Genomic DNA, 57,671 nt, shown 5'->3' with positions numbered 1-57,671 from the left:
CGCTGTTTTTTTTAATTGCTTGGGCTTTTTCCCGTAAACCCACTAAGCTATTAGGATATGTAGGCAAATTTCTAAATCCATTATTTCTATTTTTGTTAGCGATTTTGATTCTATGTGCCTTCTTGACTCCGCTCGGGTCAATCTCTTCTGCGCCTGTCGCGGATACTTACATGGCAAACCCTTTTTTCAAGGGCTTTACTGAAGGGTACAATACATTGGACGCATTAGCTTCGTTGGCTTTTGGAATCATCATTGTTTCGACAATTCGAGGTATGGGCGTAGAAAAGCCAAATGATATCGCCAAAGATACGATAAAATCTGGTGCAATTAGTATTGTATTAATGGGTGTTATTTATACTTTGTTATCCTATATGGGAACAATGAGCTTAGGAAAATTTCCACTAAGTGAAAATGGTGGAATTGCTTTAGCTCAGATTGCAAACTATTATTTGGGTAATTTCGGAAGTATTTTACTTGCACTTATTGTTATTCTAGCTTGTTTGAAAACAGCAATTGGGTTGATTACAGCTTGTTCTGAGACGTTTAGTGAATTGTTTCCACAAGGTTCTTATGGCTTTTACATTGCGGCAGCCAGTATTTTACCTTGTCTGTTTGCAAATGTTGGGTTAACGAATATTATTCAATTTTCAGTTCCTGTATTAATGTTTCTTTATCCTTTGGCAATGACCTTGATGATTTTAGTAATTATTAGCCCGCTATTTCATCATCGCAAGGAAGTTTATTGTATGACGACTTATGTGACATTATTTGCTGCTTTACTTGATGCTTTGAATAATGCGCCTGATTTTATCAAATCAAATACAGTCGTCGCGTCTATTTTAAAGACCGCTGAAAATTATTTACCTTTATTTACGATTGGTATGGGATGGGTCGTTCCCGCAATAATTGGTTTTGTGATTGGTTTTATTTGGATTAAAATAAAAAAGATATAATTTTAACGAATCGCTGAGATAAGGTAAGACTCATTTTGGGCTATCTTATCTCTTTTTTCATCCAAAAAGAGAAATAATGTTCATGCTCTTTTATTTTTCGTTCACACTCATTCGAAAGGTCACCTTTTGGTTAAATATGAACAACTAAATGTTTGTCGAATATCGTCTTAGCTGACAAGTGCCCCTAAAGTACAGTAGAATGAGGGCAAGGAAGTGATTAGTATGTTATATGAGGAATTGATGATGGATTCAGGAATGCTTACAAAATTTAAAGTATTCAAGCGTATCACACAAATCAATCAACCAGATATCTCTATTACCCAATTATCAGAAGAATTATCTTTAAATTATCAGCAGGCATTTATTATTATAAATGAAATCAATAATGATTTAGTTAAGATAATCCCTACCCACCCATCGATTTTGCAAAAAGCAGGAAAAATCGATGGTACTCGTTTACTTGCAACGATTGATGAATACCGATATTTTTTATTAAAAAAATCGGTTCCGTTTCAATTTATTCTGTATTTTTTAAATCATGATTCTCCTAACATAGATGATTTTTGTCAACGTTATTACGTGAGTCGTTCGACAGTTTCCAGAAAGATGCTGCCGTTGAAGAAACACGTGAAACAATATAATCTACGATTTACATACACCGAAGCAAATTTAGCTGGTGATGAACGTTCTGTCAGAGTCGCACTTTTTGATGCCTTGTGGTTAGGTACACGAGGAACTGACTGGCCATTTAAAAGCGTTGCACGTGAAGACGCTGAAAAGCTTGTTGACGCATTTTCTGAATACTTTCCTTTATCCAGAACCTATTTAGGTGCCAAAGAACTAACCTATTTTGCAGCGATTTTTCTTTGCCGTACTCGTAAAAAAATGTTTGTTAGTTATGATGAACGTTATGATTTCTTAATGCAGGATAATCCTTACTATGATTTTGAACGTCTGAATAAAGAACTAGGACCAGCTCAAGCGTTACCTCCTAAATATAGTAAAGGAGAAAGCAGCTTTATCTTTTTCTTAGCTCACTATGCACCGTTTTACACTTTAGATGACGACCCTTCATTGTTTCAAACACTCCATGATTTTTCATCAAGGCCGAACCCTGTCTATGAATTAGTTCAGGAATTTCTAGAGTATGCTAAGATCAATATCTTTAAAAAAGAACCAGAGATACTTAATAAACCAATTATTATTGGAAATTTGCTCAATGTTACCTTTACTTTTTTTGTCTTACGTCAGCCTTTTCCTAATCTTCAAAAATTGGTAGAATTACCGCGTAGAAAGAAAAAAGCAGACGAGCTTCTCGAAACAAAGATTAAAGCTTTTTTTGATGAAAAAGCAACAGAAAAAGAGTATAAATTTATTTATACGATCAAAAATTCATTGGCCAAAACATTCAAAGGTGTGTTACTCCCTGCCTATGATCAGCCAAAACATTCTGAGCATTTAAAAATCGGTATTGCTTTTGAGCATAATTTTCTTTTAGTCAGAAGAATCCATCAATTTTTAAATGATTTAGGCTTTGTGGATTTTTCCCCTTATAAAGAAGAGTTGAATGAGCAATATGATTTGGTGATCAGTTCGTCTTTGTTACCGAGAAAAAAATACCCAGAATTACCGCTTTATTTCTGGGATTTATCTTATGATGAAAATGAATTAGCTGATTTATATCGCACATTGCAACAACTTTTTGAGAAAAAAAATAGTATTCAATAAAAATGAATATGTACTGTACAGCTGTTTAGCCCCAAGAAATGATGGGGCTAAACTCTTTTATTGTCTCGCTTCACTTTAGATCTTACCAAAGACTCTAGCTTCTTTATCCTCGTTTCGCATTTAAATTCACCACGACGATATCTCCTTTATCATATCTATGACGTGTTTGCGAATATTCAAAAGGAATGCCTGAATCTAAAAACACCACTTGATCCACTTCTAAAATTGGATCAATTTCTTTACATTCTAGATATTTTTTATCATTTTCATTTGGTCTATCCGCATGAATTCTGCGATTGGCAACCCCTATACCAAACCCTAACGTTTCTTCGATATGAGTATAAATTGAGTGATGCAAGACTTTTTCAGTGATTCCTGTAATTACTTCAATTGGCATGATTGTATATTCTAATAATAAAGGCTCCTCTTTAAAGTAACGCAGGCGAATGATATCATATACTGGTTTTGAACTGTCAATCATTAACTTTTCGCACTCGATTTCATTAGGAAAACGAATAGTGAAGGAAATAATTTTACTCGTTATTTTTCCTTTTGAGCCTAAATGTTTTGTTACACCATTATACATATCTGCTTGGCTGTCTAGCTCCGATAATGTACGAGCATTTTGTCTTACAAATGTACCAGAACCTCTTCGACTGTATACTAATCCTTCGATTCTTAAAATTTCCAACGCTTTTTGTATTGTCATTCGGCTTGTTTCGTATTCTTTGGCTAGCAATACTTGCTCTGGCATTGGTTTTTCGCTGTTATAAAATCCATCAACAATTTTTGACCGAATATCGTCTGCGACTTCTCTGTACCTCGACATAATTAATCCTCACATTCATTTCTCTTTTATTCATTATAAAACGAATCATATGCATTATCAACTTCCTTAAATGTTGTTCTTTTAAATTTAAATGACTTTACATTTTAAAAACAATGGTGTAAGATCTAGATGTAAACGTTTACTACAAAAAAAGAAATAGGAGAATCATTATGAAACCGAACAATAATTTTTTTTGGGGGAACTCTGTTTCAAGTATGCAAACTGAAGGGGGGTGGAATGAAGGCGGAAAAAGCTTATCCGTTTATGATATCCGTGAAGCATCAGAATTTGCTAGTGATTGGCATTTTGCTAACGATAATTTTCATCATTTTGATGAAGACTTGGATTACATTAAAGATTTAGGTATGAATATGTATCGTTTTCAAATTTCATGGAGCCGTGTAGTAAAAGATGGTGACGGTTCGTTCAATGAAGAAGGTATTGCCTATTATGAACGGTTGATTGATGGATTATTAGATCGCGGCATTGAACCGATGATTTGTTTGTATCATTTTGACATGCCTTTGCATCTAGCAGAAAAATACAATGGCTTAATGAGTAAAGAGGTACTAAATGCATTTGTTCGTTATGGAAAAGAAATGGTCGACCGTTTTTCAGATAAAGTTAAATATTGGATTGTCTTCAATGAACAAAATTTATACCATGTTTCAGAAGCGTTCAAAATTAGTGGCTACTTAAAAGGTGAAAAGTCCATTGATGATCTTTATAAAATTTTGCATAACGTAATGACTGCTCATGCTAGAATTGCCAATTATATTCATGAAACAACAGAAGCTAAAATTGGTGGAATGTTAGCTTATTCTGAGGTCTATCCCGCTACAAGTAATCCAAAAGATATCCTAGTCGCTAGAAAATGGGATGAGTTTGTCAATTATACTTTGCTCGATGCGTATACGAAAGGCGTGTATTCTCATGAAATGATGACCTTTGTCAAAAATAACCAAATCGACATGGGAATTCTTCCTGGAGAGCTAGAAGATATTGGAAAGCAAAAAAATGATTTTATAAGTTTCAGTTATTATGCTTCAACAACTGTGAATGCAGAAAAAATTCCAGTTGGAACAGCGCCAAACTTTTTCTTGGATTACGGCAAAGAAGATAATCCGAATATCACTACAACTGAATGGAATTGGCAAATTGATCCACTTGGTTTTAGAGATGTTTTAAATAAAATATATCAACGTTACCGTTTACCTGTGTTTCCCATCGAAAATGGTATTGGCGTTCAAGAAGAATGGGATGGCATTAATCCAATTCAAGACGATTATAGAATCCAGTATCATCATGATCACTTAAAAGCGATGTATGATGCAATGTTTATTGATGGTGTAGAAGTTATTGGTTATCTTGGCTGGGGCTTGATTGATATTCTAAGTTCTCAAGGTGATATGCGCAAACGTTATGGACTCGTCTATGTTAATCGAACAAATCATGATTTATTAGATATGAAACGCGTACCTAAGAAAAGTTATGACTGGTTTAAACAAGTGATTGCTACTAATGGAGAAGTCATTTACAGCAAAGGGGAATAGTCTTTATGAACGTAAACAAGAAAAGTTTTCTAGATAAATTCACAGAAGTTTCTGTCAAAATTGGGAATCAAGTGCATCTTCGCTCTTTGCGAGATGCCTTTACTACCATTATGCCGATGTTTATTTTAGCTGGTTTAGCTGTTTTAGTAAATAATGTTTTGTTTCCTTTTGCCTTTAGTGGCGATACTTTAATTAAGTTACAGACTTTTGGCAACGTAATTACGAATGGTACGTTAAATATTGCTGGTCTACTGATTGCACCGATGATTGCTTATTATCTCGCAAAAAATAAAAATTTCAATAATCCGATTTCTGCTACTGCCGTGGCTACTTCAACATTAGTTATCATGATGGCGATGACTTACACGTTAACACCCGTTGGTTCCGAAACTACAGTCAATATAGACGGAATTTTAACCTATAGTAATTTAGGGACACAAGGAATGTTTTCTGGTATTATCATCGGCTTACTTGCAACGGAGTTATATATGCGGGTCTCTTCTATCAAAAAATTGCAAATCAATTTAGGCGATCAAGTACCACCTGCTGTTGGTCGTAGTTTCAGTTCGTTGCTTCCCTCAATTATTACGTTAAGTTTTTTTGCTGTTATTTCAGCAATTTTAATTTCCTTGTTTGATACAGATCTCATTACATTAATCTCAACATTGATTCAAGAACCTTTAAGAAAAATCAATACTTCTCTTCTAGGATTTTTACTGATTTACACTACAGGAAATTTCTTGTTCACCTTGGGAATTCATCAGACAGTTATCAATGGTTCGTTACTTGATCCCCTTTTATTAGTTAATATGAATGAAAATATGGCTGCTATCAATGATGGAAAAGAAGCTCCTCATATTATCAATAGTTCGTTCATCACTGTTTACAGCCAAATGGGCGGGACAGGTGGAACGATGGCTTTGATTCTTGCAGTTATTTTATTTATTAACTATAAACCTTACAAAGATGTGGTTAGTTTATCTGTCGCTCCTAGCATTTTTGAAATTAATGAACCGATTATTTTTGGCTTGCCTATTGTTTTTAATATTCCAATGATGATTCCTTTTATATTCAGTCCTGCAATTGGTGCTTTAATTGGATATCTTGCTACTGCAGTTGGCTTTGTTAAACCGCTCTCCGTATTAGTTCCTTGGACAACGCCTCCAATTATCAGTGGTTTTCTTGCTAGTTCTGGAGATTGGAAAGTCGCTTTTTTACAAATTATTATTCTACTTATCACGCTATTTTTCTATCTTCCATTCTTGAAAATTTCCGAGCGAGTTTCTCGAGCGCAAGCAGAGCAATTCCATGTAGAAGAAGGAAATCACTAGTTTTCCCCCCATGAAAAAAGTTCTCAGCCCACTTAAAGCTAAGAACTTTTTTTATCATTCATATGTCACTTCGACCAAATACAAGCCTTCAGGATGAGCAGTTGGGCCTGCTAAATTACGATCTTTTGCTGCGATAATTTCTGGAATCAATGTTTCATCCATCCGTCCATTTCCCATTTTAAGTAGTGTTCCTACTAAAATTCGGATCATCTTATACAAAAAACCATCCCCACGAAACGTAAAAATCAATTCGTCTCCTGCTTCATTCACCATAAGAGTCGCTTCATGAATTGTTCGAACTTTATCTTCAATCTCTGTTCCAGAAGCACAAAATGAGGTAAAATCATGTGTTCCGATTAAATCAGTCAATGCACGCTGAATTTTTTTCGTGTCGATTTCATATGGAAAATAGCTGGCGTAGAATCGTTTGAACGGATTTCTCGGTTTACCAATGTCTACACGAAATTGATAGGTCTTTTCTATAACATGATAGCGGGCATGAAAATCATCTGGGACAATCTCCACACTTTTTACAGCAATATCTTCTGGCGTTTGCGTATCTAACGCATAACGCATTCTTTCTAACTCTCGCGCCTGTGGGTAATCAAAATGAATGACCTGCCCTTTTGCATGAACACCTGCATCTGTCCGACCTGAACCAAAAATCGTGATTGTTTTGCCATTATTCATTTTTTTCAGTGTTTTTTCAAGCTCTTCTTGAACAGTTCGTCCATTTGGCTGAGCTTGAAATCCATTAAAATTCGTTCCGTCATACGCGATTATTGCTTTATAGCGAGGCATTTCTTTTCCACCTTTACTTCTAACTTCTTAAAAAAATCAACACTGCAGTTAAGACAGCAAATGCCAGCATCACTGCTGTATCTTTCGAATGCCAGTGAAGAACGCGATACTTCGTTCGCCCCTCTCCACCTTGGTAGCCACGAGCTTCCATCGCAATTGCTAAATCTTCTGCTCGATTAAAACTACTAACAAACAACGGAATCAATAGCGGTACCACCGCCTTCATTTTTTGAATCAAACGCCCTTCACCAAAATCCACTCCGCGGGCACGTTGAGCATTCATAATTTTTTCGGTCTCATCCATCAATGTTGGAACAAAACGCAAAGCAATCGACAACATCAACGAGACTTCATGAACAGGAAAGCGCACCACTTTCAACGGACGTAATAAATACTCGATTGCATCTGATAAATCCAGAGGAGGCGTTGTTAATGTTAATAATGTAGACATGAAGATAATTAACACAAAACGGCAGAAAATAAACAAACCATTGATGACGCCAAATTCAGTAATTGTAAAAATTGCCCAACTAAAGTAAACTTCTCCACCTTGAGTAAATAGCATCTGTAAAACAACCGTGAATAAAATCAACCAAATAAGCGGTTTAATCCCGCGAATAAAGAAACGAATATTCACTTTTGAAAGAAAAATAGCAAATAATGTAAAAATAGCTAACAAACTATACGTCTGCCAATTATTCGCTAAAAAGATAATACCAATAAAATAAAAACTTGCAATAAGCTTTGCTCTTGGATCCATCGTATGAATGAATGAATTTCCCGGAATATAGCGTCCCAAAATTAATTTGTTCATCACAGGTCTTCACCTGCCTTTTTTAATCCTTGTAATAAATCGTCTGCCAAAGCTTCAGCAGTTAATGGTAATTTCTCAAATAAAAAGCCTTTATCTCTTAATTTCTCAGCAAAAGTCGCAGCTGTTGGTACACCCAATTGTTTTTCTTTCAGCCAGTTGATATCTTGAAATACTTCTTGCGGCGTACCAGCTTTGACAATTTTTCCTTGTTCTAATACGATTACATGATCCGCATAATTTGCCACATCATCCATTAAATGAGTCACTAAAACAATCGTCATACCACGTTCTTCGTGTAGATGTTGGAACATTTCCATCATCTCTTTGCGCCCTTGTGGATCAAGTCCAGCTGTCGGTTCATCCAAAACCAACACTTCTGGTTCCATCGCTAAAACACCAGCAATCGCTACACGACGCATTTGTCCTCCTGACAATTCAAATGGAGAACGGTCTAAATAACTAGCATCCAACCCAACTAAACCAAGCATTTCAGCAGCCAATCTTTCCGATTCTTCTACGGATACACCAAAATTCTTTGGTCCAAAAGCAATATCTTTAGCAACAGTCTCTTCAAACAATTGAGCTTCTGGAAATTGAAAGACGATCCCGACTTTTTTACGAATCGGTTTTAAATTTTTATTATTTGTTTCTGGAACAATCACTCGATCCCCAATCGTTACTGTCCCTTTTGTTGGTTTCACTAAGGCATTCAAGTGCTGTAACAAGGTTGATTTCCCACTGCCAGTATGTCCGACAATCGCTGTATAGGAACTATTCTCTATAGTTAAATTTAAATCAAATAATGCTCGTTGTTCAAATGGTGTATTTGGTTGATAAGTAAAATCTACTTGTTCAAAACGGATGTCCATAACCAATCCACCATCCTTTCTTCAGTCAAATAGTCATTTGGTACATCAACGCCACGTTGCTTTAAAGCAATTTTTAGTTTTTCAGGAAAAGGAAGATCTAAACCCATCTGGATCAGTTTAGTTCCTGCTGAAAAAATTTTCTCTGGTGTGCCTTCACTAACAAGTTCACCTTGCTTCATGACTAAAATCCGATTCGCATTAGCTGCTTCATCGATATCATGGGTAATGGAAATAACTGTCAAATTGCTTTCTTCTTTGATTTTTTTGATTGTCGAAATAACTTCTTCTCGTCCTTCTGGATCAAGCATGCTTGTAGCTTCATCTAATATAATGATATTTGGGCGTAAAGCGACCACACCTGCAATTGCTACGCGTTGCTTTTGACCGCCCGATAAACGAGCAGGTTCCCGTGTGGCAAATGTACTCATCCGCACCTTTTCTAAGGCATCTTTCACTCTAATAAGCATTTCCTCACGAGGAATTCCTTGGTTTTCTAAACCGAATGCGACATCATCTTCTACTGTTGATCCAACAAACTGATTGTCTGGGTTTTGAAAAACCATCCCTACCATTTTACGGATATCCCAAACGTTCGTTTCATTTAATTCTTTTCCACCAACTGAAATACTACCTGAAGCAGGTAACAACAATCCGTTAATTGTTTTTGCTAATGTTGATTTTCCTGATCCATTATGTCCTATAATTGCAATCCACTCACCTTGTTGGATGGAAAAAGATACATCTTTCAAAGCGGGAGAAGCATCTTCAGGTTGATAGTTAAAGTTGATATTTTTTAATTCAATTATCGGTTGCATCGCGTACTCCCTCAATTATTTAGTCTTACTAACACTAACAAAAAATCAGTGTTTTTTCAATCATCAATTCTTGCCTTTGCACTATTCTCTATTATACCAAAATAAGTACATTTATGTGTATTCTTATCTGTCAAGACAGAAATTTTTTTTAGATAATCGACTTATTAACTCAAACTAACTAAAAAAGATGAGAGAAAACAACTTTGTCTCCTTTCATCTTTTTTGGCGAGCCACTTTCATTAAGGAAATGGCTACTTATTTAAGTACTCAAAAGCATATTGCGCATATAGTTCTGCTCCCATTTCCATAGCATCTTCATCCACATTAAAACGTCCATGGTGATGAGCCCATTGTGTATCTTTCTCTGGATTTCCACAACCGACCAGTGCAAAACAACCAGATGTACTCTCAGTAAAGTAACTGAAATCTTCTCCTCCAGTGGTGGGTGGTTCTTGCATCAGCGCTGACTCACCAAAGTTTTCTTTGATAAGTGACTGTGTAAATAAGGCATCTGCTTCATCATTTATTACAGGAACTGTTCCATAATTATAGTCTACTACAGCACTCCCTCCGTAAGTGGCCGCGGTTTGCTCTGCATAGCGTTTTAAGGCTTTCTCAACTCTATCACGAGTCTCAATGCTAAAACAGCGGACAGTTCCTTCTAATCTAGCATTTTCAGCAATAACATTAAAACGTGTCCCTACATCCATCTTACCTACAGTCACCACAACTGGATCTAATGGATTGGTTTCTCTAGAAACGATCGTTTGCACATTCATTACAAATGACGAAGCTATGAGCGCTGCATCTACACAAGCATCTGGCATAGCTCCATGTCCACCGCGTCCTTTAAAAGCAATCGAAAAAATATCTGCCGAGGCAAATGATGTGCCGACAACACAAGAAGCTGTTCCTGAAAGCATTTGCGACCAAATATGAATGCCAAAGATATCATCTACACCTTCTACTGCGCCTTGAGCGACCATTGCTTTAGCACCTTGAGCATTTTCTTCTGAAGGCTGGAAAATAAAACGGACGGTTCCTTTTATTTGTTCTTGTACTTCTTTTAACGCTTTTGCTGCAGTCAACAACATCGCTGTATGGGCATCATGACCACATGCATGCATTTTACCATCTTCTAATGACTTGTAAGGGATACCGTCAGTCAATTCTTGAACAGGTAACGCATCCATATCTGCCCGCAAAGCAACAGTTTTTCCAGGTTTACCTCCAACAAGCTCCGCAATAATTCCTGTAGGTTCAGTCTTACGATAAGGAATATCGATTTTATCTAACGTTTGAGCAACCTTTTCCGTTGTTCTGAATTCCTCAAATTGCAATTCAGGATGTTGATGTAGATCTCTTCTAAAATCGATCATTTCTTCTTTATACTTTTGAACCAACGCTTTTATTTCTTTCATTGTATTCCCTCATTTCTATAGACTCAATAAAATACTTGAAAAGATTCCAGCCAATACGACTGAAACAATCGTAACTGTTATAAATCCAGCAACTAACATCGGTGGCATCATATGACTTGTCAACGCTTCTTTTTCTTTTTCATCATCCGTTAACGACTGAATAACTTCATTCGTTATGATATAATCTGCTGGAAAGCCATATAAGGCTGTCAACGAGACAGCAAACGCCATTTCTTTACTCACGCCTAGTAATCTTCCAGCAATTGCTGAAAAAAAATACATTCCAATAACGCCAACAATAATGATACCAACCATCGGTAAAAATAGTTTCTCTAGCATCTCAGGCGTTGCCTTTTTTAGTCCATCAAAAATAAATAACATTAATCCTAAAATAGCAAAACCAAAACTATTGGCTTTTTTTAGCGGTTGTTTTTCTAAAAATCCTAATGATGAGGCCACAACACCAAAAAATAGACATAAGACAAACGGACTAATGTTTAGAAACGGTGCACACCATACTGAAACATAGTATGCTATCAAGCACACGAGTGCTAAACGAAATATTCGTGAAAAATCAGTATGATATTTTTTCGGAATATTTTTAAATAGTTTTGGTATATCTTCATCTACTGCTACCTGTCCATTTTCTTGTTCGTGGACAGGTAACCATTCTCCGTTGCGGTATTTTTCAAGCATTCGTTTTCCTTCTTTTTTTAGCATAATTGAAGTTAATGGATACCCAGCGAATCCTTGCATTACATAAATTAAAATAGCAAATACAGATAATGAGGTTAGACCCGCTGTTTGAGCTGCTTCAGACATAATTAATGATGAAACAACGCCACCAACTAGAGGCGGAACTGCAACTAGTACTGTTTTTAAACCGAAAACTACTGATCCCACGCTTAATAATAATACAACGATTCCTAAAATTCCTGAAAGTGTGATTACGATCGTTTTCCATTGGTTTACTAACTCTTTAATTGATAACAGTGTGCCCATATTTGTAATCAACAGGTACATCAATAATGTCGCAACAACTGGTGGAATACCAGCAATTTCAACAATATTCTCTGGAAAAAACGTCCAATAGCCAATAACAAATAGTACCGCGCACACAAAAACAGACGAGATCCAAGCTTTTGTTTTACTTGATACAACATCCCCAATGTACAAAATAGCCATCAGTAATGTGAAAGCTGTCATTTGTGACATATTACTCCCCCTTTAAACCCCTTTTAATTTTCGTCTGAAAATTCCGACTAATAAAAGTATACTAAAATTCACACCTAGATGCAATAACATAACTACTATTAGTATCTTTAACGCTTCAAAACAAAAAAGTCCTAAGAAGAAAATCTTAGGACAAAAAAATACACCTTATAATATGATGAGTGCTCCCCTATCGAACCAAGTTCGACAGGGAAAGCGTTGAGCTAGACTAGGAGTCGCCTCCAACATCATAACACTCTAAAAGAATCATCTATAAAGTGACGGTATAGTTTGATTATTTAACAAATTCGATAATTACCATTGGTGCTGCATCTCCGCGTCTTGGTTCTGTCTTCAAGATACGAGTGTAACCACCTTGGCGTTCAGCATAACGAGGTGCAAGATCATTGAATAACTTTTGTAAAGCTGATTCAACAACGATTTTTTCGTCTTCTTCACGTACGCTAGCAACTTCATTACGTACAAAAGTAGCCGCTTGACGACGTGCATGAAGATCTCCACGTTTGCCTAAAGTAATCATTTTTTCTGTAGTTGAACGAATTTCTTTCGCACGAGCTTCAGTCGTAACGATGCGTTCATTGATAATTAAATCAGTAGTTAAGTCACGCAACATTGCCTTACGTTGGCTTGATGTGCGTCCTAATTTACGATAACCCACGTTGGTTTTCCTCCTTCACTAAGTTTCGTATACAGTTCGACTAAAAATAAATAATAAGTCGAGCTAGCATCCTTCGTAAAGAGTATTAATCGTCTTTACGTAAACCTAAACCTAAATCATGTAGTTTTAGTTTAACCTCTTCAAGAGATTTACGACCTAAATTACGTACTTTGATCATTTCTGGTTCAGATTTATTTGTAAGTTCTTGTACAGTGTTAATCCCTGCACGTTTTAAACAGTTATATGAACGAACAGACAAGTCTAGTTCTTCGATGGTCATTTCTAGCATTTTTTCTTTTTGTGTTTCTTCTTTTTCAACCATAATTTCAGCGTTTTTCGCTTCATCAGTGAGGTTAACAAAGATGTCTAAATGCTCCGTCATAATCTTAGCAGCTAAGCTAAGGGCTTCTTGAGGAATGATTGAACCATCAGTCCATATTTCCATTGTTAATTTGTCGAAGTCATCACGACGACCAACACGAGTGTTTTCTACTTGGTAGTTCACACGGCGAACTGGTGTGTAGATGGAATCAACAGGGAGAACACCAATTGGCATATCTTCCTTTTTATTTTCGTCTGCTTGAACATAGCCACGACCAGGTTTCACTGTTAAGCGAGCATGGAAAGTAGCTCCTTCAGAGACACTACAGATAATTAAATCTTTATTCAAGATCTCAACATCGCTGTCGACGATAATATCGCCAGCAGTTACTGTAGCAGGTCCTGTAATATCGATCTCAAGGGTTTTTTCTTCTTCTGCGTAAAGCTTTAATGCTAGACCTTTGATATTCAAAATGATTTGAGTTACGTCTTCTCTTACACCTTTAACGGTAGAGAATTCATGCAACACACCATCGATTTGAATATTGGTAATAGCAGCTCCTGGTAGAGAAGATAATAAAATACGACGTAGAGAATTGCCTAAAGTAGTTCCGTAACCTCTTTCCAGTGGTTCAACGACGAACTTGCCATAATCTCTATTCTCATCAATTTTTTCGATTCTTGGTTTTTCAAATTCAATCATTCTTATCTATACCCCTTTCAAAACGAAAAGTGTCTTGTTCAATGACGTTCTTAATTCAAACTCAGAATGAGTGGCACTCATTAAACACGACGGCGTTTTGGAGGGCGGCATCCATTATGAGGAACTGGAGTCACGTCACGAATTGCAGTCACTTCTAAACCTGTTGCTTGCAATGAACGAATCGCTGCTTCACGTCCAGAACCTGGTCCTTTAACTGTTACATCAACAGTTTTAAGTCCATGTTCTTGTGCTGCTTTAGTTGCAGCTTCTGCGGCCATTTGAGCTGCAAACGGTGTTGATTTTTTGCTTCCTTTGAAACCTAATGAGCCTGCAGATGACCATGCTAAAGCATTACCATGACTGTCAGTGATCATTACAATTGTATTATTGAATGTAGAATGGATATGTGCAATCCCAGTTTCTATATTCTTTTTCACACGGCGTTTACGACTAACTTTTTTTGCTGCCATGAAGATCTAACCTCCTTCACTTAGGAATTATTTTTTCTTGCCTGCTACAGTACGAGCTGGGCCTTTACGAGTACGTGCATTATTTTTCGTGTTTTGTCCACGAGTTGGTAATCCACGACGGTGACGGATTCCACGGTATGAACCGATTTCCATCAAGCGTTTGATGTTCAAGTTCACTTCACGACGAAGATCACCTTCAATTTTTAACTTATCAATTTCCGCACGGATAGCATCTGTTTGTTCGTTTGTTAAATCACGAACACGAATATCTTCAGATACACCAACGTTTGCTAAAACTTTCTTAGCAGTAGTGTTACCAATACCAAAAATGTAAGTAAGGGAAATCACTACACGTTTATCACGAGGGATGTCTACTCCTGCAATACGAGCCATTCTACGTTACACCTCCTATTATCCTTGACGTTGTTTATGTTTTGGATTTGCTGGGCAAATGACCATAACACGTCCTTTACGGCGAATTACTTTACAATGTTCACACATTGGTTTTACTGATGGTCTTACTTTCATGATAATACCTCCTTGAATTTTACGGAGTACAATTATTTAAAGCGATAAGTGATTCGACCACGAGTTAAATCATATGGCGATAACTCTACAGTTACTTTATCTCCAGGCAAAATTCGAATATAATGCATACGGATCTTACCGGAAACAGTAGCAAGAACTTGGTGTCCATTTTCTAGTTCAACTTTAAACATTGCATTCGGCAAAGTTTCGACGACTGTACCTTCGACTTCAATCATATCTTCTTTAGCCACGCACAGTACCTCCTTGTACTTGTTTCGCATTTTCACACGATAAAATGGCGGAAACTTCAGCCCCCACCTAGAATTTTCAATTAAACTTCTACAAAAAGATAGAAGTCGGACTGATATATTCTATCATAAACTATTCTATTTGGCAAGAGAATCTGAATCAAACACAAATGGTAAGTTTGCAGCAAATCAGAAAACTATTTCTTTTCAATGATTTCTTTCACTTCAGAAAAAACAGTATCGATCTCGCGATTCCCATCTATTGTATACAATACGTTTTTAGCTTTATAAAAATCTAAAATTGGCGCACTGCTTTTGATGTTGACTGCCAGACGGTTTTTGACCGTTTCAGGCTTGTCATCTTCTCTTTGATAAAATTCATGTCCGCCGCAACGATCACATGTTCCTTCTACAGTAGGAGGGTTGAAGATTTTATGGTAAGTTGCTCCACACGAGCGACAGATAAATCGCCCAGCTAAACGTTCAACCAAAATTTCCTCTTCTACATGGATGTCGATGACAGCATCAATTTTTTTATTTAATTCTGTTAACATTTTATCCAATGCTTTTGCTTGATCCAAAGTACGTGGAAAACCATCTAATAAAAAGCCTTTATCAGTATCTGATTCTGCCAAACGTTCTTTGACAATTCCATTTGTTACATCGTCAGGAACCAAAGCACCTTTATCGATATAAGATTTCGCTTCTAAGCCAAGAGCAGTTTCGTTTTTCATTGCAGCACGGAACATATCTCCTGTAGAAATATGAGGAATACTATAAGTATCCACGATCTGTTCTGCTTGGGTCCCTTTGCCTGCTCCAGGCAGTCCCATTAAAATGAGGTTCATTTCATTTCCTCCTAATTTTAAAGGCTGGCTTTTGAAGCTAGCCTAGAAAGAGAATGGTGCTGAGGCAATCCCTCAACACACGACTCTTACTTATTGATAAAGCCAACATATTGACGTTTCAACATTAAACCTTCTAATTGTTTCGCTGTTTCTAATGCAACACCTATCACAATCAGCAAGCTCGTTCCTCCCAGACCAATAGACTGCGGTAATTTCCAAACCATTTGTGCAATAATCGGAAGTAACGCAACTAAACCTAGGAATATAGAACCGACAACACTTAGTCTCATTAACATTCCAGAAATATATTCTTCTGTCCCTTTACCTGGTCGTACGCTTGGAATATAGCTTCCTTGCTTTTGTAAGTTTTCCGCTAATTTCTCAGGGTTAACTTGGACAAATGCGTAGAAGAATGTGAAAGCGACGATCAGTACAGTATAAATAATCGCACCTGGAACGGTATTGTAACTAAAAATTTGTGTCATAATATCATACCATCCTTCACCAGAGTAACTACTAGAGAAGGCTTGTAAAACTGCATTTGGCGTTGCAATCAACGAACTAGCAAAGATAACTGGGATAACCCCGGCAGCATTTACTTTTAGTGGTAAATAGCTACTAGTTGGCGCACCAGAAACACGTTTTGTATATTGGATCGGAATTTTTCGTTCTGCTTGCTGGAAAAATGTTACTATTGTAACAATAATCAAAATCGCAATAATTAAAATTGCAATAAAAATAGCAGACTGCCAAATTCTAGAAGACTCAATATTGATAAAGTAATCGTCAATAATTTCTTTAATACCTCCTGGTACACGAGAAATAATCCCGGCGAAGATAATCATTGAAACCCCGTTACCGATTCCTTTTTCAGTAATTTGTTCTCCTAACCATGTAACAAACATTGTTCCACCAGTTAAAATCACAGAGATCATCACAAACGTGTTAATGTTAGGATTTTTTACAATCCCAACTGAACTTAATTGTTGAAATCCAGCAGTAATCCCAATCGATTGTGCGATACCTAAAACAATCGTTAAATATCTTGTTGCTTGATTCAACTTCTTCCGTCCAACTTCACCTTGCTTTGACCATTCTACAAATTTTGGAATGATATCCATTTGTAATAATTGGATGATGATCGATGCTGTAATGTAAGGCGAAACCCCCATCGAGAAGATAGAGAAGTTTTGCATCGCACTACCACTGACCATATTCAACATATTTAAAAATGGCAAATTGCTTAAGTCTTGCAAACCTTTTGCATTTACGCCAGGTACAGTGATATGTGCACCTAAACGAAATACAAAAAGAATGAATACAGTAAATAAAATTTTTGATCTAATGTCTTTGACTTTAAAAGCATCTTTTAATAGTTTAAACATTAGATCACCTCGATTGATCCACCAGCTGCAACAATTGCTTCTTCTGCTGCTTTAGAGAATTTAGCTGCTTTCACAGTTAATTTTTTAGTTGTTAATTCACCATTAGCAAGTACTTTGATTCCAGCTTTTTCGTTTTTCACGATTCCAGCTTCGATCAAGCCTGCAGGTGTAACTTCAGTTCCATCTTCGAAACGATTTAAGACATCTAAGTTGATGACTGCATAATCTTTACGGTTGATATTCGTGAAGCCGCGTTTTGGTAAACGACGGAATAATGGAGTTTGACCCCCTTCAAATCCAAGTCTTACACCACCGCCTGAACGAGCTTTTTGCCCTTTTTGTCCACGGCCGGCAGTTTTACCATTACCAGATGAAGTACCACGTCCAACACGGTTACGTACTTGGCGTGAACCTTCAGCAGGTTTCAATTCATGAAGTTTCATTGGTTTGGCACCTCCTTAACAATGTACTATTGTAAATTAAACTTCTTCAACGTCCACTAAATGTGACACAGTGTTGATCATACCTTTGATTGCTTCGTTCGCAGGTTTAACAACAGAGCTGTTTAGTTTACCTAAACCTAGTGCTTTAACTGTATCTTTTTGGTTTTGAGGACGTCCGATAACGCTGCGTTTTAATGTAACTTTTAATTCAGCCATTATTTTGTCCTCCTTATCCTAAGATTTCTTCTACAGATTTACCGCGAAGTGCTGCCACTTCTTCGGCACGTTTTAATTGTTTTAACCCTTCAACTGTTGCGCGAACAACGTTGATTGGTGTATTTGAACCTAATGATTTCGATGTAATATCTGCTACACCAGCTAATTCCAATACGGCACGAACTGGTCCACCAGCAGCTACCCCAGAACCTTCTACTGCAGGTTTCATAAGGATGCGGCCACCACCGAATACCCCGATCACTTCGTGAGGGATACTAGAACCAACCATAGGCACTTCAACTAAGTTTTTCTTCGCGTCTTCGATTGCTTTACGGATTGCTTCTGGCACTTCTTGCGCTTTACCAGTCCCAAAACCAACGTGACCGTTTTTATCTCCCACAACAACTAGTGCTGCAAAACGTAGACGACGTCCACCTTTAACAACTTTCGTTACACGGTTGATAGAAACCACGCGGTCTTCTAATTCCAAGTGTTTTGGATCAATATAAACCATGAATGGTGTTCCTCCTTCTCCTAAAATTCTAGTCCATTTTCACGCGCTGCTTCAGCTAAAGCTTGCACGCGGCCATGGTAAAGGTATCCACCACGGTCAAAGACTACTACTTTAATGCCTTTTTCAGCGGCACGTTCAGCGATTAATTTACCAACAGCAGCAGCTGTTTCTGTTTTGTTTCCACCTGAAATTTCTTTATCTAAGGCAGAGGCACTTGCTAGCGTTACACCCGCTACGTCATCAATAATTTGCGCGTAGATGTTTTTGTTAGAACGGAATACGTTCAAGCGTGGGCACTCAGCAGTACCAGAGATTTTGTTACGTACACGACGATGTCTCTTTTGGCGTGTTTTATTTTTATCTGGTTTTGTAATCACAATTGTCACCTCTTTATATTTGCTAGCTGTTAAGCTGCGATAGACAACGGATCGTTATTTTTCAAACGAAGTTGAAAAATAACTCTCAAGCTGCTATTATTTACCAGTTTTACCTTCTTTACGGCGTACGAATTCGCCAACATAACGGATCCCTTTGCCTTTATAAGGTTCTGGAGGACGAGTACCACGAATGTTTGCTGCTAATTCACCAACATGTTCTTTGTTAGCGCCTTTTACAACTACTTGCGTATTCGAAGGTACTTCTACAGTTACACCAGCTGGTGGTGTGATTTCTACTGGATGAGAATACCCAACGTTAAGAACTAATGTAGTCCCTTGCATTTGAGCACGGTACCCAACCCCGATAAGTTCAAGACCTTTTTCAAAGCCTGTACTTACACCAACAACCATGTTGTTGAAGTTCGCACGAGTTGTTCCGTGAATTGTTTTCATATCTTTGCTATCGTTTGGACGAGTGAACGTTACTACGTTTCCTTCGATATTCATTGTGATATCAGCAGAAAATTCACGTGTTAATTCACCTTTAGGTCCTTTTACAGTAATGTTGTTTCCTTCTTGCTTGACTTCAACGCCTGCAGGAAGTTCAACGATTTTATTACCAATACGGCTCACTTAGAGACACCTCCTTGTGTGTTTTTTTAAATTACCATACGTAGGCGATTACTTCGCCGCCGATGTTTTTAGCTCTTGCTTCTTTGTCGGTTACTACACCTTCAGAAGTAGAGATAATTGCGATTCCTAGACCGTTTAATACTTTAGGCACTTCGTCAGATTTGACATAAGCACGTAAACCTGGTTTAGAGATACGTTTTAAGTTTGTGATAACACGTTCTTCGTTTTTACCGTATTTAAGGAAAACACGAATCACGCCTTGTTTGTCATCTTCGATATATTCTACATCGCGTACAAAACCTTCACGTTTCAAGATTTCAGCGATATCACGTTTGATTTTTGACGCAGGCACTTCCAAGCTTTCATGTTTAACCATGTTTGCATTACGAATGCGCGTTAGAAAATCTGCAATTGGATCTGTCATGACCATTGAACTATTTACCTCCTTTATGCGAGTTTACTTGTTTACCAGCTAGCTTTCTTCACGCCGGGAATTTGACCTTTATAGGCAAGTTCGCGGAAGCAAATACGGCAAAGATGAAATTTACGATAAACTGAATGTGGACGTCCGCAACGTTCACAACGAGTATACGCTTGTGTTGAATGTTTTGCAGGGCGTTTGTTTTTAGCAATCATTGATTTTTTAGCCACGTAGTTCGCCTCCTTTTATTATTTTTGGAATGGCATACCTAATTGTGCCAACAATTCACGAGATTCTTCATCCGTGTTTGCTGTCGTTACAATAACGATGTCCATACCGCGTACTTTATCTACTAAATCATAATCAACTTCTGGGAAGATTAATTGTTCTTTAACACCTAAAGTATAGTTACCACGTCCGTCAAAAGCTTTTTTGCTTACTCCGTGGAAGTCACGTACACGAGGTAGAGAAACAGATACTAATTTATCTAAAAATTCGTACATTCTTTCTCCGCGTAAAGTAACTTTCGCACCGATTGGCATACCTTCACGTAAACGGAAACCAGCGATTGATTTCTTAGCTTTAGTGATTAATGGTTTTTGACCTGTGATCAATGCTAATTCTTCAACTGCTTTATCTAAGTTTTTTGCGTTTGAAACAGCGTCACCCACACCCATGTTAATAACAATCTTATCAACTTTTGGTGTTTGCATAACTGAACTATAATTAAATTTTTCCACTAATGATGGAGTAATTTCTTTAATATATTTTTCTTTCAGGCGGTTCATTTAGTAAGCCCCTCCTTCCTTTTAATCTATTTATCTAAGACTTCACCGGTTTTTTTAGAAACACGGACTTTTTTACCATCGACTTCTTTGTAACCTACACGACCAGCTACACCTGTTCCGTCAATCACCATTACATTAGAAACATGAATCGGCGCTTCGACTTCTAGGATTCCGCCTTGCGGCGCTGCTTGGTTAGGTTTTTGGTGTTTTTTCATGATGTTAACACCTTCAACGATGACTTTGTCTTTTTTAGGAAACGCTGCTAATACAACGCCTTCTTTATTTTTGTCTTTACCAGTGATAATTTTCACTTTATCGCCTTTTTTAACAAACATTACTGTTTCGCACCTCCTTTGATACGTGTCCTGATTATAATACTTCTGGTGCTAGAGAAACGATCTTCATGAAGTTGTTTTCACGTAATTCACGTGCAACAGGACCGAAGATACGAGTTCCACGCGGGCTTTTATCATCACGAATAATTACAGCAGCATTTTCATCAAATTTAATGTATGAACCGTCTGTACGACGAGCTCCTGATTTAGTACGAACGATAACGGCTTTTACGACTTCACCTTTTTTGACAACCCCACCTGGCGTTGCATGTTTAACCGTAGCAACAATCACGTCACCAATATTAGCAGTTTTACGTCCAGAACCACCTAGCACTTTAATCGTTAAGATTTCACGAGCACCTGAGTTATCTGCGACTTTTAATCGGCTTTCTTGTTGGATCACGATGTGTATCCCCCTTTCAGATTTTATGTTTCAATCTATATAGGAAAATCTCGTTTTTATTAGATAATAACTGCTTCTTCGACTACCTCTAGTAAACGGAAACGTTTTGTAGCTGATAATGGACGAGTTTCCATGATTCTTACGATGTCTCCAACTTTTGCAGTGTTGTTTTCATCATGAGCTTTGTATTTCTTAGAATATTTCATACGTTTACCATAAATAGGATGGTTTTTCTTTGTTTCTACGACAACAGTGATAGTTTTATCCATCTTATCCGAAACAACACGTCCTTGGTAAACTTTGCGTTGATTTCTTTCTTCAGTCATACGCGTTTGGCCTCCTTCCACTATTAGTTAGCTTGTTCACGCAATACTGTTTTGATGCGTGCAATCGATTGACGTACTTCTTGAATACGTGCAGTGTTTTCTAATTGACCTGTTGCTAGTTGGAATCTAAGATTAAATAATTCTTCTTTGAATTGCTTTTCTTTTTCAAGCATTTCGGCAGTGGTTAATTCTCTGATTTCTTTAACCTTCATTCGATTCACCACCCATTTCCTCACGTTTTACAATTTTGGTTTTCACCGGTAATTTGTGGGATGCAAGGCGAAGTGCTTCACGAGCTACTTCTTCAGGCACGCCTGCGATTTCAAACATGATCTTGCCACGTTTAACTGGTGAAACCCAGCCTTCAGGTGCCCCTTTACCTTTACCCATACGAACACCGATAGCTTTGCTTGTGTATGATTTGTGAGGGAAAATTTTAATCCATACTTTCCCGCCACGTTTCATATAACGAGTCATAGCAATACGGGCAGCTTCGATTTGTCGGTTAGTAATCCAGTGAGATTCAGTTGCTTGTAAACCCCATTCACCAAATACTACTTCTTTTCCGCCTTTGGCTTCACCACGCATTTTACCTCTAAATTCACGACGGTGCTTTACACGTTTAGGTACTAACATGATTATTTCCCTCCTTTCTCAGCGTTTTTTTTCGTTGGAAGAATTTCTCCACGGTAAATCCACACTTTAACTCCTAATTTTCCGTAAGTTGTGTCTGCTTCTTCCCATGCGTAATCAATATCAGCACGCAAAGTGTGAAGTGGAACAGTACCTTCAGAGTAACCTTCTGAACGAGCAATATCAGCACCATTTAAACGACCTGATACTTGTGTTTTGATACCTTTAGCGCCTGAACGCATAGTGCGTTGGATCGCTTGTTTTTGAGCACGACGGAAAGCAACACGATTTTCTAATTGACGTGCAATTCCTTCGCCTACTAATTTTGCATCTAAATCTGGTTTTTTGATTTCAATGATGTTGATATGAACTCTTTTACCAGTTAATGAATTTAATGACTTTCTTAGGTTTTCGACTTCAGATCCGCCTTTACCGATAACCATACCTGGTTTAGCTGTGTGGATTGAAATGTTCACACGATTTGCAGCGCGCTCGATCTCAATTGTAGACACAGCGGCATCAGCAAGTTTTGTCGCGATAAATTTACGGATTTTTAAATCTTCGTGTAAGAACTCAGCATACTCTTTTTCAGCATACCATTTTGCATCCCAGTCGCGGATGATGCCTACACGCATTCCTATTGGATGTACTTTTTGACCCACTGATTGTCCCTCCTCTTAATCTTTAGAGGTTTGGTTCTATTACTAACTAAGAGTTAAACCTCTCAGAATAATAGTCCTCCTCTGATCTAGTGACATCTGTTTAAACAGATTATTTTTCTGATACGACTACTGTAAGATGACTTGTACGTTTGTTAATTGGTGATGCTGAACCTTTTGCACGTGGACGGAAGCGTTTCATTGTTGGTCCTTCGTTGACAAATGCTTCAGATACTACTAAGTTTTCAACGTCTAAGTCAAAGTTATTTTCTGCGTTAGCAACTGCTGACATTAAAACTTTTTCAATGATTCCAGCAGATTTGTTTGGCATGAATTTCAAGATAGAAATTGCATCCGCAACGCTTTTACCTCTGATAAGATCGATTACTAAACGGGCTTTACGAGGTGAAGTGCGAACTGTTTTAGCAGTTGCCTTAGCTGATGTAATTTGTTCTGACATTTGCATTTCCTCCCCTCAAAATTAACGTCTAGTTTTCTTATCGTCGGCTCCGTGGCCACGATAAGTTCTAGTTGGTGCAAATTCACCTAATTTATGTCCTACCATATCTTCTTGGATGTATACAGGAACGTGTTTACGTCCATCATATACAGCAATTGTAAACCCAACGAATTGTGGGAAAATTGTAGAACGGCGAGACCAAGTTTTAATTACTTTTTTCTTTTCAGCACCTTCTTGAGCTTCTACTTTTTTCATTAGATGCTCATCGACGAAAGGTCCTTTTTTCAAACTACGACCCATGGTGAACCTCCTCTCAAAATGTACGACACATGGTCAAAAAAATTATTTAGTACGACGACGAACGATAAATTTGTCTGATTTAGCTTTTTTATTACGAGTTTTCAAGCCGATAGCTGGTTGACCCCAAGGTGATACTGGCGCTTTACGTCCAATCGGTTGTTTCCCTTCACCACCACCGTGTGGGTGATCGTTCGGGTTCATTACGCTACCACGTACAGTTGGGCGTTTGCGCATCCAACGAGAGCGGCCTGCTTTACCAATGTTGATTAATTCGTGTTGTTCGTTACCAACAGAACCGATAGTTGCTCGGCAAGTTGCTAAGATCATACGAACTTCGCCTGAATTCAAACGAATTAACACGTATTTGCCTTCTTTACCAAGTACTTGAGCACTTGTTCCAGCAGAACGAATCAATTGACCGCCTTTACCAGGTTTCATTTCAATGTTGTGGACAACAGTACCTACTGGAATGTTTTCCAATGGTAATGCGTTCCCTACTTTAATATCTGCTTCAGTACCGGAAACAAGGCGCATGCCCACTTCCAATCCTTTTGGTGCTAGAATGTATGCTTTAATTCCATCTTCGTAATGTACTAACGCAATGTTAGCAGAACGGTTTGGATCATACTCAATCGTTTTGACAACCGCTACAACGTTATCTTTATTACGTTTAAAGTCGATCATACGGTATTGACGTTTGTGACCGCCACCTTGATGACGAACTGTAATACGACCGTTGTTGTTACGACCGGCATGGTTTTTTAATGGCGCCAACAACGATTTTTCCGGTGTTGATGTCGTGATTTCAGCGAAATCAGATGCTGTCATATTACGACGGCCATTTGTGGTAGGTTTATACTTTTTAATCGCCACGTCTTTTTCCCTCCCATTTAATAGTTAACATGGACTGCTTATTCAGCAGCATCGAAAATTTGAATTTCTTTTGAATCATCTGTTAATGTCACAACAGCTTTGCGACGTTTTTTTGTGTAACCAGCGTGTTTGCCCATACGTTTGAATTTAGGACGCACGTTAATGATGTTTACGTTTTTAACTTTAACATCAAATGCTGCTACAACAGCTTGTTTTACTAAAGTTTTATTTGCGCGAGTGTCCACTTCGAAAGTGTATTTCTTTTCGTCCATAGCTAGCATGGATTTTTCAGTGATCACTGGGCGTTTGATTACGTCTAGTAAGTTCATTATGCAAGCACCTCCTCAATTTGAGTAAGAGCAGTTTGTGTTGCCAATACTTTAGTATTAGAAACGATATCTAAAACACTTACGTTATCAGAAGTTACTACAGAAACGTTTGGTAGATTACGAGCAGATAATGCTGCAAAATCATTGCCTGTTTCTAAAACAACTAATACTTTCGTATCAATAGATAAGTTTGTTAAAACTTGTTTAAATTCTTTTGTTTTTGGTGCATCAAAGCCTAAAGCTTCAACTGCTACCAAGTTGTTTTCAGCAACTTTATCTGATAATACAGATTTCATTGCTAAACGACGAACTTTTTTAGGAAGTTTGTAGCTGTAAGAACGCGGTGTTGGTCCGAAGACTACGCCACCTCCACGCCATTGTGGTGAACGAATTGACCCTTGACGAGCACGACCAGTTCCTTTTTGACGCCATGGTTTACGGCCGCCGCCACGAACTTCTCCGCGGTGTTTTACTGAGTGTGTACCTTGTCTTAATGAAGCACGTTGCATGATGATTGCATCGTAGACAACAGTTTCATTTGGTTCGATTCCGAAAATCTCTTCGTTTAAAGTGATTTCACCATTTTGAGTTCCATCTTGTTTAAATAATGCTACATTCGGCATTCCTTAGTTCCTCCTTTCCCTACGCTTATTTAGCTTTCACAGCTGATTTGATTGTGATTAATGATTTTTTCGCTCCAGGAATGTTCCCTTTAATCATGATTACATTTCTTTCAGCGTCCACTTTAACAATTTCAAGGTTTTGAATTGTTACGCGGTTACCACCCATACGGCCGGCAAGTTTTTTATTTTTAAATACACGGTTAGGTGCAACTGGACCCATTGACCCAGGACGACGGTGGTAACGAGATCCGTGGCTCATTGGTCCGCGGCTTTGTCCGTGACGTTTGATAACGCCTTGGAATCCTTTACCTTTCGAAGTTCCTGTAACATCAATAATGTCTCCTGCTTGGAAAACATCTACCTTAATTTCTTTACCTACTTCATATTCTCCTAGCTCAACATTTTTGAATTCCTTAATGAAGCGCTTAGGAGCCGTGTTTGCTTTTGCAACATGACCTTTCGCAGGTTTGTTCGATAAAACTTCACGTTTGTCTTGGTAACCGATTTGGATAGCTTCGTATCCGTCAGTTTCAACAGTTTTCACTTGTAAAACTACGTTTGGCGTAGCTTCAACTACTGTTACTGGAATTAATTCACCAGACTCAGTAAAGATTTGTGTCATTCCCACTTTTTTCCCTAAGATTCCTTTGGTCATGAGTACACCTCCATTGTCTTGATTTTATAGTTTGATTTCAATATTCACACCAGATGGTAAGTCAAGCTTCATTAAAGCATCAACTGTTTTTGGTGTTGGGTTCACAATGTCGATTAGACGTTTGTGCGTACGCATTTCGAATTGTTCGCGTGAGTCTTTGTATTTATGAGTCGCACGAATAACTGTGTAAAGTGAGCGTTCTGTTGGTAATGGAATTGGTCCTGACACGTCAGCTCCAGTTCTTTTTGCTGTTTCCACAATTTTATCCGCTGATTGATCCAAAATACGGTGTTCATACGCTTTTAAACGGATACGAATTTTTTGTTTTGCCATCTTGTTCCCTCCTTCGCCTATTTTGAAAGTAGACATAGCTCCACGAAAATTTTTCCGTCACGCTCGTTCGTGGCAAAGCGCCCGGGCGTGTCGCAACCTCTCGTTTCTTAGCCGGTAGATCAAAAGCTTGATTTACCAATGCTTTTACACTTCTGTAAATAGCACCTTTGTAATTATATTACAGAAGTATAGTAATAGCAAGGTTTTTTTCATGATAATCGTATTTTTTCATTATTCTTTCTCAAAAAAACTAAGTAAGTGCTTCTTCCATTTTCAAATGTACACAATTGTTTTTAACTATAAAAATAATTTTCTACTATTTTTATGTCGAACTTCCCAGATTCTTTTTCCATCATTAGCTACTAGATAATCATTTTCCTTATCAAAAACACCTTGAATCACCAAGTGATTCAAGGTGTTTTTGATATAGGTAGATATTTAAAGTTAGTTATGCCAATCCATTATTTTTAATTACTTGACGATACCAATTGAATGAATCTTTTTTATAGCGTTGCATCGTACCCTTTCCTTCGTTATCACGATCAACATAAATCATGCCATAGCGTTTTTTCATCTCACCTGTCGTAAATGATACTAAATCAATAATTCCCCAAGGCGTATAGCCTAAAAGTTCTACACCATCATAATCTACCGCTTTTTCTAGCGCTTCAATGTGCTTACTTAGATACTCAACTCTAGGTGCATCATGCACTTCTCCATTTTCCAACTCATCAATTGCGCCAAAACCATTTTCTACAATAAACAACGGTACTTGATAACGATCATATAACCGGTTCAACGTAAAACGTAGTCCTTCTGGGTCAATCGCCCACCCCCAATCTGTGGATTGGATGTATGGATTGTCGACGCCATTAGCTAATCCACCGTTAACTATATTGTTGTCTATATCATTTTTAGCATCTGCTTTCACTACCGTTGACATATAGTAACTGAAACCAACGTAATCAACTACACCTGCTTTTAAAACGGCTAAATCTTCTAAGCGAATATCAATATTATAACCTTCTCTTTCAAATTCTTTTAACGCGTAATTTGGATATTTCCCACGGACATGTACATCCGCAAAGAAAAATCTTTGGCGATTTGCTTCTTCAGCTGCCATAATATCAGCTGGATTACACGAATATGGATAGATCGGCACATGAGAGACCATACAGCCAATTTGAAAACCAGGATTAATCTCTTTACCAATCATCACAGCTTTAGCACTAGCAACCAGTTCGTTATGCGCAACTTGGTACATCACTTCTTTGGCATTTTCACCTTCTTCAACCAAAACTCCTGAATTCGTCCATAAAAATATGGGATTATTGACATCCATTTGATTATTAATTTCGTTGAAAGTCATCCAATACTTCACTTTATCCTGGTAACGCTCAAAAACGACTTTGGCAAATTTAGCAAAGAAATCAATGACTTTACGATTACGAAAGCCACCATACTCGCGCGCTAAATGTAAAGGCATTTCAAAGTGTGACAATGTGATGACTGGTTCAATACCATTTTTCAATAGTTCATCGAAAACATCATCATAAAATTTTAGACCCGCTTCATTCGGCTCGACCTCATCTCCTTTGGGAAAAATTCTTGTCCAAGCGATTGAGGTACGTAAGCACTTCAAACCCATTTCCGCAAACAACGCAATATCTTTCTTGTATTCATGATAAAAGTCAATTGCAACGTGATTGGGATAAAATTTATCTGTTTCAATTATTTCTGTAATTTCTCTAGCAACCCCATGTTCCCCTGCGGTCATCACATCAATAACACTTGGTCCTTTACCATCTGCATCCCATCCACCTTCAAATTGATGAGCAGCTAGAGCGCCACCCCATAAGAAATTTTTCTGTACCATCTCTGTATTCCTCCAATTATTTAATTATTTTTATTTAAATTCCAGTATTATATCGTTGCGTTCGATTTTCGTTTTTTTCGTAATCGACATCCCACTCAATTCATTACTATTAGGCACTACAATAATTGTTGTAGTTGGGTATCCAGCAGCTTCAATTTTTTCTGCATCAAAACTTAGTAGTAAATCCCCAGCTTGAACCTCTTGATCTTGCTTCACAAAACAATCAAAGCCTTCCCCATGCATATTCACTGTATCCAAGCCAATATGGATTAACAATTCTACACCTTCCTTAGACGTTAATCCAACGGCATGTTTTGAGTCAAAAACAGCACTAACTACTCCAGAAAATGGCGCATAAACTTTATTATCACTCGGTTTAATTGCAATTCCATTTCCCATAGCACCACTAGCAAACACTTCATCCGAAACTTGATTCAACGGTAAAAAATCACCTGCTAACGGAGCTAATAATGGATTTTTTGATCCATCTACTACTTTTATAGATTCACCATTTGCTATTTCTTCATTTAATTCTTGGTCATCCTTAACCGTTTCACCTGTACCAAAAATTTGTACTAGGATAACCGGACCTATTAAAGCAATCAATGAACCAACTACGATTCCAATAAATGAACTTGGGTTATCCGCATTAATCGCATTAACCGTTGTTAAAATACCTGGCAAACCAGCATAAGCATAATAGAAAGGATGGAAGAAACTGGCTACAATAGCGCCAATTCCTCCAGAAATACAGCCATAAATAAATGGTTTTTTCAATCGGAGAGTAACCCCATAAATTGCTGGTTCTGTAATCCCAAAAATACCTGTAATAAATGCTGATAAAGAAACTCCCTTCATGTCTTTGTTTCGTGATTTCAAAAAGACAGCGAGGGCAGCTCCAACTTGTGCAATTACTGCAATCGTTTGGAACGCTTGAAAAGAGTCACGACCATACATATCAAAATTAGCCAAAACCATTGGTGTTACGCCCCAGTGAACACCGAAAATTACAATTACTTGCCACACACTACCAATAATGCCTGCAGCTAAAAATGGTACATTTTCCGCTAGAAAGTTATACCCATTTGCAATTCCAGTTGCCGCTCCAGATGAAATCGGCCCAATAATCAAAATCGTCAGAGGTACCATTACTACTAAACAAATCAACGGTACCAGTAATGAACGAACCACACTCGGAATTCTTTTTTCAATAAAGTGCTCTAGATAAGATAGCAGCCAAACCAAAATAAGCGGTGGCAAAACAGAAGAAGTATAAACCGTCTCAGATAGAGGAATAGAAAAGAATGTAATTGCTTCACCAGAAGCTATTGTACCTGCCATCTCAGCCCAAGTAGGTGATACTAACGCTGCACAACAAGCAATAGCTATATACATATTTGACTTAAAATGGCGAGAGGCAGTTACCGCAATAAAAATGGGTAAAAATGTAAACGGAGCCCAAGAAATAAAGCTAAATACTTGATAGGTCCCTGTTTCTGCAAAATCAGGAAAAGCTAAATTTAATAAAATTAGTATTCCCTGTAAAATCCCCGCTGCTGCTAAAACATATATAAACGGGGCAAAAACGGCTGACATTGTTGCAACAAGTCTATTTAAAACTGATCCTTTCGGTGCATCATTACTTGAGAGATTTTCCATTTCTCCAAGCTTGATAAAAGCATCATAGACTTCTCCAACGTGAGTACCAATAACAATTTGCATCTGCCCGCCAGATTCAACCGCAGTAATCACACCGGTTAATTGAGATAACTGTTCCTTCATCTCAGGTGTACTTGTTCTCAACACAAGCCTCAGGCGCGTGGCGCAACGTGCAACATTTATAACGTTATCCGCTTTCACAATAGTCAAAATATCACTTGCCAATTTGGAATAATCCCTAACTTTTCCACTCAATATAAAAACTCCCTTTTTTAATAATAGATTTACATTTTTATTGTATGGGTATAACATAAATGTAGCCAAACAATTTGTCAACGTTTTTTTATTTACAAATACTAGTTTACTGATACACTAAACTAGATAACCTTTTAAAATTTGATTGATATATCAAACTAGAAAATCTTTATTGGAGGAAGTCATGCTGAAATACCAAGAAGTCGCACAACAAATTGAAAAGAAAATACAAAACAAAAATCTCCCTCAAGGAACAAAATTACCTAGCGTTAACGAATTAGTTGCGGAGTACAAAGTGAGTAAAAATACAATTTTGCAAACATTAAAAGTTTTAGAATCGCGTAGCGTCATTTATCAAGTTCAAGGTAGCGGTATTTTTGTACGCCGAAGAAAGCGCAAGGGATATATCACTCTATTAGAAAATCAAGGTTTTTCTGGAGATTTGACCTATTTTGATGTCATCTCAAAAGTACTCAGTGTAACTGTCGTCAAAGCAACGGAAGAAGTGTCGAATAATTTGCACTGCGCTCTTGATGATGATGTTTACATGGTAAAGCGTATCCAATCGATTCGTGGTCAAATTTTATGTTTAGAAGAATCTTATTATAAGATGAGTGTTGTTACATTTTTAAACGAATCTATTGCAGAAGGGTCAATATTCAATTATTTAGAAAAAGGGTTAAATATTCACATAGGATTTTCCGATAAATATTTAAGTGTACACAAAACTAAAGGAGAAATATCAGCGTATTTGGGGTTACCGGAAGGTTCGCCGATGCTACAAGTAGAGGAAATTTATTTCACAAATACAGGCGATCCCTTTGATTTTTCGAAAAATTACTACCATTATGAACATTCGCAGTTTTTTTTACAAGGCTAAATCAGCGAGACATATTGCAAGAATCATGGTTTTATTCAAAAAGTCAAAAAAAGCCGAAGGGAAATCCCTTCGGCTTACGTCCGAATACCCCGATTTTTTACGTCGGTTCTATTACTTTATATTAAATCGTTAAATTTAAATTATTTAGTGATTTCAGAAACAACGCCTGAACCAACAGTACGTCCGCCTTCACGAATAGAGAAACGAGTTCCGTCTTCGATAGCGATTGGGTGGATTAATTCCACGTCCATTGCAACGTTATCACCAGGCATTACCATTTCAGTACCTTCTGGTAATTCAACTACACCAGTTACGTCAGTTGTACGGAAGTAGAACTGAGGACGGTAGTTAGTGAAGAATGGTGTGTGACGTCCGCCTTCTTCTTTTGATAAAACATAAACTTCAGCTTTAAATTTTGTATGTGGAGTGATTGAAGCAGGTTTTGCCAATACTTGTCCACGCTCGATATCTTCACGGGCTACACCACGTAATAAAGCACCGATGTTATCGCCAGCTTCAGCGTAGTCTAACAATTTACGGAACATTTCAACACCAGTAACTGTTGTTTTAGCAGTATCTTCTTTAATACCAACGATTTCGATTTCGTCACCAACGCGAACTTCTCCACGTTCAACACGACCTGTAGCAACAGTACCACGTCCAGTGATTGAGAATACGTCTTCGACAGGCATCATGAATGGTTTGTCAGTATCACGAGTTGGCGTTGGAATATACTCATCAACTGCAGTCATCAATTCCATGATTTTTTCTTCGTATGAAGCGTCGCCTTCTAAAGCTTTCAAAGCAGAACCAGCGATAACAGGAGTGTCGTCACCTGGGAAATCGTATTCTGATAATAGGTCACGAACTTCCATTTCTACTAATTCTAATAATTCTTCGTCATCTACCATATCCATTTTGTTTAAGAAAACAACGATGTATGGTACACCAACGTTACGTGATAACAAGATGTGCTCACGAGTTTGAGGCATAGGACCATCAGCAGCTGATACTACTAAGATAGCTCCATCCATTTGTGCAGCTCCAGTGATCATGTTTTTAACGTAATCCGCGTGTCCTGGGCAATCCACGTGGGCATAGTGACGAATATCAGTTTCGTACTCGATGTGAGAAGTGTTGATTGTGATACCACGTTCTTTTTCTTCTGGAGCGTTATCGATATCAGCGTATGATGCAGCATCTCCGCCACCGTGTTTAGCTAACACAGTTGCAATTGCAGCAGTTAATGTAGTTTTACCATGGTCAACGTGTCCAATAGTACCAATGTTTACATGGGGTTTAGAACGGTCAAATTTTTCTTTAGCCATTTTAAATGTTCCTCCTAAAATATATGAATTTTATTTTATTTGATAGATAGTTTACAACTACCTGATCATCTTTAATTAGTTTAACCGAAATCGTTAGAAAATCCTAGTCATAAATAAGCAAAGACTTATTTATTAACTATTATGCGTTGTTTCCGCCATTTTTCTTGATGATTTCTTCTTGTACAGATTTTGGTACATCTTCATAGTGGTCAAAGACCATCATAAACGTACCGCGACCTTGTGTTGCTGAACGTAATGTTGTCGCGTAACCGAACATTTCAGCTAGAGGCACCATCGCGTTAACGATTTGTGAGTTCCCGTGTGCTTCCATACCTTCAACACGTCCACGACGACTTGTAACGTGTCCCATGATATCACCTAAGTAATCTTCTGGTACAGTGATCGTTACTTTCATCATTGGTTCTAAGATAACTGGATTAGCCTTTTTAGAAGCCGCACGTAGCGCCATAGAAGCAGCTACACGGAAGGCTGTTTCATTTGAATCGACATCATGGTATGAACCATCGTAAAGTTTTGCCTTAATATCAACTAATGGATATCCAGCAAGAACACCATTGTTCATAGATTCTGCCAAGCCTTTTTCAACCGCTGGGATGTATTCACGTGGAACCACACCACCGACGATAGCATTTTCAAATTCAAAACCTTTACCTTCTTCGTTTGGTGTAAATTCAACCCAGACATGTCCGTATTGACCTTTACCACCAGACTGACGTACAAACTTACCTTCTGCCTGAGTAACAGGAGCACGGAAAGTTTCACGATATGATACTTGTGGCGCACCAACGTTTGCTTCAACCTTGAACTCACGTCTCATACGGTCTACTAATACGTCTAAGTGCAACTCACCCATACCAGAGATAACTGTTTCACCCGTTTCAACATTTGTTTCAACGCGGAATGATGGATCTTCTTCTGCAAGTTTTTGCAAAGCAATACCCATTTTATCTTGGTCAGCTTTTGATTTAGGTTCAACAGCCACTTGGATAACTGGTTCTGGGAACTCAATTGATTCAAGAATAACTGGAGAATCTACCGCACATAAAGTATCACCAGTTGTTGTATCTTTCAATCCAACAGCGGCAGCGATATCTCCTGAGAACACTTTGTCAATCTCTTTACGTGTGTTCGCGTGCATTTGTAAAATACGACCGATACGTTCCTTTTTGTCTTTAGAAGCGTTCAATACGTATGAACCACTTTCAAGGACACCAGAATAGACACGGAAGAATGTTAGACGACCAACGAATGGATCTGTCATAACTTTAAATGCTAATGATGAAAAAGGTGCTTCGTCGTCAGCAGGACGAGTTGTTTCTTCGTCTGTTTTAACGTCAATCCCTTTGATTGCATCGATATCAAGTGGTGATGGTAAGTAATCAAGAACTGCATCAAGCATTAATTGAACACCTTTGTTTTTGAAAGCTGAACCAGCCATTACTGGGAAGAATTCAACGTTAATCGTTGCTTGGCGGATACCCGCTTTTAATTCTTCATTTGTAATTTCTTCACCATCAAGATATTTCATCATTAAGTCTTCATCCGTTTCAGCAACAGCTTCAACTAATTTTTCACGCCATTCAACTGCTTGATCCATATATTCTTCTGGAATTTCAGTTTCTTGAATGTCTGTACCTAAGTCATTTGTATAGATTTCAGCTTTCATCGTAATTAAATCGATGATTCCTGTAAAGCTATCTTCTGCACCAATTGGTAATTGGATTGGATGTGCATTTGCTTGTAAACGATCATGTAATGAGTTTACAGAGTATAAGAAATCCGCACCGATTTTATCCATTTTATTACAGAAAACGACACGTGGAACTTTATATTCAGTTGCTTGACGCCAAACTGTTTCAGTTTGAGGTTCCACACCTGACTGTGAATCAAGAACGGTTACAGCACCATCCAATACACGTAGTGAACGCTGAACTTCAATAGTGAAATCCACGTGCCCTGGTGTATCGATGATATTTACTCGGTAACCTTTCCACTCTGCAGTTGTTGCAGCAGATGTGATGGTAATACCACGTTCTTGCTCTTGTTCCATCCAGTCCATTTGTGATGCACCTTCGTGCGTTTCACCAATTTTATGGATTTTACCAGTATAATAAAGGATACGCTCGGTGGTGGTTGTTTTACCCGCATCAACGTGCGCCATAATACCGATATTACGAGTGTTTTCTAACGAAAATTCTCTTGCCATTCTAGGTTGTTCTCCTCTCTTTATTTAAATCGATTGTAAAGTGACTGTCTGTTGTAAAGTTAAATTACATACAGAGAGGATCTTACCAACGATAATGTGCAAACGCACGGTTAGCGTCCGCCATTTTGTGTGTGTCTTCACGTTTTTTAACAGAAGCACCAGTATTATTGGCAGCATCCATGATTTCTTTCGCTAGACGTTGTTCCATTGTATGTTCACCGCGCAGGCGAGCATAGTTAACAACCCAACGTAAACCCAAAGTTGTACGACGTTCCGGACGAACTTCAACTGGTACTTGGTAGTTAGAACCCCCAACACGGCGAGCTTTTACTTCTAGTACAGGCATAACGTTTTTCATTGCTTGCTCGAAAACTTCCAATGGATCGTTACCTGTAGATTCTTTGATGATATCAAATGAATTATAGATGATATTAGCAGCAATCCCGCGTTTTCCATCAACCATTACACGGTTGATCAAGCGAGTTACTAATTTTGAGTTATAAATTGGATCTGGTAAAACATCGCGTTTTGTAACAGGACCTTTACGTGGCATCCGTAACTCCTCCTTCCGAAAATTCTTTATTATATAAGACCTTAGTGATTGTCAAATTATTTAGCAGCTTTAGGCATTTTAGTACCATATTTAGAGCGGCTTTGTTTACGATCTGTAACACCAGCTGTATCAAGCGCACCACGTACGATATGATAACGTACCCCTGGTAAATCTTTTACACGTCCACCGCGTAATAGTACCACGCTATGTTCTTGTAAGTTGTGACCAATACCTGGGATATAAGCTGTTACTTCGATTAAGTTAGACAAACGAACACGGGCATATTTACGTAAAGCCGAGTTAGGTTTTTTAGGTGTCATTGTTCCCACACGAGTACAAACCCCACGCTTTTGTGGTGAGTTTACGTTCGTTTGAGATTTCTTAAAGCTATTATATCCTTTGTTCAACGCTGGTGAATTAGATTTCTCCACCTTTGATTTACGAGGTTTACGTACTAATTGATTAATTGTAGGCATTCCTTGTTTCCTCCTTCCTCATTTCGCATCTAGTTCCACACATCCAGGTGGTTCTTTTTTAGCGATAAAAAATAATGCAATCTCTGCACTCATTATCAAATATGCTTCGATAGACAGTCAGCACGTCTCCAACGAGAGACCTGTAGATAAAGCACCTTTGCTAGGATAGCACGATAATACGGGTCTGTCAACTACTTGTCGCCTTTTTCTGATAAAAAACAGTTTTTTTTCGTATCCTCATTTTTGTTGCACTTTACTATAGTAGAAAAATGACAATTTCACAAAATCTTTCTATCTTTTTTTTTCGTTTAACGGTACAATATCTTTGATTATTTGAAAGGGGCGAACAAGGGAATGAATCTTAAACAAATGGCAGGAATCGAAGCGGCAAAATATGTAAAAGATGGTATGATTGTCGGTCTAGGTACAGGATCTACTGCAAAATTTATGGTGGATGAAATTGGTCGACGCGTAAAAAAAGAAGGATTATCCATCATTGGCGTAACCACATCAAAAGAAACTGAGCGTCAAGCATTGGCGTTAGGTATTCCTCTGAAAGGAATTGACGAGGTTCCTTACGTCGACTTAACAATTGATGGTGCTGATGAGATCAGTGAAGATTTTCACGGGATCAAAGGTGGTGGAGCTGCGTTGTTATTTGAAAAAATCGTTGCGACGTATTCCAAAAAATGCATTTGGATTGTCGATGACTCAAAACTTGTAAAAAAACTTGGTAAATTTCCGTTACCTGTCGAAGTCATTCCTTACGGCAGCCAACAACTCGTTCGTTTATTCGAAAAAAAGGGCTACGCACCTACTTTACGCACAACAGATACTGGAAAAACTTTGGTTACTGATGGCGGGCATTATATCATCGATCTTCATCTAAAAGAAATAGCAGATCCCATCGCTTTAGGGTCTTATTTAGATCGTTTAGTCGGCGTCGTTGAACATGGCTTATTTCTCCAAATCGTTTCAACCGTTATCATTGGTGGAGAAGCTGGACCTAAAACTATTCATGTTCCAGAATAAAGGAATAGTTGAATAAGATTTAAAAAGAAAGAACACCATTAGAAAAAGATAAGAAACAGCTATCATTTTGATCGTTTATATGCTACATTTTTAGTATCCTACTTAATTTTTTCACTAGAAAGGACGAACGATGAAAACAATTGGTTATGCACGCACCACAATCACTGATAATGATTTAGACGCTCAGATCAAAATCTTATCTGACTTCGGTTGCGATGAGATCTATCCTGAAACTTTTGACGTCACAAATGATAGGCAGCTTATCTCTGAGCTTGAGACTGTCCTAAACGGATTAGCGACAGGCGATACCTTAGTTATTTGTCGCTTAAATCGTTTAGGTCGTTCCACACGACAACTGACCGAACTAACGCAAAAGTTTAAAGGCTCTGGCATTCATTTAGTCAGCTTGGAGGAAGAGATTGATACCCGCAATCCAATGGGAGAAATTTATTTCAAGTTAATGAATAGTCTAGCAATGATGGAATGCGATCTTATCAAAGAACGTACTTTAGTGGGACTGAATAATGCTCGTAAAAAAGGGAAAATTGGTGGACGTCCCAAAATAGATAAAAAAACTATTAAAAAAATACGACACTTATATCACGAAAAGAAAGAAACCATCCAGTTTATTTCTTCAAAGTGCAATGTTTCTGTCGGCACTTGCTATAAATACATCAATTTATCTGAAACGAATATTGCTAACTTTTCCTAAGAGTTATAAAAATGTAATTGACGTAATTATCTAGAAGAGTATGCTGTTTCGGCTATACTCTTTTCTTATTTTGTTTCATTTCTTCTAAACCACTCTAGCATAGACAAACCAAGCGAGCTAGCATTCCTAGTATTTTTTACTAATTTACAATGGAAATCCATTTTAAAACGGTGTACAATAGATAAGGAAATGAAAGTTTCAGAAACTACAACTCAAAGGAGAGCTATACATGCCAAAATTAGTATTTTCTCGTCATGGACTTAGTGAATGGAATGCGTTAAATCAATTTACAGGTTGGGCTGACGTAGATTTAGCACCACAAGGTGTTGAAGAAGCAATCGAAGGCGGACGCAAAATCAAAGAAGCTGGAATTGAATTTGATGTAGCTTATACTTCTGTATTAACTCGTGCGATCAAAACATGTAACTTACTTTTAGAAAACTCAGATCAATTATGGGTTCCTCAAATCAAATCTTGGCGTTTAAACGAACGTCACTATGGTAAACTACAAGGTCTAAACAAAAAAGAAACGGCTGAAAAATATGGAGATGACCAAGTACACATCTGGCGTCGTTCTTATGATACGTTACCTCCATTGATGGAAACAACTGATGAAGGCTCTGCAGCAAACGATCGTCGTTATGCAATGTTAGACCAACGGGATATTCCAGGTGGAGAAAACTTAAAAGTTACTCTTGAACGTGCGTTACCATTCTGGCAAGACGAAATCGCTCCTGCTTTACTGGACAACAAAACGGTCTTAGTAGCTGCTCACGGCAACTCTTTACGTGCGTTAGCAAAACATATCGAAGGCATTTCAGATGAGGATATCATGGATCTTGAAATCCCAACTGGCCAACCACTTGTTTATGAATTAAACGATGATTTAACAGTAGCTAAAAAATACTACTTGTAATATTATAATAAACAAACACTTCTAATCAGTATTAAACTACTAGAAGTGTTTGTTTATTTTTTGCAATATATTATAAATTCTTCCTCTAATTAGTAACTTTCACAGCAAAGCGTTTCATTTCCAATCCAGCATCATTTAGAACTGCTACCTCTACTTTATCTGTTGGAGATAAAATAGCAACTCCCAGTAAACTAAACGTTCCATCTGCTGCTATTTTTGCAGTTTGTTGACGTCTTCTATTCACATATAAACGGACAGATTTCGCCCCTTGCCCTTTCACACTTCCAGTCACGTAAGGTTCATTCAATTTATAAGCAGCTATATCCATTTCAAGGACAGGTTCTTGAATCGTTACACCTTTACGAGTGATTTCTTCATCATAACGATAGCCAACTATTTCCACTTCATCATCGGCATATTCAATCAATCCTTCAGCACTAAAATTAAATTGTCTCGTTGATGTTAATAGTTTTCGTTCTATTTCCTCACCATTCACTACTAAAGCTACATGTGTATGGAAATAATCTGTTTGTCCTGAAACATTTGTATCTTCATATAAGGATTAACTGTTAAGCTATATTCTTTCTCTTCTATACTAACTGTTTTTCTTTCCAATTCATTGTTTCTTCGATCTAGTGCAACAACTTCTACTTTATCTGTAGTTTTTGTGATGGATCCTTCTGTATCTAGCTCGAAGCTTCCAACACTAGAAACTGGAGCTGTCGTGATAACTTCTCCATTAACAACTAGTTGTACTTTTCTGGCCGCTAAATCTGCTTCAACAACTCCAGTGACATAATCATCCATTCCTAAATAGAAAGAATCAATTAATAGATGACTTGGAGCTGTTACGGTTACAGTACTTGTCGCTTGGAAACCACCGTCTTCTGTTACACCCGTAATAGTAGCTGTTCCTTTACCCACAGCTTTTACTACTCCATCAACAGAAACAGTCGCCACAGCCTCATCAGAAGTTGTATAGCTGACTTTTTTATTTGTTGCATTATCTGGTGTAACATTAGCTATTATGTTTGCTTCTTGCGAAATAGCTAATTCTAACGTAGCAGGGGTTAATTGAAGTCCAGTGACTTTTGTAGTATCTGCAACTTTTTCACGGACATACTTTCCTGGCTTCGTTCCGTCATAGTTTGTCATAAAATCTTCACTGCTAGAATAACTATTTTGTGTATCAGAGGAGACCAGTACCCATTGCCCAGTATATATATTGTCTTTTTTCTCTGGAAGACGAATGGAATTGTTCAATAAAGTACGCTCTCCTAAAATCAGAGTGTCTACAGAAGTCTTATCTAGACTATCAATCATATCAACCACATTAGATGTATCCCACTGACTCAAATCTAATGTTGTAACTTTGGTGTTTCTAAACATCATCCTCATATATTTTACCTTACTTGTATCCCAGTTACTCACATCCAGTATCTCTAAGCGGGATAACGATATAAACATACCCTGCATATTTGTTACATTCCTTGTATCCCATCGAGATACATCTAACTTTGTTATTCTATACATAAATGCAAACATATTATGCATATTAGTCACTCTACTAGTATCCCAGTTGCTCACATCCAGCGTGACTAAACCCTCTGTTCTTAAGAACATTCGAGACATATCAGTCACATTGCTAGTATTCCATTTACTTACATCTAGTGCTACCAAGCTCTCTGCTGAATCAAACATTCCTCTCATATTAGTTACATTGGATGTATCCCACTGAGATACGTTCACCGTTCTCAACTTAGAGTTTTTATAGAACATGTTAGACATATCGGTTACATTACTTGTATTGAATAACTCGCCTCCTTTAATGGATTCCAACTCTTCCAAAAGGCTAAATGAGAAACTAGAATTTTTATCTGCTAGAACAGGTTTCGTGAAAATTATATGGCTAATGAAGCTATTTTCTGGAAGAGACTTCTCAATTGCATCACGAATAGATTCTTGTGGAAATTCTCCTTCCCCAAAAACAAGTGTTTGCGTTTCTTTTTCATATGTCCAAGGTACCGTTCCATAGGTTCCTGTAACTGCTTCTATTGTTTCACTGACCTTGTCAGTTGTATCAGATGTTGTGACCTCATCTTGCGTGGTTACTTCGGTTATGTCCTTTGACTTACTGGATTCTGTTGTTGTTTCTTCCATCGCTTTTTGCACGCTGGACTCTGTGGAACCAATAGTTTTCTCCTGCTCTTCTGCTAATACAGCAGGTGCTTGTAATCCAACAGCTCCGATCAATCCTACGACCAACATTCCTTTTATCACTTGTTTCTTTTTCATACTTCCTCCTTTTGGATTCTAATTTTTCTTCTTGAATCCTAATTGAATTAATTTTTCTTCGTTCACTTTTTCACTTGCAGAATCAAAGTCGCCCTCCGGTAAGGAAAGTAATGGTAACCTCTTCACTTCTTCTTCAGATAGTTTCCCCAACTCAAGCTCAATTGTCTCGACTGCTTGACTTTTTTGGAAATCTATTGAGTAGCTAATCCCACTTTTGTTACAGTAAAGATTCTTACTTGGTTCTAATAACTTTTCTGCTTTAGCTTTTGTTTCCACACCCATTGTTTTATATTGAATAATTGTTGTAACGGTTTGTTTTAATAGCTGATCCTCTTTGTACATATTTTGCACCGTCACGTTTTCATCATCTTGTTTTAACGTATATGAAACTTTTTGTTCCTTAGAACCACATGCGGATACAGTCAACAGAAATAACATACCTACCCCAACAAGCCATTTTTTTTCTTCATCCACTTACCCCCTCCCTTAAATAAATAATAACACATAAAAATGACAAAAACTTGTTGATTTTTTAAATTCAATTATATTTAAAAATTATCAAAACAAAGAAATATAACGATTTTTATGTATGGATTATTAATATTTTATACAATAAAATTTGCATCATTTTTAGTTAAAATAACATTCAAAAAAACAAAACCTCTATTATCCTCTCTCTTATTCACAAAAATAATCAAAAATTTGGAATAAAATAAACATTTTCATTATAAAAATACATCTCTGATACCAACGAAAACTATCTATTGATAATGTTTCTACTCTTAGAGATGTATCCTATTTTGTTTTTTATAAGATATAATAGTAAAAATCAATGAGGCCGAGACAAAAGCGTTTAGCTCCGAGAAATAAGAGGGCATTCACGAAAATTGCTTGTCAAATTTTTGTGACCAAGTAGGTACTATTCTACATCAGCTCGTACCTCGCTGTGTTTCACAGCAATTTCAGCTTATTTCCGAAGCGTAGTCGCTGCTTTTTTCTCGCCGTTTATTCGGATTTAGAGCGTGAAACAAAACTAATCTTTCGTTTTGTCCCACGCTCATTGTTTTTTTGTTAATGACTTTTATAGTTAATTTTCTATACAAACTTCGATTCTGTCATACATTCTTGATAAATCGCCTCAACATCTGATTCAGCTAATGGAACAAATGCATCTGTTTTTATGGTACTGTGTGCTACTGCTTGTTTCGCCATTTCTCCAAATTTCTCCTCATCAATTCCAACTGCGGGCAATGTCATCGGAATGCCACACGCTTTGAAAAAATCGTAGGTTGCTTGAATGCCTTTTTCCGCTGCAAGCATCGGATCTGTCTCTACGATCCCCCAAACATTATGGGCAAACTGAGCAAATCTCGTTACGGTTTGTTCTGAAAGTACATAGTCCATCCAACGTGGTGTTAAAATAGCCAACCCAATTCCATGCGTAATATCATAAAAGGCACTTAGTTCATGTTCCATTGCATGACATGACCAAACGCCGTGTTTACCATTTCGTGTCAATCCATTCAATGCTAAACTACTTGACCACATCAAGTTAGCACGAGCATCATAATCGTCAGGGGTAGCAAGAGCAATTGGACAATTTTTGATGACAGCACGCATCAGACCTTCCGATATAAAGTCTTGTACGTCAGTTCCTTCCGTTATATTAAAATAACTTTCAAATAAATGGCTTAAGATATCGGCAGAACCTGCTGCTGTTTGATATGCTGGTACAGTAAATGTCGTAGTCGGATCCAAAAATGAAACTTTCGGCATCATCGCAGGTCCCCCAACACCTAATTTTTGATTGGTTGCTAAGTTTGTGATCACAGCGCCACTATTCATTTCACTGCCTGTTGCCGCTAAAGTTAAGATCGTAACAACCGGCAAAGCTTCACCTTGGAATCCTTTGCGTCCTACTATAACTTCCCACGGATCTTCATCACTGTAAAAACCTGCTGCAATCACTTTAGAACAATCGATCGTTGAGCCACCGCCAACAGCCAAAATGACATTAATATCATTTTCGCGACACAATGCTACACCACGACGAACCGTTTCGATACGAGGGTTAGGCTCTACACCACTCAATTCAACAACTTTATTTTGATTGTTTCCAAGTAAATCAATTACTTGATCGTATAATCCATTTTTCTTGATACTTCCGCCACCATAAACTAAAAGTACATTTTTTCCATACATATTTAGCACATCTGTAAGTTCATCAGCTAAGCGACCTTTCCCAAAGCGAATATCTGTCGGTACATAAAATCTAAAATTATCCAATTTTTCTTCCTCCGTTCAATTTAGGCTCACTACTATATGATACTCCATCAAAAAAGAGTGTCAAAAAAAACAACTCTTTGGTTCCACTTGATTAAATCGTGGTATAAAAACAGCTCCATCGAAATCAGGAGCTGTTTCACTATCTAACTATTAATCGCAGTTTCCAATCCTACTTCTATCATATCATTGAATGTTGTTTGACGTTCTTCAGCAGTTGTTTCTTCACCTGTTACTAAACTGTCACTAACAGTCATGATCGCCAAAGCTTGTATATCAAATTTTGCAGCTAAATAATAAAGTGCTGCTGCTTCCATTTCGATTGCCAAGACTCCTAATTTACCTAGTTCAAACACGTCATCCATGCTATCTTTATAAAAGACATCATCAGACAAGACGTTTCCAACATGGGTAACGAAGCCTTTTTCTTTTGCTGTTGTGTAGGATTTTAATAGTAAATCAAAATCAGCAATTTGCGGGAAATCATATTTAGGAAAATCATTGCGGATCATTGAAGATGGTGTTGCTGCCGCTTGCGCGATTACCAAATCTCTAACACGAACTTTTTCAGAGATTGATCCACAGGTACCAACACGAATCATTTTTTTCACGCCATAAGAATTAATCAGCTCATGAGCATAGATTGTTGCAGAAGGCATCCCCATCCCTGTTCCTTGAACAGAAACTCGTTCACCTTTGTACGTACCTGTATAACCTAGCATTCCTCTTACTTGATTGTAGCAGACAGGATTTTCTAAAAATGTTTCAGCAATGTATTTCGCACGCAACGGATCTCCTGGCAATAGAATTTTATCTGCGATTTCACCTTGTTTTGCTTCGATATGAATACTCATATTTTTTCTCCTTTATAATAAAACGTTTATAGTTCAGCTAATGTTGCTTTAATCAGTTCTTTAAATTGGGATTTAACACGTTCTGTTGTTTCTACAACTTCCGCATGATTTAAGCTACTTTGCATACCAGCAGCTAAGTTTGTGATACAGGAAATACCTAAGACGTTCAATCCACTATGCGCGGCAACGATAACCTCTGATACAGTCGACATACCAACTGCATCAGCCCCCATCACACGAGACATGCGGATTTCAGCTGGCGTTTCATATGTTGGGCCAGAATACCCCATATAAACACCTTCTTTCAGAGGCACATTTTGTTCTTTTGCTACTTTTTTAGCAATTTCAAAATAAGCTGGTGTATAAGCATGACTCATATCCGGGAAACGTGGCCCCATCGCTTCGTCATTTTCACCGATCAATGGATTATCGCCAGTGAAGTTGATGTGATCTGTAATCAACATCAAATTACCTGGCGTGAAGTTTTCGTTTACACCACCTGCAGCGTTTGTGACTACGATTGAATGGGCACCCATCGCCGCCATCACGCGAACCGGATACGTTACTTTTTGCATCGAGTGACCTTCATAATAATGGAAACGCCCCTGCATAGCCAAAACTTTTTTACCAGAAAGCGTGCCATAAACAAGCTTTCCCGCATGACCAACAACTGTTGAAACTGCAAAATGAGGTACTTCTGAAAAGGGAATTGCAATAGGATTTTCTACCTCATCCGCTAATTCGCCTAAACCAGAACCTAAAATTAACCCAAAATCAACTTCACCAACACCTTTTTCTTTTAAAAATGCCGTTGTCTCTTTTAACATCTCACTTAATTTTGTCATCATTTCTCTCCTATACCAGTTTATTTAAAAAACTTTCGCCATTTTCTGTTTTTGGAACAGCAAAGTTTTCCGCAATTGTTGCTGAGATATCTGCGTAATATCCTTGAGGTAAACTACCTTGCCCAGTCATTTTTTTACTGTACACTAACAATGGTACATATTCTCTCGTATGATCTGTTCCAGGGAATGTTGGATCATTTCCGTGGTCAGCTGTAATCATAAGTAAATCATCGTCTTCCATTGCATCGATTATTTCAGGAAGTCTTAAATCAAAGGCTTCGATTGCATGAGCATAACCGACTACATCACGACGATGACCATATAACGCATCAAAATCAACTAAGTTAGTAAAACTTAATCCTTCAAAATCGCGTTTCATCACGTTAAGCAGTTGATCTACACCATCCATATTGCTTTTTGTACGAACAAAATCTGTCATTCCTTGACCATTGAAAATGTCATTGATTTTCCCAACTGCAATGACTTCTTTGCCATTATCTTTCAATGAATCAAGAACGGTACGACCGAATGGGTCTAATGCATAATCGTGGCGGTTACTTGTTCTAGTAAAGTTTCCTGGTTCACCAACATATGGACGAGCAATGATACGACCAATCATATATGGTTCATCTTTGGTGATGTCACGAACATACTGACAAATACGGTATAACTCTTCCAAAGGAATGATTTCTTCATGTGCTGCAATCTGTAACACTGGGTCAGCAGATGTATACACAATCAAATCGCCCGTTTCCATTTGATGCTTACCATAATCATCAAGAACTGTCGTACCACTGTATGGTTTGTTACAAACAATTTTACGTCCTGAGAATTCTTCAATTTGTTTTAACAGCTCTTCTGGAAATCCATCTGGAAATACGCGGAAAGGTTTTTGAATATCCAATCCCATGATTTCCCAATGTCCTGTCATCGTGTCTTTACCAACAGAAATTTCTTCTAGTTTTGTTGCATAACCTCTATGGTCAGAGACGGCTTCTACGTTACGAAGAGGCGCGATCATACCTAGACCTAAATTTTCTAGATTAGGAATTGTCAGCCCTGCTTCTTTCGCAATATGACCTAACGTATCACTACCTACATCGCCAAATTTTTCAGCATCAGGCGCTTCCCCTATACCGACTGAATCCATTACAACTAAATGCACACGTTTAAACATAACCATCCTTCTTTCTTATTTTACTTACTATTTGATAAAAAGGGCATGACTTCAGAAATCGTCCCATAGCCCCGCCCTTTTATACTCGATATTTATTTAGATTTGATATAATTTTTTCCAATTGCTTTTGGTCCAGAAGCTTTTCCTAAGAAAACGACTAAAACAATAATGGTTAAAACATATGGTGCTGCTTGTAAATAAACTGCCGGTATCGATGAAATGACTGGCAAATTCGATCCAGCAATACTGATGTTTTGAGCAAAACCGAAGAACAAAGCGGCTCCCATCGCACCTAGGGGATTCCATTTACCAAAAATCATCGCTGCCATCGAAATAAATCCTTGTCCGGCAATTGTTGTGACCGCAAAACGTCCTGCAATCGTTTGAGCAAAGACTGCTCCGCCTATTCCGCCTAAAAATCCAGAGATCAAAACACCGGCATAACGCATTAGATAAACGTTAATCCCCAACGTATCTGCGGCTTGTGGATTTTCACCTACTGCTCGAAGACGTAAACCAAAGCGGGTTTTAAACAACACAAACCACGAAAGAATCGCTACTAGTATTGCTACAAAAGCGGGTAAGGTTGTTTGTTTGAAAAACAGTTCTCCTAAAATCGGGATATCTTTCAAAATAGGAAATGAAAAATACCCAAATGATTCTGTAATCGTATCTGTTTGACCTTTTCCATAAATCACTTTAATTAAGAAAATCCCTAAAGCTGGTGCCATCAAATTGACGACTGTTCCGCTAATAATATGATCTGCTCTTAAGTTAATCGTCGCAACCGCATGAAGCAGTGAAAACAACATTCCGACCACACCACCGACTAAACAAGCAAGCCAAGGCGTTGCCGCACCAAATGTTCCCGCAAACGTTAAATTAAATACAACAGAGCTGAAAGCACCCATAACCATAATACCTTCTAACCCTACATTTACAATACCACTACGCTCGGAAAACGTCCCACCTAAAGCCGTGAAAACTAAAGGAGTAGAATAAACCAAAGTTTGTGTAATAATCGGCGCCAATACGGCGATTAATGCAATATCCATTAGATTTTTCCTCCTTCTTGACTAGTTGGATCTGTTTTTCCTTCTAATTCTTCAACAATCGCTACTTCTTTTTTACTACCAGAGGCTTTTGCTAATAAAAAGCGGATAAGATAGCTGATTGCAACAAAGAAAATGATTGCTGCAATTACAACGTCGACTAATTCAATCGGAACACCTGCACGAAGAGGCATTCCTTGCCCGCCAAGCTTCAGTACACTGAAGAGAAGCGCAGATAGTAATATACCTACTGAACTGCCTGCTCCCAATAAAGAGATTGCCATTCCGTCAAAGCCGATACTCAAGGAAGAACCTTGAACAAAAAAGTTTCCAAAGGTTCCTAAGCCAAGAACTACGCCTCCTAAGCCAGCTAACGTTCCTGAAATAACCATGGACATCACAATTGTTCGTTTGCTGCTCATTCCAGCATATTCAGAAGCGAATGGATTCAAACCAACTGACCGAATCTCATAACCCAAGGTCGTCTTCTTCATAAGGAACCAAATTAGAACTAAGAAAATAAGTGCCATAAAAATACCTATATTCAAACGCGATCCACTACTTAATTCTTTCAAGAAGTTTGTACGTAAACTCGCATTTTCACCAATTACTTTTGTAACTCCTTTGTTGGTCATCAAATCCTTAGACATCACATTATTGACAATATGCGTGCTTGTATAAAGAAAAACATAGTTGAGCATGATTGTAACGATTACTTCACTTGTACCAAAGAAAGCACGCAAAAATCCTGGAATTGCAGCAGCCATGGCGCCCGCTAAAGCACCAGCAAGTACTGCTAAGGGCAGAACCACCATACGAGGTGCATCAGGCATAGAAAGTGCTACCCAAATACTTGTTATCCAGCCACACAACGCTTGTCCCGAGAGCCCAATATTAAAGAATCCAGCTGAATTTGCTACTGCAAACCCTAATGCCGTAAATATCAAAGGACCTGCTGTCACAAAAATTTCTCCGATACTTTTCGGGCTTTGGAAAGCAGTCTTAAGCATTGCTTGATAGCCAGCAACTGGATCCTGACCTGAAATCAACATAATAATTGCGCCAAGAATAAAGCCCATTAATACGGATAAAATCGGAACTAAAATATTCCTTAGTCTTTCTGATCGATTATTCAACTGTCCCACCTGCCTCTTGCCTTAATTCTGCTCTAGCTTCTTCTAATGAATAACCAGCCATTAGTAAGCCTAGTTCATTTTCGGTCGTTTCTTTTGGGTCAACGATTCCGACGATTTTTCCCGCATGAATCACGGCAATGCGATCAGAAACATTTAAAATTTCATCTAATTCGAAACTGACAACTAATACTGCCTTGTCTTTATCACGTTGTTCAATTAAACGCTTATGAATATACTCGATAGCACCAACGTCTAAGCCTCGTGTTGGTTGAGAAACAATTAATAAATCTGGATTACGATCAATTTCTCTAGCAATAATTGCTTTTTGTTGATTTCCTCCTGATAGTGCTTTAGCAGGAACTAATTCATTCACTGTTCTTACATCGTACTCATCAATTAATCTACGTGCGTATGAATTGATTTGGTTGTAATTTAAGACACCACTTTTACTTAGCGGTTTTTTATAATAGGTTTGTAACGCAATATTTTCTGCTAATGTCATATCCAAAATCAACCCATACTTGTGGCGGTCTTCCGGCACATGACCAACACCTGCTTCTGTTATCTTGCGCGGATTATTATTCGTAATCACTTTTCCATTTAGTTCTACTGATCCGCTATCTGCTTTTCGTAATCCAGTGAGCGCTTGAATCAATTCTGTTTGACCATTACCATCAATTCCAGCAATCCCGACTACCTCGCCTGCCCGAACATCTAAACTAAGGCTTTTGACAGCTTCCAATCCACGACTTTCTTTTACAACTAAATCTTTAATTGAAAGAACTACCTCTTTTGGCTCTGCTACTTTCTTTTCTGTTTTAAATGAAACAGAACGTCCGACCATCATATCTGCTAATTGCTGTGAAGAGACATCTTTAACATTTACTGTATCAATACTTTGACCACGACGAATAACGGTACAGCGATCTGCTACTTTTTTTATTTCATCCAATTTATGTGTGATTAAGATAATTGATTTACCTTCTTGAACAAGACCACGCATGATCTCCATCAGCTCATCGATTTCTTGAGGTGTCAAAACAGCTGTTGGCTCGTCAAAAATCAAGACATCCGCTCCGCGATACAACGTTTTCAAAATTTCTACACGTTGTTGCGCACCAACAGATATGTCACGAATATAAGCATTCGGAACGACTGATAAACCATATTGTTCAGAAACCCGTTTGATCTCTGCTGTTGCTTTTTTACGATCCAATACACCAGCATTCGTCGGTTCACTGCCTAAAATAATATTTTCAGTTACAGTAAATGCATCTACCAACATAAAATGTTGATGAACCATTCCAATTCCTAAACGATTTGCTGCATTTGGTCCATTGATTGACACTTTAGAACCATTCATCAATATTTCACCTGATGTTGGTTCTAATAAACCAGATAAAATATTCATCAAGGTAGATTTTCCAGCGCCATTTTCCCCTAGCAAAGCATGGATTTCTCCAGGCCGGACAGTTAAGTTGATATTATCATTGGCCTTAAATGCCCCGAACTGCTTAGTGATATTGCGCATCTCAATTACATAATTTTCCTGAGCCACATTTTTCACTTCCTATACGTTTTAATCATTTGCATCAGCTATTAATACGGTATTTCTAAAAATAAAGTAGCTCTTAGGCCCTTAAAGAAAGAAAATGAATAGTTATGGGGGTCTTTTTCCTTCTTTAAAGGCATAATAAAGCCTTAGCGCTGCCGGTCGCAGCGCTAAGCTAAAAAAATCTTACTCTTTTACATCTTTTGGTACTTCTGGAGCTTTGATGTCACCCTCGATAATTTTTTCTTTTGCTGTATCAACAGCTTTTTGTGCTTCTTCTGACAAGTAACCTTTTGTCAAATCAACACCGCCGTCTTTCAAACCATATACCAAATGTTCGCCGCCGGGGAATTTATCTTCCAAAGCACGATTTGAGATATCTTGTACAGCTGCACCTACACCTTTAAGAGTTGAAGTTAGTGTAAAGTTGTCTTCTTTACCATCTTTTGTCTTGTATGCGCCCTCTTTATCTTGGTCACTATCTACACCGATAACCCAAACTTTATCTTTTGAGCCTGTTTCATTTAAATCTTTTGCTTCTTGGAAAACACCTTGACCTGTACCACCTGCAGCATGGTAAATAATGTCAGCGCCTTTTTGATACATAGATGCAGCTAAGGCTTTTCCTTTAGCTGGATCTCCAAATGAAGCAGCATATTCAACCTGAACTTTGATCTCTTTATCTAATTCTTTAGCTGTATCGATTACACCTTGATGGAAGCCCGCTTCAAAACGATCGATCACCGCACCTTCTTCACCACCGATGAATCCTACAGTATTTGTTTTTGTTGTATGTGCTGCTGCTACACCAGCTAAATATGCAGCTTCTTGATCTTTAAATGTTGCAGACACCACGTTATCTTTGCCTTCAATAACACTATCAATGATACCAAATTGCGTATCCGCGTTTGTATCAGCTGCCGTACCGATAGAATCAGCTAGTAAGTAGCCAATACCGAAAACAGTCTTAAAGCCGTTAGAAACTGCTGTATCGATGTTTGTTACATATTCTGAAGCATCGTTTGATTGAATGTAATCAAATCCGTCTGCTCCTTTTTTCAAATCATGTTCTTTCCCCCATGCTTGTAAACCTTCCCAAGCTGATTGGTTGAATGATCGGTCATCTACCCCACCGATGTCAGTAACAATAACAACGCTATGATCGGCGTCTCCACTTGCTGATTTTCCATCTGTTGAATCTTTTTTACTTCCACCACATGCCGCTAACGCAAGTGTTAATGCCAATGCAGTTAAGCCAAAACCAAATAATTTTGCTTTTTTCATTCCTGTAAAGCCTCCTAAAATAGTTTTATATTTTCAACAGCCGGATGACTGAATGAAACAAGATAATAATTGAAACAAGTCTCTCTTCGTTCGCCTTGTACTATTTAACATCAACTCAAAATTTCTTTGTGTATCAAGGCATTTTGTCTATTTGTTGAGCGCTTTGGTTCGTACAGCTAGTTCTCATAAGTCTTTTTCCGTAAATGCATACGGCAACAATTCGCCGACAGTCGTCTCTTTAATCACACCATGCTCCCCCACTAAGGTAACTGACATTTCAGGCGCACAAAATTCAGCCATCACTTGTCTGCAAGCACCGCACGGAGAGATTGGCCCAGGTGTATTTCCTACAATAACTAGATGTTGAAACTCTCGTTCACCTTCAGAAACAGCTTTGAATATCGCTGTCCGTTCTGCACAATTAGTCAAGCCATATGAAGCATTTTCGATATTAACGCCTTGAAAAATTTTTTCTTCTTTAGTAACTAGACATGCCCCCACTGGAAAGTGAGAGTAAGGTACATATGCTTTTGCTAAAGCATCATTTGCGATAACTAACCATTCTTGTTTTGCTGTCATTTGTCCGCCACTCTCTTTTTAGATTAATACCCTGCTCCTGTAGCACCTTCCATAATTGCAACACCAGCGCTTGTTCCAATTCTTGTAGCACCAGCTTCAATCATCGCTTTGGCTTGTACTTCATTATGAATACCACCTGAAGCTTTTACGCCCATGTCTGGTCCAACTGTTTCACGCATCAATTCAATATCTGCTATTGTTGCTCCAGCAGTTGAAAATCCAGTTGATGTTTTAACGAAGTCAGCACCTGCTTCTTTAGCAAGTTCACACGCTTTTATTTTTTCTACATCTGTAAGTAAAGCTGTCTCGATGATTACTTTTACTAAAGCTTTACTTTTAGCTGCGTCAACAACTGCTTGAATATCTTTTTGAACTTTTTTGTATTGCTTAGATTTCAGCGCACCAATATTAATGACCATGTCGACTTCTGTCGCACCATTATTGATTGCATCTGTTGCTTCATATGCTTTTACTTCTGATGTATTAGCTCCTAAAGGAAAACCGATTACCGTACAAACATCAACAGATGTTCCCGCTAAGTGTTCTTTTGCTAAGGCGACCCAGCAAGGATTAATACATACAGAAAAGAATTCATATTTTTTAGCTTCTTCAATAATTTGTAAAACGTCCTCTTCTTTTGTGTCTGCTTTTAAAATAGTGTGGTCAATCATTTGATTTAATGTCATTATTTTTTACACATCCTTTATGTTATTATATCATGAATCAGCTCAGGTTCAGTGCCGGAACTGCCGATTTCGATATTTTTATATAATAATTCTTTCACATTCTCGATCGTTTCTGAATTTGAATAAATAGTCAGCAATGACTCCCCTGCCTCTACAGGCATCCCAACTTTTTTATGAAGCTTAATTCCTACGGCGTGATCAATAGAATCTTCTTTTGTCGCACGTCCAGCTCCTAACAACATCGCAGCAATACCTATTTCATTTGCAACGATTTTTTGCACAATCCCTGATGTTTTTGCTGGCAATTCTATTCGATATGCGGCTGTTAGCAAACGTTCAGGATGATCGATAATGCGATCATCTCCGCCTTGGTTAAGGATCATTTCACGAAATTTATCCAATGCTTCACCTGATTCCAACGACTCTTTTAATAGTGACCGAGCTTCGTCTAATGTGCCAGCTTTTTTAGCTAAAACAACCATCTGACTACCTAAGATATAACACATCTCCATCAGATCTTCCGGCCCTTTACCTTGGAGTGTTTCGATTGCTTCAACAACTTCCAAACTGTTACCAATTGCTTCACCCAGCGGTTGGGACATATCTGAAATTACTGCCATTGTCTGGCGATTGGCTAAATGGCCGATCCGAACCATTGTTTCAGCCAAGCGACGTGCTTCATCGATATTTTTCATAAAAGCACCTTCACCTGTTGTTACATCCAACACGATTGCATCTGCTCCTGCTGCGATTTTTTTACTCATGATAGAACTTGCGATCAACGGAATTGAATTGACTGTTGCTGTCACATCACGTAATGCATATAATTTTTTATCCGCTGGTGCTAGATCACCTGATTGACCAATTACGGCCACGTGACTTTCGTTCACCAAACGAATGAACGTTTCATCTGGTATCTCCACATGAAATCCAGGGATTGCTTCTAACTTATCAAGTGTACCACCTGTATAACCAAGGCCTCTGCCAGACATTTTCGCTACACTCGCTCCAACACTTGCAACTAGTGGCGCTAAAATCAAAGTCGTTGTATCACCGACACCACCAGTTGAATGCTTATCTACTTTGATTCCTTGAATCGATGAAAGGTCAATCATCTCACCTGAATTAGCCATCGCTAATGTTAGTGTGGTAATTTCTTCATCCGTCATATCTTTGTAAAAAACAGTCATCAAAAATGCACTCATTTGATAGTCTGGAATATCCCCTTTGGTATAACCAGAAACAATGAATTGAATTTCTTCATCTGTTAAAACTTGCCCATCACGTTTTTTCTCGATCAAATCTACCATTCTCATGCTTTTTTCCTCCGAATCAATCCCCAAGGATGTATTATACACTAAAATCATTCAGGTTAAAACCTTTTAGTAAAACAGTTTACTAACGCTTTCATATTTTTGAAAACGCTTATAAAACGAACATTAAACCAAATCAGTGATCTTGTCAATCGATTTCGTGCTATTTCTTAAAATAAATGTTGTATCAAAAATTTTATTCGGTATTTTTTTCTCTGGATCATTGATTGCTTCTACTAAAAATTGTGCTGCATAAAAACCAATATCAAAACTAGGTTGGTAAACCGTTGTTAAACCTGGCACCAAATATTCAGAAATTTCTAATCCGTCGAATCCAATAACAGAAATATCATCCGGAATCTTTTTGCCACATTCTTCAATTGCTTGATAAGCCCCCATCGCCATTTCATCATTTCCACAAAAAATAGCTGTAATCGCTGGATTTTTCAACACATTTTTAGCTGCCATATAGCCGCCACCTAAATTCAAGTCCCCATTGCTCATATATTCTTCCTTTACCGGGATTCCATTATCTTTTAACGCATGCTGATAAGCAGTCACTCGTTCAGTTAATTGATAATAGCCATCATTTTCTTTCAGCATAGCAATATGTCTATGGCCTTGCTCAATCAGCGAATTTACAGCTTGGTAAGCCCCTTCATATTCTTTCACAATCAAGCGTCCGTTTTCTCTAAGATTGATGCCTCGATCAACAAGAATCACAGGAACTTTTCGTTTACTTTTATTTCGTAAAATATGATTGGCAGGTAAAATATTAGGTGTCGCAAAGATAATTCCGTCAACCGAGCGATGAACAAGCTCCGTAACGTACTGGGTCGCTTTGTCTTCATCATGTTTAGAATTACACAGTAAAATCATATAGCCTAACGAATTCAGATATGTTTCCACACCTTCGATCACTTTAGCAAAGAAAAAGTCAGTCACGTCAGGTACAACCATACCAATTGTCTTCGAATGCCTAGTAATGATGTTTGATGCAAAATAATCTGGCTTATAATCATATTCTTCTACCACTGTTAACACTTTGTTTCTTGTCTTTTCACTAAAGCGACTACCTTTGTTATTGATGATTTGAGATACGGTCGTCACCGATACACCCGCCATATCCGCAATTTCTTTAATGGTCAATTTCATACTTCATTCTCCCCTTGTTGACAAGTCCTACCATTTTCGTTAACGCTTTCAAATCCCTTATCGAATAATTCTAGTTTATCAGAATTTCATAAAATAAAATAGCTTAACCAAGAATTTGCTCAAATACAATCTAACCTGTCTTACATCTACTTACACTTCTTTCGCCATTATTGACAGGGTACACTCAGCGTGTTAAAGTCTTCAAAATACTTATTGAAGTTCTATAAGAAAAGAGAGGATGATATCGTGAAACGTGATCATGTCAAAAAACTACCGAAAATAGAGTTGCATTGTCATTTAGACGGTTCTATACGTCCAGAAACATTAAGGGAAATCGCAGAGCCACAAGGTATTTCACTACCTGCTGATAACGAACAATTAAAAAATCTATTAGTTGCACCTGCCGATTGCGAAAATTTAACTGACTATTTAAAACATTTTGATTTAGTTTTGTCCTGCTTACAAACGGAAGCCGCTTTAAAATCCGCTGCATTTGACATTATTAGTCAAGCAGCTGAAGAAAATATCCGTTATATCGAAGTTCGTTTTGCCCCCTCTCTACATACCGAAAAAGGACTCTCTTTACCTAAAATCGTAACCGCCGTTTTAGCGGGGCTTGAATGTGGGCAACAAGAATTCGGCGTAAAAAGCAATGCGCTCTTATGTGGCATGCGCCATGAAGCATTAGCGGATATCGAAAAAATCGTTCGTTTGGCTGAAAAATTCAAAAAAGACGGAATTGCTGGGTTCGATCTTGCAGGAAATGAAATGGATTTTCCGCCTTACACATTCGAAGAAGCACTGGGACTAGTCAACCGATTAACTATCCCATTAACCCTTCATGCTGGCGAATGCGGTTGTGGAAAAAATGTTGCCGACGCGATTCATTTAGGTGCTAAACGAATTGGACATGGTATCGCGGTAAAGGACACACCAGAATATTTTGACTTATTGCAGGATAAAAACATCCTGATTGAAATGTGTCCAACCAGCAATTTTCAAACAAAAACTGTCACTAATTTATCAGACTATCCTTTTAACGCCTTTCTTGATGCGGGCATTCAGGTATGCATCAACACTGACAATCGCACGGTATCAGATACCACGTTAACCGATGAATATATGAAACTGCATAAATGGTATGGCATTACGTATGCTGATATGGAGCACTTGAATCATAATGCAGTCAACGGAGCTTTTATCTCTGAAAGCGAAAAACAAGTGCTTCATGATCAACTAACAAATAGTTATTAGCTGATTTAGCACTATTTAAAAGGCAGAACGGTATTTAATTATCCATTCTGCCTTTTAGCATTCAGATCAACTGTTTATTTCGGTTTGATAATCCCTGTTTGATTGACACCAATAATCTGCCAATCGTAAATTCTTGCTATTTTTCCATTTTGTTCTGCTTTTTCCAAAGAAAGCTTGACATATCTAGCTTCAACCAAATTGATCGCATCTTTACTGCTATCGGCTGTATTCCTCCTATGCTGAGCAACTGTTATCCACGCGGCTTTGTCACTACTCACGGAAATATCGTAGTCTCTCGTATTCCATTCTGAATTTTCACCACCTGCTCCAGCATGGAAAATCTCAAAGCCAGAAATTGTTTTTATCGCTCCAAGATCTGCGATCATCCAAGGCTTTTCACTACCATTATCGCACCATTTTGTAGTTAAATCCCCATCCAAAGCAAAACGATAACTTTCACGATCATTCGTATACCCAGATCCCTGAGTGGCGGTCGTCTCAGGCGAAATAGAAAGATTTTCTATTTTAATCCCTGTACTTTGACTATAAACATGTAGATAGTTTTCTTTAATAACCTCCGTTTCACCTAAAGCATTTGTCGCTACTGCTTTTACTGTATACGCGCCAGCTTTATCAAACGACAACGTCACTTCTTTTCCTTCTGCTGTTTGCGATGTTGCTCCAACTACTTCCCAACGAACTGTTTCTGTTGATTTAGAAACTTCGGCTGATAACATAACCTTTTCACCTTCTGAAATCAGCGTGCTACTAGCATTAATCGTTATTTCAGGTTTTTTCAATGCTTCAAAAGTATAAACCGCTTCAGCCCCTCTTCTTTGTTCTTCCCAACCATAACTATCCACTGGAAAAACATGATAATTAGCCTTATTTCCTATTCGTTTTTGGTTCATCAACGTATAAGAAGTGTTTGACGTTTCACCTTCAAATTGTAACTGACCATCAACTTCTCGATAAATACGATAGGAAGCAGCATTCCCACCTGTTGTATCCCAGCTCATCCGAATACTTTCTGTTAAATCATCCACAATTGTTTTTCCAGAAAATGCGAGGTTCGTAACCCCACTAACAGGAGTTGTTTTTTCTTTGCCCAATAGTAACTGACCTAAATAGATTGAAGCAGACACTGTCTGAGTATTTTTTACATTTAAACCAATCGCTTTAATCGTCTCTCCATCCACTGGATTTAACGAATAGGTCGTTTGTACCCAGCCATTTTCTAAGCCTTTTTTTTCGCCTTGAATGATCAACGGTTTTTCTTTTCCTTCCAATTCTAAAACTAAAGATGTTTCACTTGCCCCTTTAGTTACAACTGTCGCTGTTTCGGATGCATTCATTTGTGTTTTCGCAGCGTATAGTTTGATGAACGTTTGTTTTCCTGCTGTCATAGGACCGGATAATTTGATTGAAGAACCACCATTAAACGCGTCTTCATAACTGATTGC

The 57,671-nt window shown here is 37.9% G+C and carries 67 protein-coding genes (2 of these 67 cut by a window edge); 9 read left to right on the top strand and 58 right to left on the bottom strand.

Annotation, left to right across the window (positions count from 1 at the left end; translation table 11 throughout):
* Nucleotides 1–953, top strand: the 3' portion of a protein-coding gene (gene brnQ / locus AC4BBR_RS02125; protein ID WP_490460938.1) for a branched-chain amino acid transport system II carrier protein. Its footprint begins 388 nt before the window's first position; only the last 953 of its 1,341 coding nucleotides appear in the window; its start codon lies off the left edge, out of view; its stop codon occupies nucleotides 951–953.
* Nucleotides 954–1,175: 222 nt separating this feature from the next.
* The gene (locus AC4BBR_RS02120; protein WP_490462056.1) at nucleotides 1,176–2,681 is read left to right on the top strand and encodes a helix-turn-helix domain-containing protein; all 1,506 of its coding nucleotides are present in this window, start codon (nucleotides 1,176–1,178) and stop codon (nucleotides 2,679–2,681) included.
* A 103-nt stretch (nucleotides 2,682–2,784) separates the two neighbouring features.
* Here the strand turns inward: AC4BBR_RS02120 and AC4BBR_RS02115 are convergent, their stop codons facing one another.
* Nucleotides 2,785–3,510 (bottom strand): GntR family transcriptional regulator, encoded by a 726-nt coding sequence (locus tag AC4BBR_RS02115; RefSeq protein WP_490460937.1) that lies wholly within the window; start codon nucleotides 3,508–3,510, stop codon nucleotides 2,785–2,787.
* A 170-nt stretch (nucleotides 3,511–3,680) separates the two neighbouring features.
* Here AC4BBR_RS02115 and AC4BBR_RS02110 point away from each other — a divergent pair, with 170 nt between their 5' ends.
* Entirely contained in the window at nucleotides 3,681–5,063 is a 1,383-nt protein-coding gene (locus tag AC4BBR_RS02110; protein WP_490460936.1) for a glycoside hydrolase family 1 protein, read from the top strand.
* A 5-nt stretch (nucleotides 5,064–5,068) separates the two neighbouring features.
* On the top strand, nucleotides 5,069–6,394 hold the full coding sequence (locus AC4BBR_RS02105) for a PTS sugar transporter subunit IIC (RefSeq protein WP_490460935.1): 1,326 nt from the start codon (nucleotides 5,069–5,071) through the stop codon (nucleotides 6,392–6,394).
* A 54-nt stretch (nucleotides 6,395–6,448) separates the two neighbouring features.
* Here AC4BBR_RS02105 and truA read toward each other — a convergent pair whose 3' ends face one another.
* The 37 genes from truA to AC4BBR_RS01920 form a co-directional block, all read right to left on the bottom strand.
* Nucleotides 6,449–7,195 carry a tRNA pseudouridine(38-40) synthase TruA gene (gene truA / locus AC4BBR_RS02100; RefSeq protein ID WP_490460934.1) on the bottom strand — a complete coding sequence of 249 codons (747 nt, stop codon included), beginning with the start codon at nucleotides 7,193–7,195 and terminating at the stop codon, nucleotides 6,449–6,451.
* A 19-nt stretch (nucleotides 7,196–7,214) separates the two neighbouring features.
* Nucleotides 7,215–8,012 carry an energy-coupling factor transporter transmembrane component T family protein gene (locus tag AC4BBR_RS02095; protein ID WP_490460933.1) on the bottom strand — a complete coding sequence of 266 codons (798 nt, stop codon included), beginning with the start codon at nucleotides 8,010–8,012 and terminating at the stop codon, nucleotides 7,215–7,217.
* Entirely contained in the window at nucleotides 8,009–8,878 is an 870-nt protein-coding gene (locus AC4BBR_RS02090) for an energy-coupling factor ABC transporter ATP-binding protein (RefSeq protein WP_490460932.1), read from the bottom strand. The genes AC4BBR_RS02095 and AC4BBR_RS02090 overlap by 4 nt, the downstream gene beginning before the upstream one ends.
* On the bottom strand, nucleotides 8,854–9,693 hold the full coding sequence (locus AC4BBR_RS02085) for an energy-coupling factor ABC transporter ATP-binding protein (protein WP_490460931.1): 840 nt from the start codon (nucleotides 9,691–9,693) through the stop codon (nucleotides 8,854–8,856). Before AC4BBR_RS02085 ends, AC4BBR_RS02090 begins: the two co-directional genes overlap by 25 nt.
* A 251-nt stretch (nucleotides 9,694–9,944) precedes the next feature.
* The gene (locus AC4BBR_RS02080; protein ID WP_490460930.1) at nucleotides 9,945–11,114 is read right to left on the bottom strand and encodes a M20 family metallopeptidase; all 1,170 of its coding nucleotides are present in this window, start codon (nucleotides 11,112–11,114) and stop codon (nucleotides 9,945–9,947) included.
* Between the two features lie 15 nt (nucleotides 11,115–11,129).
* On the bottom strand, nucleotides 11,130–12,329 hold the full coding sequence (locus tag AC4BBR_RS02075) for a hypothetical protein (protein ID WP_490460929.1): 1,200 nt from the start codon (nucleotides 12,327–12,329) through the stop codon (nucleotides 11,130–11,132).
* A 292-nt stretch (nucleotides 12,330–12,621) separates the two neighbouring features.
* A complete protein-coding gene (rplQ, locus tag AC4BBR_RS02070; protein ID WP_010761666.1) occupies nucleotides 12,622–13,005 on the bottom strand; it encodes a 50S ribosomal protein L17 in 384 nt (127 codons plus the stop codon).
* 85 nt (nucleotides 13,006–13,090) lie between these two features.
* Nucleotides 13,091–14,029, bottom strand: coding sequence for a DNA-directed RNA polymerase subunit alpha (locus AC4BBR_RS02065; protein WP_461744029.1), 939 nt, complete (start codon nucleotides 14,027–14,029; stop codon nucleotides 13,091–13,093).
* 80 nt (nucleotides 14,030–14,109) lie between these two features.
* On the bottom strand, nucleotides 14,110–14,499 hold the full coding sequence (gene rpsK, locus AC4BBR_RS02060; RefSeq protein WP_010761668.1) for a 30S ribosomal protein S11: 390 nt from the start codon (nucleotides 14,497–14,499) through the stop codon (nucleotides 14,110–14,112).
* Nucleotides 14,500–14,526: 27 nt separating this feature from the next.
* Nucleotides 14,527–14,892, bottom strand: a complete 366-nt coding sequence (rpsM, locus tag AC4BBR_RS02055) for a 30S ribosomal protein S13 (RefSeq protein WP_010766211.1) — start codon at nucleotides 14,890–14,892, stop codon at nucleotides 14,527–14,529.
* Nucleotides 14,893–14,910: 18 nt separating this feature from the next.
* Nucleotides 14,911–15,027, bottom strand: coding sequence for a 50S ribosomal protein L36 (rpmJ, locus tag AC4BBR_RS02050; RefSeq protein WP_002288710.1), 117 nt, complete (start codon nucleotides 15,025–15,027; stop codon nucleotides 14,911–14,913).
* A gap of 32 nt (nucleotides 15,028–15,059) precedes the next feature.
* Nucleotides 15,060–15,278: a translation initiation factor IF-1 gene (gene infA / locus AC4BBR_RS02045; protein ID WP_002356224.1), complete on the bottom strand. Its 219-nt coding sequence runs from the start codon at nucleotides 15,276–15,278 to the stop codon at nucleotides 15,060–15,062.
* Nucleotides 15,279–15,472: 194 nt separating this feature from the next.
* A complete protein-coding gene (locus AC4BBR_RS02040; RefSeq protein ID WP_490460928.1) occupies nucleotides 15,473–16,123 on the bottom strand; it encodes an adenylate kinase in 651 nt (216 codons plus the stop codon).
* 86 nt (nucleotides 16,124–16,209) lie between these two features.
* Nucleotides 16,210–17,508 carry a preprotein translocase subunit SecY gene (gene secY, locus AC4BBR_RS02035; RefSeq protein WP_490460927.1) on the bottom strand — a complete coding sequence of 433 codons (1,299 nt, stop codon included), beginning with the start codon at nucleotides 17,506–17,508 and terminating at the stop codon, nucleotides 16,210–16,212.
* Complete coding sequence (gene rplO, locus AC4BBR_RS02030; protein WP_010761672.1) at nucleotides 17,508–17,951, bottom strand: 50S ribosomal protein L15; 444 nt, start codon at nucleotides 17,949–17,951, stop codon at nucleotides 17,508–17,510. The genes secY and rplO overlap by 1 nt, the downstream gene beginning before the upstream one ends.
* Before the next feature lie 36 nt (nucleotides 17,952–17,987).
* Nucleotides 17,988–18,167: a 50S ribosomal protein L30 gene (rpmD, locus tag AC4BBR_RS02025; protein WP_010761673.1), complete on the bottom strand. Its 180-nt coding sequence runs from the start codon at nucleotides 18,165–18,167 to the stop codon at nucleotides 17,988–17,990.
* Nucleotides 18,168–18,180: 13 nt separating this feature from the next.
* Nucleotides 18,181–18,681, bottom strand: a complete 501-nt coding sequence (gene rpsE / locus AC4BBR_RS02020; RefSeq protein ID WP_010761674.1) for a 30S ribosomal protein S5 — start codon at nucleotides 18,679–18,681, stop codon at nucleotides 18,181–18,183.
* 20 nt (nucleotides 18,682–18,701) lie between these two features.
* Nucleotides 18,702–19,058, bottom strand: a complete 357-nt coding sequence (gene rplR / locus AC4BBR_RS02015) for a 50S ribosomal protein L18 (RefSeq protein WP_086330813.1) — start codon at nucleotides 19,056–19,058, stop codon at nucleotides 18,702–18,704.
* A gap of 96 nt (nucleotides 19,059–19,154) precedes the next feature.
* The gene (rplF, locus tag AC4BBR_RS02010) at nucleotides 19,155–19,691 is read right to left on the bottom strand and encodes a 50S ribosomal protein L6 (RefSeq protein WP_490460926.1); all 537 of its coding nucleotides are present in this window, start codon (nucleotides 19,689–19,691) and stop codon (nucleotides 19,155–19,157) included.
* Between the two features lie 31 nt (nucleotides 19,692–19,722).
* Complete coding sequence (gene rpsH / locus AC4BBR_RS02005; RefSeq protein ID WP_010761677.1) at nucleotides 19,723–20,121, bottom strand: 30S ribosomal protein S8; 399 nt, start codon at nucleotides 20,119–20,121, stop codon at nucleotides 19,723–19,725.
* Nucleotides 20,122–20,156: 35 nt separating this feature from the next.
* Nucleotides 20,157–20,342, bottom strand: a complete 186-nt coding sequence (locus AC4BBR_RS02000) for a type Z 30S ribosomal protein S14 (RefSeq protein WP_002356214.1) — start codon at nucleotides 20,340–20,342, stop codon at nucleotides 20,157–20,159.
* A gap of 18 nt (nucleotides 20,343–20,360) precedes the next feature.
* Entirely contained in the window at nucleotides 20,361–20,900 is a 540-nt protein-coding gene (rplE, locus tag AC4BBR_RS01995) for a 50S ribosomal protein L5 (RefSeq protein ID WP_071878400.1), read from the bottom strand.
* Nucleotides 20,901–20,926: 26 nt separating this feature from the next.
* The gene (rplX, locus tag AC4BBR_RS01990) at nucleotides 20,927–21,235 is read right to left on the bottom strand and encodes a 50S ribosomal protein L24 (RefSeq protein WP_010761679.1); all 309 of its coding nucleotides are present in this window, start codon (nucleotides 21,233–21,235) and stop codon (nucleotides 20,927–20,929) included.
* Between the two features lie 34 nt (nucleotides 21,236–21,269).
* The gene (gene rplN, locus AC4BBR_RS01985; RefSeq protein ID WP_010761680.1) at nucleotides 21,270–21,638 is read right to left on the bottom strand and encodes a 50S ribosomal protein L14; all 369 of its coding nucleotides are present in this window, start codon (nucleotides 21,636–21,638) and stop codon (nucleotides 21,270–21,272) included.
* 59 nt (nucleotides 21,639–21,697) lie between these two features.
* Entirely contained in the window at nucleotides 21,698–21,964 is a 267-nt protein-coding gene (gene rpsQ / locus AC4BBR_RS01980) for a 30S ribosomal protein S17 (protein ID WP_010761681.1), read from the bottom strand.
* Nucleotides 21,965–21,987: 23 nt separating this feature from the next.
* On the bottom strand, nucleotides 21,988–22,176 hold the full coding sequence (rpmC, locus tag AC4BBR_RS01975; protein ID WP_010761682.1) for a 50S ribosomal protein L29: 189 nt from the start codon (nucleotides 22,174–22,176) through the stop codon (nucleotides 21,988–21,990).
* Complete coding sequence (rplP, locus tag AC4BBR_RS01970) at nucleotides 22,166–22,600, bottom strand: 50S ribosomal protein L16 (RefSeq protein ID WP_289868718.1); 435 nt, start codon at nucleotides 22,598–22,600, stop codon at nucleotides 22,166–22,168. The genes rpmC and rplP overlap by 11 nt, the downstream gene beginning before the upstream one ends.
* Nucleotides 22,601–22,602: 2 nt before the next feature.
* Nucleotides 22,603–23,259, bottom strand: coding sequence for a 30S ribosomal protein S3 (rpsC, locus tag AC4BBR_RS01965; protein WP_490460925.1), 657 nt, complete (start codon nucleotides 23,257–23,259; stop codon nucleotides 22,603–22,605).
* 109 nt (nucleotides 23,260–23,368) lie between these two features.
* Nucleotides 23,369–23,716, bottom strand: a complete 348-nt coding sequence (gene rplV, locus AC4BBR_RS01960) for a 50S ribosomal protein L22 (protein ID WP_010761685.1) — start codon at nucleotides 23,714–23,716, stop codon at nucleotides 23,369–23,371.
* A gap of 21 nt (nucleotides 23,717–23,737) precedes the next feature.
* Nucleotides 23,738–24,016: a 30S ribosomal protein S19 gene (rpsS, locus tag AC4BBR_RS01955; protein WP_069635460.1), complete on the bottom strand. Its 279-nt coding sequence runs from the start codon at nucleotides 24,014–24,016 to the stop codon at nucleotides 23,738–23,740.
* A 42-nt stretch (nucleotides 24,017–24,058) separates the two neighbouring features.
* The gene (gene rplB / locus AC4BBR_RS01950) at nucleotides 24,059–24,889 is read right to left on the bottom strand and encodes a 50S ribosomal protein L2 (protein ID WP_490460924.1); all 831 of its coding nucleotides are present in this window, start codon (nucleotides 24,887–24,889) and stop codon (nucleotides 24,059–24,061) included.
* Nucleotides 24,890–24,927: 38 nt separating this feature from the next.
* Nucleotides 24,928–25,218 (bottom strand): 50S ribosomal protein L23, encoded by a 291-nt coding sequence (rplW, locus tag AC4BBR_RS01945; protein WP_010761688.1) that lies wholly within the window; start codon nucleotides 25,216–25,218, stop codon nucleotides 24,928–24,930.
* On the bottom strand, nucleotides 25,218–25,841 hold the full coding sequence (rplD, locus tag AC4BBR_RS01940; protein WP_010770620.1) for a 50S ribosomal protein L4: 624 nt from the start codon (nucleotides 25,839–25,841) through the stop codon (nucleotides 25,218–25,220). The genes rplW and rplD overlap by 1 nt, the downstream gene beginning before the upstream one ends.
* A gap of 25 nt (nucleotides 25,842–25,866) precedes the next feature.
* On the bottom strand, nucleotides 25,867–26,496 hold the full coding sequence (gene rplC, locus AC4BBR_RS01935) for a 50S ribosomal protein L3 (protein ID WP_010761690.1): 630 nt from the start codon (nucleotides 26,494–26,496) through the stop codon (nucleotides 25,867–25,869).
* A 24-nt stretch (nucleotides 26,497–26,520) separates the two neighbouring features.
* Nucleotides 26,521–26,829 carry a 30S ribosomal protein S10 gene (gene rpsJ / locus AC4BBR_RS01930; RefSeq protein WP_002389727.1) on the bottom strand — a complete coding sequence of 103 codons (309 nt, stop codon included), beginning with the start codon at nucleotides 26,827–26,829 and terminating at the stop codon, nucleotides 26,521–26,523.
* Nucleotides 26,830–27,277: 448 nt separating this feature from the next.
* A complete protein-coding gene (locus AC4BBR_RS01925) occupies nucleotides 27,278–28,705 on the bottom strand; it encodes a 6-phospho-beta-glucosidase (protein WP_490460923.1) in 1,428 nt (475 codons plus the stop codon).
* 30 nt (nucleotides 28,706–28,735) lie between these two features.
* Nucleotides 28,736–30,619 (bottom strand): beta-glucoside-specific PTS transporter subunit IIABC, encoded by a 1,884-nt coding sequence (locus tag AC4BBR_RS01920; RefSeq protein WP_490460922.1) that lies wholly within the window; start codon nucleotides 30,617–30,619, stop codon nucleotides 28,736–28,738.
* Between the two features lie 184 nt (nucleotides 30,620–30,803).
* Here AC4BBR_RS01920 and AC4BBR_RS01915 point away from each other — a divergent pair, with 184 nt between their 5' ends.
* Entirely contained in the window at nucleotides 30,804–31,499 is a 696-nt protein-coding gene (locus AC4BBR_RS01915) for a GntR family transcriptional regulator (protein WP_490460921.1), read from the top strand.
* 140 nt (nucleotides 31,500–31,639) lie between these two features.
* Here the strand turns inward: AC4BBR_RS01915 and tuf are convergent, their stop codons facing one another.
* The 4 genes from tuf to rpsL all read right to left on the bottom strand — a co-directional run bounded on the left by tuf (nucleotide 31,640) and on the right by rpsL (nucleotide 36,083).
* The gene (gene tuf / locus AC4BBR_RS01910; protein ID WP_069645950.1) at nucleotides 31,640–32,827 is read right to left on the bottom strand and encodes an elongation factor Tu; all 1,188 of its coding nucleotides are present in this window, start codon (nucleotides 32,825–32,827) and stop codon (nucleotides 31,640–31,642) included.
* Between the two features lie 139 nt (nucleotides 32,828–32,966).
* A complete protein-coding gene (fusA, locus tag AC4BBR_RS01905) occupies nucleotides 32,967–35,054 on the bottom strand; it encodes an elongation factor G (protein WP_490460920.1) in 2,088 nt (695 codons plus the stop codon).
* Between the two features lie 82 nt (nucleotides 35,055–35,136).
* Nucleotides 35,137–35,607, bottom strand: coding sequence for a 30S ribosomal protein S7 (rpsG, locus tag AC4BBR_RS01900; RefSeq protein ID WP_010761695.1), 471 nt, complete (start codon nucleotides 35,605–35,607; stop codon nucleotides 35,137–35,139).
* Nucleotides 35,608–35,663: 56 nt separating this feature from the next.
* The gene (gene rpsL / locus AC4BBR_RS01895) at nucleotides 35,664–36,083 is read right to left on the bottom strand and encodes a 30S ribosomal protein S12 (RefSeq protein WP_010761696.1); all 420 of its coding nucleotides are present in this window, start codon (nucleotides 36,081–36,083) and stop codon (nucleotides 35,664–35,666) included.
* Between the two features lie 354 nt (nucleotides 36,084–36,437).
* On the opposite strand from rpsL, the gene rpiA reads away from it, so the two are divergent.
* The 3 genes from rpiA (at nucleotide 36,438) to gpmA (ending at nucleotide 38,743) form a co-directional block, all read left to right on the top strand.
* Nucleotides 36,438–37,115, top strand: coding sequence for a ribose-5-phosphate isomerase RpiA (rpiA, locus tag AC4BBR_RS01890; RefSeq protein ID WP_490460919.1), 678 nt, complete (start codon nucleotides 36,438–36,440; stop codon nucleotides 37,113–37,115).
* A 130-nt stretch (nucleotides 37,116–37,245) separates the two neighbouring features.
* Nucleotides 37,246–37,827: a recombinase family protein gene (locus AC4BBR_RS01885; RefSeq protein WP_490460918.1), complete on the top strand. Its 582-nt coding sequence runs from the start codon at nucleotides 37,246–37,248 to the stop codon at nucleotides 37,825–37,827.
* A gap of 229 nt (nucleotides 37,828–38,056) precedes the next feature.
* Entirely contained in the window at nucleotides 38,057–38,743 is a 687-nt protein-coding gene (gpmA, locus tag AC4BBR_RS01880; RefSeq protein ID WP_490460917.1) for a 2,3-diphosphoglycerate-dependent phosphoglycerate mutase, read from the top strand.
* An 85-nt stretch (nucleotides 38,744–38,828) separates the two neighbouring features.
* Here the strand turns inward: gpmA and AC4BBR_RS01875 are convergent, their stop codons facing one another.
* The 15 genes from AC4BBR_RS01875 to AC4BBR_RS01805 all read right to left on the bottom strand — a co-directional run bounded on the left by AC4BBR_RS01875 (nucleotide 38,829) and on the right by AC4BBR_RS01805 (nucleotide 54,954).
* On the bottom strand, nucleotides 38,829–39,239 hold the full coding sequence (locus AC4BBR_RS01875; RefSeq protein ID WP_490460916.1) for an immunoglobulin-like domain-containing protein: 411 nt from the start codon (nucleotides 39,237–39,239) through the stop codon (nucleotides 38,829–38,831).
* Nucleotides 39,240–39,247: 8 nt separating this feature from the next.
* Nucleotides 39,248–41,038, bottom strand: coding sequence for a BspA family leucine-rich repeat surface protein (locus AC4BBR_RS01870; RefSeq protein WP_490460915.1), 1,791 nt, complete (start codon nucleotides 41,036–41,038; stop codon nucleotides 39,248–39,250).
* Nucleotides 41,039–41,056: 18 nt separating this feature from the next.
* Nucleotides 41,057–41,512, bottom strand: coding sequence for a DUF1307 domain-containing protein (locus tag AC4BBR_RS01865; RefSeq protein WP_490460914.1), 456 nt, complete (start codon nucleotides 41,510–41,512; stop codon nucleotides 41,057–41,059).
* Between the two features lie 621 nt (nucleotides 41,513–42,133).
* The gene (locus AC4BBR_RS01860; RefSeq protein WP_490460913.1) at nucleotides 42,134–43,324 is read right to left on the bottom strand and encodes an iron-containing alcohol dehydrogenase; all 1,191 of its coding nucleotides are present in this window, start codon (nucleotides 43,322–43,324) and stop codon (nucleotides 42,134–42,136) included.
* 143 nt (nucleotides 43,325–43,467) lie between these two features.
* The gene (deoD, locus tag AC4BBR_RS01855; protein WP_490460912.1) at nucleotides 43,468–44,175 is read right to left on the bottom strand and encodes a purine-nucleoside phosphorylase; all 708 of its coding nucleotides are present in this window, start codon (nucleotides 44,173–44,175) and stop codon (nucleotides 43,468–43,470) included.
* A 26-nt stretch (nucleotides 44,176–44,201) separates the two neighbouring features.
* A complete protein-coding gene (locus AC4BBR_RS01850) occupies nucleotides 44,202–45,020 on the bottom strand; it encodes a purine-nucleoside phosphorylase (protein WP_490460911.1) in 819 nt (272 codons plus the stop codon).
* A 10-nt stretch (nucleotides 45,021–45,030) separates the two neighbouring features.
* Nucleotides 45,031–46,197, bottom strand: a complete 1,167-nt coding sequence (deoB, locus tag AC4BBR_RS01845) for a phosphopentomutase (RefSeq protein ID WP_490460910.1) — start codon at nucleotides 46,195–46,197, stop codon at nucleotides 45,031–45,033.
* Nucleotides 46,198–46,289: 92 nt separating this feature from the next.
* Entirely contained in the window at nucleotides 46,290–47,252 is a 963-nt protein-coding gene (locus AC4BBR_RS01840) for an ABC transporter permease (RefSeq protein ID WP_490460909.1), read from the bottom strand.
* Entirely contained in the window at nucleotides 47,252–48,385 is a 1,134-nt protein-coding gene (locus tag AC4BBR_RS01835; RefSeq protein WP_490460908.1) for an ABC transporter permease, read from the bottom strand. The genes AC4BBR_RS01840 and AC4BBR_RS01835 overlap by 1 nt, the downstream gene beginning before the upstream one ends.
* Nucleotides 48,378–49,943 (bottom strand): ABC transporter ATP-binding protein, encoded by a 1,566-nt coding sequence (locus tag AC4BBR_RS01830; RefSeq protein WP_490460907.1) that lies wholly within the window; start codon nucleotides 49,941–49,943, stop codon nucleotides 48,378–48,380. Before AC4BBR_RS01830 ends, AC4BBR_RS01835 begins: the two co-directional genes overlap by 8 nt.
* Nucleotides 49,944–50,123: 180 nt before the next feature.
* Nucleotides 50,124–51,221 (bottom strand): BMP family lipoprotein, encoded by a 1,098-nt coding sequence (locus AC4BBR_RS01825; RefSeq protein ID WP_490460906.1) that lies wholly within the window; start codon nucleotides 51,219–51,221, stop codon nucleotides 50,124–50,126.
* Nucleotides 51,222–51,404: 183 nt separating this feature from the next.
* Entirely contained in the window at nucleotides 51,405–51,800 is a 396-nt protein-coding gene (locus tag AC4BBR_RS01820; RefSeq protein WP_490460905.1) for a cytidine deaminase, read from the bottom strand.
* Between the two features lie 23 nt (nucleotides 51,801–51,823).
* The gene (gene deoC, locus AC4BBR_RS01815; protein ID WP_490460904.1) at nucleotides 51,824–52,486 is read right to left on the bottom strand and encodes a deoxyribose-phosphate aldolase; all 663 of its coding nucleotides are present in this window, start codon (nucleotides 52,484–52,486) and stop codon (nucleotides 51,824–51,826) included.
* Nucleotides 52,487–52,503: 17 nt separating this feature from the next.
* Nucleotides 52,504–53,802, bottom strand: coding sequence for a pyrimidine-nucleoside phosphorylase (locus tag AC4BBR_RS01810; protein ID WP_490460903.1), 1,299 nt, complete (start codon nucleotides 53,800–53,802; stop codon nucleotides 52,504–52,506).
* A gap of 123 nt (nucleotides 53,803–53,925) precedes the next feature.
* Nucleotides 53,926–54,954 (bottom strand): LacI family DNA-binding transcriptional regulator, encoded by a 1,029-nt coding sequence (locus AC4BBR_RS01805; protein WP_490460902.1) that lies wholly within the window; start codon nucleotides 54,952–54,954, stop codon nucleotides 53,926–53,928.
* A gap of 246 nt (nucleotides 54,955–55,200) precedes the next feature.
* On the opposite strand from AC4BBR_RS01805, the gene add reads away from it, so the two are divergent.
* Nucleotides 55,201–56,208, top strand: a complete 1,008-nt coding sequence (gene add / locus AC4BBR_RS01800; RefSeq protein WP_490460901.1) for an adenosine deaminase — start codon at nucleotides 55,201–55,203, stop codon at nucleotides 56,206–56,208.
* A gap of 74 nt (nucleotides 56,209–56,282) precedes the next feature.
* Here the strand turns inward: add and AC4BBR_RS01795 are convergent, their stop codons facing one another.
* Nucleotides 56,283–57,671, bottom strand: partial view of an endo-beta-N-acetylglucosaminidase gene (locus AC4BBR_RS01795; RefSeq protein WP_490460900.1) — the 3' portion only. Its footprint extends 1,290 nt past the window's final position; 1,389 of the gene's 2,679 nt are visible here — the last part of the coding sequence; its start codon lies beyond the right edge, outside the window; its stop codon occupies nucleotides 56,283–56,285.

This window comes from Enterococcus sp. AMC1251, assembly GCF_058216535.1.
This window is presented reverse-complemented; position numbering and strand designations above follow the sequence as displayed.

Coding starts and splice junctions, on each gene's coding strand:
- gpmA (WP_490460917.1), top strand. CDS start 38,057: ATGCCAAAATTAGTATTTTCTCGTCATGGACTTAGTGAATGGAATGCG.
- rpsQ (WP_010761681.1), bottom strand. CDS start 21,964: ATGACTGAAGAAAGAAATCAACGCAAAGTTTACCAAGGACGTGTTGTT.
- rpsE (WP_010761674.1), bottom strand. CDS start 18,681: ATGGTTTATATTGATCCAAAACACTTGGAATTAGAAGACCGCGTGGTT.
- rpmD (WP_010761673.1), bottom strand. CDS start 18,167: ATGGCTGAATTAAAAGTTACATTAAAACGCAGCGTTATCGGACGTCCT.
- AC4BBR_RS02120 (WP_490462056.1), top strand. CDS start 1,176: ATGTTATATGAGGAATTGATGATGGATTCAGGAATGCTTACAAAATTT.
- rpsJ (WP_002389727.1), bottom strand. CDS start 26,829: ATGGCAAAACAAAAAATTCGTATCCGTTTAAAAGCGTATGAACACCGT.
- fusA (WP_490460920.1), bottom strand. CDS start 35,054: ATGGCAAGAGAATTTTCGTTAGAAAACACTCGTAATATCGGTATTATG.
- AC4BBR_RS01825 (WP_490460906.1), bottom strand. CDS start 51,221: ATGAAAAAAGCAAAATTATTTGGTTTTGGCTTAACTGCATTGGCATTA.
- AC4BBR_RS02085 (WP_490460931.1), bottom strand. CDS start 9,693: ATGCAACCGATAATTGAATTAAAAAATATCAACTTTAACTATCAACCT.
- tuf (WP_069645950.1), bottom strand. CDS start 32,827: ATGGCTAAAGAAAAATTTGACCGTTCTAAACCCCATGTAAACATTGGT.
- AC4BBR_RS01870 (WP_490460915.1), bottom strand. CDS start 41,038: ATGAAAAAGAAACAAGTGATAAAAGGAATGTTGGTCGTAGGATTGATC.
- rpmJ (WP_002288710.1), bottom strand. CDS start 15,027: ATGAAAGTAAGACCATCAGTAAAACCAATGTGTGAACATTGTAAAGTA.
- AC4BBR_RS02065 (WP_461744029.1), bottom strand. CDS start 14,029: ATGATTGAATTTGAAAAACCAAGAATCGAAAAAATTGATGAGAATAGA.
- deoD (WP_490460912.1), bottom strand. CDS start 44,175: ATGAGTATTCATATCGAAGCAAAACAAGGTGAAATCGCAGATAAAATT.
- AC4BBR_RS01925 (WP_490460923.1), bottom strand. CDS start 28,705: ATGGTACAGAAAAATTTCTTATGGGGTGGCGCTCTAGCTGCTCATCAA.
- AC4BBR_RS02105 (WP_490460935.1), top strand. CDS start 5,069: ATGAACGTAAACAAGAAAAGTTTTCTAGATAAATTCACAGAAGTTTCT.
- secY (WP_490460927.1), bottom strand. CDS start 17,508: ATGTTTAAACTATTAAAAGATGCTTTTAAAGTCAAAGACATTAGATCA.
- AC4BBR_RS02110 (WP_490460936.1), top strand. CDS start 3,681: ATGAAACCGAACAATAATTTTTTTTGGGGGAACTCTGTTTCAAGTATG.
- rplX (WP_010761679.1), bottom strand. CDS start 21,235: ATGTTTGTTAAAAAAGGCGATAAAGTGAAAATTATCACTGGTAAAGAC.
- AC4BBR_RS02075 (WP_490460929.1), bottom strand. CDS start 12,329: ATGTCACAAATGACAGCTTTCACATTACTGATGGCTATTTTGTACATT.
- rpsS (WP_069635460.1), bottom strand. CDS start 24,016: ATGGGTCGTAGTTTGAAAAAAGGACCTTTCGTCGATGAGCATCTAATG.
- rpsK (WP_010761668.1), bottom strand. CDS start 14,499: ATGGCAGCAAAAAAAGTTAGTCGTAAACGCCGTGTGAAAAAGAATATA.
- rpsL (WP_010761696.1), bottom strand. CDS start 36,083: ATGCCTACAATTAATCAATTAGTACGTAAACCTCGTAAATCAAAGGTG.
- deoC (WP_490460904.1), bottom strand. CDS start 52,486: ATGACATTAAATCAAATGATTGACCACACTATTTTAAAAGCAGACACA.
- AC4BBR_RS01840 (WP_490460909.1), bottom strand. CDS start 47,252: ATGGATATTGCATTAATCGCCGTATTGGCGCCGATTATTACACAAACT.
- rpsH (WP_010761677.1), bottom strand. CDS start 20,121: ATGGTCATGACAGATCCAATTGCAGATTTTCTAACGCGCATTCGTAAT.
- rplV (WP_010761685.1), bottom strand. CDS start 23,716: ATGTCAGAACAAATTACATCAGCTAAGGCAACTGCTAAAACAGTTCGC.
- AC4BBR_RS01850 (WP_490460911.1), bottom strand. CDS start 45,020: ATGACAAAATTAAGTGAGATGTTAAAAGAGACAACGGCATTTTTAAAA.
- AC4BBR_RS01885 (WP_490460918.1), top strand. CDS start 37,246: ATGAAAACAATTGGTTATGCACGCACCACAATCACTGATAATGATTTA.
- AC4BBR_RS02090 (WP_490460932.1), bottom strand. CDS start 8,878: ATGGACATCCGTTTTGAACAAGTAGATTTTACTTATCAACCAAATACA.
- deoB (WP_490460910.1), bottom strand. CDS start 46,197: ATGTTTAAACGTGTGCATTTAGTTGTAATGGATTCAGTCGGTATAGGG.
- rpsM (WP_010766211.1), bottom strand. CDS start 14,892: ATGGCTCGTATTGCAGGAGTAGACATCCCTCGTGATAAACGTGTAGTG.
- rplP (WP_289868718.1), bottom strand. CDS start 22,600: ATGTTAGTACCTAAACGTGTAAAGCACCGTCGTGAATTTAGAGGTAAA.
- AC4BBR_RS02115 (WP_490460937.1), bottom strand. CDS start 3,510: ATGTCGAGGTACAGAGAAGTCGCAGACGATATTCGGTCAAAAATTGTT.
- rplE (WP_071878400.1), bottom strand. CDS start 20,900: ATGAACCGCCTGAAAGAAAAATATATTAAAGAAATTACTCCATCATTA.
- AC4BBR_RS02080 (WP_490460930.1), bottom strand. CDS start 11,114: ATGAAAGAAATAAAAGCGTTGGTTCAAAAGTATAAAGAAGAAATGATC.
- AC4BBR_RS01915 (WP_490460921.1), top strand. CDS start 30,804: ATGCTGAAATACCAAGAAGTCGCACAACAAATTGAAAAGAAAATACAA.
- AC4BBR_RS01810 (WP_490460903.1), bottom strand. CDS start 53,802: ATGAGAATGGTAGATTTGATCGAGAAAAAACGTGATGGGCAAGTTTTA.
- rplD (WP_010770620.1), bottom strand. CDS start 25,841: ATGCCGAATGTAGCATTATTTAAACAAGATGGAACTCAAAATGGTGAA.
- rpmC (WP_010761682.1), bottom strand. CDS start 22,176: ATGAAGGTTAAAGAAATCAGAGAATTAACCACTGCCGAAATGCTTGAA.
- rplO (WP_010761672.1), bottom strand. CDS start 17,951: ATGAAACTTCATGAATTGAAACCTGCTGAAGGTTCACGCCAAGTACGT.
- rpiA (WP_490460919.1), top strand. CDS start 36,438: ATGAATCTTAAACAAATGGCAGGAATCGAAGCGGCAAAATATGTAAAA.
- truA (WP_490460934.1), bottom strand. CDS start 7,195: ATGCCTCGCTATAAAGCAATAATCGCGTATGACGGAACGAATTTTAAT.
- rplW (WP_010761688.1), bottom strand. CDS start 25,218: ATGAACTTACTAGACGTAATCAAACGCCCAGTGATCACTGAAAAATCC.
- AC4BBR_RS01820 (WP_490460905.1), bottom strand. CDS start 51,800: ATGACAGCAAAACAAGAATGGTTAGTTATCGCAAATGATGCTTTAGCA.
- rpsG (WP_010761695.1), bottom strand. CDS start 35,607: ATGCCACGTAAAGGTCCTGTTACAAAACGCGATGTTTTACCAGATCCA.
- rplC (WP_010761690.1), bottom strand. CDS start 26,496: ATGACCAAAGGAATCTTAGGGAAAAAAGTGGGAATGACACAAATCTTT.
- AC4BBR_RS01805 (WP_490460902.1), bottom strand. CDS start 54,954: ATGAAATTGACCATTAAAGAAATTGCGGATATGGCGGGTGTATCGGTG.
- AC4BBR_RS02040 (WP_490460928.1), bottom strand. CDS start 16,123: ATGAACCTCATTTTAATGGGACTGCCTGGAGCAGGCAAAGGGACCCAA.